Annotated in this window: 55 protein-coding genes and 1 pseudogene (1 of these 56 only partly in view); 28 read left to right on the forward strand and 28 right to left on the reverse strand. The window is 61.1% G+C overall.

What is annotated here, in order from left to right; all coding sequences use genetic code 11:
* Both BFQ01_RS15785 and cysZ read right to left on the reverse strand, forming a co-directional pair.
* A protein-coding gene (locus tag BFQ01_RS15785; protein WP_065925974.1) for a glycosyltransferase family 4 protein crosses the window boundary here: on the reverse strand, positions 1–69 show its start. The gene continues 1110 nt to the left of window position 1, outside the view; 69 of the gene's 1179 nt are visible here — the first part of the coding sequence; its start codon is at positions 67–69; its stop codon lies off the left edge, out of view.
* 54 nt (positions 70–123) lie between these two features.
* Positions 124–888, reverse strand: coding sequence for a sulfate transporter CysZ (gene cysZ / locus BFQ01_RS15790; protein ID WP_065925975.1), 765 nt, complete (start codon positions 886–888; stop codon positions 124–126).
* Between the two features lie 294 nt (positions 889–1182).
* Here cysZ and trxB point away from each other — a divergent pair, with 294 nt between their 5' ends.
* Positions 1183–2145: a thioredoxin-disulfide reductase gene (gene trxB, locus BFQ01_RS15795; RefSeq protein WP_025858049.1), complete on the forward strand. Its 963-nt coding sequence runs from the start codon at positions 1183–1185 to the stop codon at positions 2143–2145.
* 96 nt (positions 2146–2241) lie between these two features.
* Here trxB and BFQ01_RS15800 read toward each other — a convergent pair whose 3' ends face one another.
* The 6 genes from BFQ01_RS15800 to BFQ01_RS15825 are packed head-to-tail and all read right to left on the reverse strand — an operon-like array spanning position 2242 to position 5179.
* The gene (locus BFQ01_RS15800; protein ID WP_065925976.1) at positions 2242–2583 is read right to left on the reverse strand and encodes a HopJ type III effector protein; all 342 of its coding nucleotides are present in this window, start codon (positions 2581–2583) and stop codon (positions 2242–2244) included.
* Positions 2576–2872 carry a DUF1244 domain-containing protein gene (locus tag BFQ01_RS15805; RefSeq protein WP_027607644.1) on the reverse strand — a complete coding sequence of 99 codons (297 nt, stop codon included), beginning with the start codon at positions 2870–2872 and terminating at the stop codon, positions 2576–2578. Before BFQ01_RS15805 ends, BFQ01_RS15800 begins: the two co-directional genes overlap by 8 nt.
* Positions 2873–2895: 23 nt before the next feature.
* Positions 2896–3267 carry a dihydroneopterin triphosphate 2'-epimerase gene (gene folX / locus BFQ01_RS15810; RefSeq protein ID WP_003194073.1) on the reverse strand — a complete coding sequence of 124 codons (372 nt, stop codon included), beginning with the start codon at positions 3265–3267 and terminating at the stop codon, positions 2896–2898.
* A 2-nt stretch (positions 3268–3269) separates the two neighbouring features.
* Positions 3270–3830, reverse strand: coding sequence for a GTP cyclohydrolase I FolE (gene folE / locus BFQ01_RS15815; RefSeq protein ID WP_025858052.1), 561 nt, complete (start codon positions 3828–3830; stop codon positions 3270–3272).
* Between the two features lie 20 nt (positions 3831–3850).
* On the reverse strand, positions 3851–4561 hold the full coding sequence (gene folM, locus BFQ01_RS15820; RefSeq protein WP_065925977.1) for a dihydromonapterin reductase: 711 nt from the start codon (positions 4559–4561) through the stop codon (positions 3851–3853).
* Between the two features lie 57 nt (positions 4562–4618).
* On the reverse strand, positions 4619–5179 hold the full coding sequence (locus BFQ01_RS15825; protein WP_065925978.1) for an antibiotic biosynthesis monooxygenase: 561 nt from the start codon (positions 5177–5179) through the stop codon (positions 4619–4621).
* 214 nt (positions 5180–5393) lie between these two features.
* On the opposite strand from BFQ01_RS15825, the gene BFQ01_RS15830 reads away from it, so the two are divergent.
* Positions 5394–6353 (forward strand): MerR family transcriptional regulator, encoded by a 960-nt coding sequence (locus BFQ01_RS15830; RefSeq protein ID WP_065925979.1) that lies wholly within the window; start codon positions 5394–5396, stop codon positions 6351–6353.
* 2 nt (positions 6354–6355) lie between these two features.
* Here the strand turns inward: BFQ01_RS15830 and BFQ01_RS15835 are convergent, their stop codons facing one another.
* Both BFQ01_RS15835 and BFQ01_RS15840 read right to left on the reverse strand, forming a co-directional pair.
* Positions 6356–6961 (reverse strand): hypothetical protein, encoded by a 606-nt coding sequence (locus tag BFQ01_RS15835; protein WP_065925980.1) that lies wholly within the window; start codon positions 6959–6961, stop codon positions 6356–6358.
* A 59-nt stretch (positions 6962–7020) separates the two neighbouring features.
* Positions 7021–7488: a PAS domain-containing protein gene (locus BFQ01_RS15840; protein WP_065925981.1), complete on the reverse strand. Its 468-nt coding sequence runs from the start codon at positions 7486–7488 to the stop codon at positions 7021–7023.
* Positions 7489–7617: 129 nt separating this feature from the next.
* On the opposite strand from BFQ01_RS15840, the gene BFQ01_RS15845 reads away from it, so the two are divergent.
* Positions 7618–8073, forward strand: coding sequence for a flavodoxin (locus BFQ01_RS15845; RefSeq protein WP_065925982.1), 456 nt, complete (start codon positions 7618–7620; stop codon positions 8071–8073).
* On the opposite strand, the gene BFQ01_RS15850 is transcribed toward BFQ01_RS15845, so the two are convergent.
* Positions 8054–8950 (reverse strand): LysR family transcriptional regulator, encoded by an 897-nt coding sequence (locus tag BFQ01_RS15850; protein WP_065925983.1) that lies wholly within the window; start codon positions 8948–8950, stop codon positions 8054–8056. The genes BFQ01_RS15845 and BFQ01_RS15850 overlap by 20 nt on opposite strands.
* A gap of 98 nt (positions 8951–9048) precedes the next feature.
* Here BFQ01_RS15850 and BFQ01_RS15855 point away from each other — a divergent pair, with 98 nt between their 5' ends.
* The 8 genes from BFQ01_RS15855 to BFQ01_RS15890 all read left to right on the forward strand — a co-directional run bounded on the left by BFQ01_RS15855 (position 9049) and on the right by BFQ01_RS15890 (position 19417).
* Positions 9049–9435 carry a CidA/LrgA family protein gene (locus BFQ01_RS15855; RefSeq protein ID WP_065926023.1) on the forward strand — a complete coding sequence of 129 codons (387 nt, stop codon included), beginning with the start codon at positions 9049–9051 and terminating at the stop codon, positions 9433–9435.
* Positions 9425–10111: an LrgB family protein gene (locus tag BFQ01_RS15860; protein WP_065925984.1), complete on the forward strand. Its 687-nt coding sequence runs from the start codon at positions 9425–9427 to the stop codon at positions 10109–10111. The genes BFQ01_RS15855 and BFQ01_RS15860 overlap by 11 nt, the downstream gene beginning before the upstream one ends.
* A gap of 153 nt (positions 10112–10264) precedes the next feature.
* Positions 10265–11047 carry a class II aldolase/adducin family protein gene (locus tag BFQ01_RS15865; protein ID WP_065925985.1) on the forward strand — a complete coding sequence of 261 codons (783 nt, stop codon included), beginning with the start codon at positions 10265–10267 and terminating at the stop codon, positions 11045–11047.
* Complete coding sequence (locus BFQ01_RS15870) at positions 11047–11949, forward strand: alpha/beta fold hydrolase (RefSeq protein ID WP_065925986.1); 903 nt, start codon at positions 11047–11049, stop codon at positions 11947–11949. The genes BFQ01_RS15865 and BFQ01_RS15870 overlap by 1 nt, the downstream gene beginning before the upstream one ends.
* A 237-nt stretch (positions 11950–12186) precedes the next feature.
* Positions 12187–13098 carry an SDR family oxidoreductase gene (locus tag BFQ01_RS15875; protein WP_065925987.1) on the forward strand — a complete coding sequence of 304 codons (912 nt, stop codon included), beginning with the start codon at positions 12187–12189 and terminating at the stop codon, positions 13096–13098.
* 482 nt (positions 13099–13580) lie between these two features.
* Positions 13581–15362, forward strand: coding sequence for a DUF1302 domain-containing protein (locus tag BFQ01_RS15880; RefSeq protein WP_074847597.1), 1782 nt, complete (start codon positions 13581–13583; stop codon positions 15360–15362).
* A 26-nt stretch (positions 15363–15388) separates the two neighbouring features.
* A complete protein-coding gene (locus BFQ01_RS15885) occupies positions 15389–16747 on the forward strand; it encodes a DUF1329 domain-containing protein (protein ID WP_027607629.1) in 1359 nt (452 codons plus the stop codon).
* Positions 16748–16915: 168 nt separating this feature from the next.
* Positions 16916–19417, forward strand: a complete 2502-nt coding sequence (locus BFQ01_RS15890; protein WP_065925989.1) for a LuxR C-terminal-related transcriptional regulator — start codon at positions 16916–16918, stop codon at positions 19415–19417.
* On the opposite strand, the gene BFQ01_RS15895 is transcribed toward BFQ01_RS15890, so the two are convergent.
* Entirely contained in the window at positions 19414–20286 is an 873-nt protein-coding gene (locus BFQ01_RS15895) for a helix-turn-helix domain-containing protein (protein WP_065925990.1), read from the reverse strand. The two genes, BFQ01_RS15890 and BFQ01_RS15895, sit on opposite strands and share 4 nt — an antisense overlap.
* Before the next feature lie 138 nt (positions 20287–20424).
* Between BFQ01_RS15895 and BFQ01_RS15900 the strand changes: the two genes are divergently transcribed.
* Positions 20425–21336 (forward strand): DMT family transporter, encoded by a 912-nt coding sequence (locus BFQ01_RS15900; RefSeq protein WP_065925991.1) that lies wholly within the window; start codon positions 20425–20427, stop codon positions 21334–21336.
* A gap of 66 nt (positions 21337–21402) precedes the next feature.
* Here BFQ01_RS15900 and norR read toward each other — a convergent pair whose 3' ends face one another.
* Entirely contained in the window at positions 21403–22947 is a 1545-nt protein-coding gene (gene norR / locus BFQ01_RS15905; RefSeq protein ID WP_065925992.1) for a nitric oxide reductase transcriptional regulator NorR, read from the reverse strand.
* 147 nt (positions 22948–23094) lie between these two features.
* Here norR and hmpA point away from each other — a divergent pair, with 147 nt between their 5' ends.
* The 9 genes from hmpA (at position 23095) to BFQ01_RS15950 (ending at position 32653) form a co-directional block, all read left to right on the forward strand.
* Positions 23095–24276, forward strand: coding sequence for an NO-inducible flavohemoprotein (gene hmpA, locus BFQ01_RS15910; protein ID WP_065925993.1), 1182 nt, complete (start codon positions 23095–23097; stop codon positions 24274–24276).
* A gap of 198 nt (positions 24277–24474) precedes the next feature.
* Positions 24475–24981, forward strand: a complete 507-nt coding sequence (locus BFQ01_RS15915; protein ID WP_027607623.1) for a disulfide bond formation protein B — start codon at positions 24475–24477, stop codon at positions 24979–24981.
* Between the two features lie 792 nt (positions 24982–25773).
* Positions 25774–26715 carry a ubiquinol oxidase subunit II gene (cyoA, locus tag BFQ01_RS15920; protein ID WP_065925994.1) on the forward strand — a complete coding sequence of 314 codons (942 nt, stop codon included), beginning with the start codon at positions 25774–25776 and terminating at the stop codon, positions 26713–26715.
* Between the two features lie 3 nt (positions 26716–26718).
* Positions 26719–28737 carry a cytochrome o ubiquinol oxidase subunit I gene (gene cyoB, locus BFQ01_RS15925; protein ID WP_065925995.1) on the forward strand — a complete coding sequence of 673 codons (2019 nt, stop codon included), beginning with the start codon at positions 26719–26721 and terminating at the stop codon, positions 28735–28737.
* A gap of 3 nt (positions 28738–28740) precedes the next feature.
* Positions 28741–29367, forward strand: coding sequence for a cytochrome o ubiquinol oxidase subunit III (locus tag BFQ01_RS15930; protein ID WP_010206435.1), 627 nt, complete (start codon positions 28741–28743; stop codon positions 29365–29367).
* Entirely contained in the window at positions 29367–29708 is a 342-nt protein-coding gene (gene cyoD, locus BFQ01_RS15935) for a cytochrome o ubiquinol oxidase subunit IV (protein ID WP_065925996.1), read from the forward strand. Before BFQ01_RS15930 ends, cyoD begins: the two co-directional genes overlap by 1 nt.
* An 11-nt stretch (positions 29709–29719) precedes the next feature.
* Positions 29720–30607, forward strand: coding sequence for a heme o synthase (gene cyoE / locus BFQ01_RS15940; RefSeq protein ID WP_027607620.1), 888 nt, complete (start codon positions 29720–29722; stop codon positions 30605–30607).
* 104 nt (positions 30608–30711) lie between these two features.
* Positions 30712–31410, forward strand: a complete 699-nt coding sequence (queC, locus tag BFQ01_RS15945) for a 7-cyano-7-deazaguanine synthase QueC (protein WP_065925997.1) — start codon at positions 30712–30714, stop codon at positions 31408–31410.
* Between the two features lie 160 nt (positions 31411–31570).
* On the forward strand, positions 31571–32653 hold the full coding sequence (locus BFQ01_RS15950) for a pyoverdine biosynthesis transaminase PtaA (protein WP_065925998.1): 1083 nt from the start codon (positions 31571–31573) through the stop codon (positions 32651–32653).
* Positions 32654–32703: 50 nt separating this feature from the next.
* Here the strand turns inward: BFQ01_RS15950 and BFQ01_RS15955 are convergent, their stop codons facing one another.
* From BFQ01_RS15955 to BFQ01_RS15980, 5 genes are all read right to left on the reverse strand, one after another.
* Positions 32704–33420: a hypothetical protein gene (locus BFQ01_RS15955; protein ID WP_065925999.1), complete on the reverse strand. Its 717-nt coding sequence runs from the start codon at positions 33418–33420 to the stop codon at positions 32704–32706.
* Between the two features lie 101 nt (positions 33421–33521).
* A complete protein-coding gene (locus BFQ01_RS15960) occupies positions 33522–34772 on the reverse strand; it encodes a 2-aminoadipate transaminase (RefSeq protein ID WP_065926000.1) in 1251 nt (416 codons plus the stop codon).
* 149 nt (positions 34773–34921) lie between these two features.
* On the reverse strand, positions 34922–35923 hold the full coding sequence (locus BFQ01_RS15965) for a diguanylate cyclase domain-containing protein (RefSeq protein ID WP_065926001.1): 1002 nt from the start codon (positions 35921–35923) through the stop codon (positions 34922–34924).
* Positions 35924–36058: 135 nt separating this feature from the next.
* A complete protein-coding gene (locus BFQ01_RS15970) occupies positions 36059–37957 on the reverse strand; it encodes an alkaline phosphatase D family protein (protein ID WP_065926002.1) in 1899 nt (632 codons plus the stop codon).
* Positions 37958–38411: 454 nt separating this feature from the next.
* Entirely contained in the window at positions 38412–39200 is a 789-nt protein-coding gene (locus BFQ01_RS15980; protein ID WP_065926004.1) for an MlaA family lipoprotein, read from the reverse strand.
* A gap of 164 nt (positions 39201–39364) precedes the next feature.
* On the opposite strand from BFQ01_RS15980, the gene BFQ01_RS15985 reads away from it, so the two are divergent.
* Both BFQ01_RS15985 and BFQ01_RS15990 read left to right on the forward strand, forming a co-directional pair.
* Positions 39365–40075, forward strand: a complete 711-nt coding sequence (locus tag BFQ01_RS15985) for a response regulator (RefSeq protein ID WP_065926005.1) — start codon at positions 39365–39367, stop codon at positions 40073–40075.
* Entirely contained in the window at positions 40072–41391 is a 1320-nt protein-coding gene (locus BFQ01_RS15990) for an ATP-binding protein (protein ID WP_065926006.1), read from the forward strand. The genes BFQ01_RS15985 and BFQ01_RS15990 overlap by 4 nt, the downstream gene beginning before the upstream one ends.
* 22 nt (positions 41392–41413) lie before the next feature.
* On the opposite strand, the gene BFQ01_RS15995 is transcribed toward BFQ01_RS15990, so the two are convergent.
* From BFQ01_RS15995 to BFQ01_RS16005, 3 genes are all read right to left on the reverse strand, one after another.
* On the reverse strand, positions 41414–43657 hold the full coding sequence (locus BFQ01_RS15995) for an ATP-binding protein (RefSeq protein ID WP_065926007.1): 2244 nt from the start codon (positions 43655–43657) through the stop codon (positions 41414–41416).
* A complete protein-coding gene (locus BFQ01_RS16000; RefSeq protein ID WP_065926008.1) occupies positions 43654–44268 on the reverse strand; it encodes a biliverdin-producing heme oxygenase in 615 nt (204 codons plus the stop codon). The genes BFQ01_RS15995 and BFQ01_RS16000 overlap by 4 nt, the downstream gene beginning before the upstream one ends.
* A 196-nt stretch (positions 44269–44464) precedes the next feature.
* Positions 44465–44845, reverse strand: coding sequence for a response regulator (locus BFQ01_RS16005; RefSeq protein ID WP_065926009.1), 381 nt, complete (start codon positions 44843–44845; stop codon positions 44465–44467).
* Between the two features lie 198 nt (positions 44846–45043).
* On the opposite strand from BFQ01_RS16005, the gene BFQ01_RS16010 reads away from it, so the two are divergent.
* Positions 45044–45586, forward strand: a complete 543-nt coding sequence (locus tag BFQ01_RS16010; protein WP_235865605.1) for a 3-demethoxyubiquinol 3-hydroxylase — start codon at positions 45044–45046, stop codon at positions 45584–45586.
* A gap of 42 nt (positions 45587–45628) precedes the next feature.
* Entirely contained in the window at positions 45629–46003 is a 375-nt protein-coding gene (locus BFQ01_RS16015) for a c-type cytochrome (RefSeq protein WP_065926010.1), read from the forward strand.
* Here the strand turns inward: BFQ01_RS16015 and BFQ01_RS16020 are convergent, their stop codons facing one another.
* The 5 genes from BFQ01_RS16020 to BFQ01_RS16040 are packed head-to-tail and all read right to left on the reverse strand — an operon-like array spanning position 46004 to position 50726.
* Positions 46004–48025, reverse strand: coding sequence for an LTA synthase family protein (locus BFQ01_RS16020; RefSeq protein WP_065926025.1), 2022 nt, complete (start codon positions 48023–48025; stop codon positions 46004–46006).
* Positions 48025–48624 (reverse strand): hypothetical protein, encoded by a 600-nt coding sequence (locus BFQ01_RS16025; RefSeq protein ID WP_065926011.1) that lies wholly within the window; start codon positions 48622–48624, stop codon positions 48025–48027. The genes BFQ01_RS16020 and BFQ01_RS16025 overlap by 1 nt, the downstream gene beginning before the upstream one ends.
* Complete coding sequence (locus tag BFQ01_RS16030; RefSeq protein WP_065926012.1) at positions 48624–49892, reverse strand: sialidase family protein; 1269 nt, start codon at positions 49890–49892, stop codon at positions 48624–48626. The genes BFQ01_RS16025 and BFQ01_RS16030 overlap by 1 nt, the downstream gene beginning before the upstream one ends.
* Positions 49893–49914: 22 nt before the next feature.
* Positions 49915–50460: a cytochrome b/b6 domain-containing protein gene (locus BFQ01_RS16035; protein WP_065926013.1), complete on the reverse strand. Its 546-nt coding sequence runs from the start codon at positions 50458–50460 to the stop codon at positions 49915–49917.
* On the reverse strand, positions 50460–50726 hold the full coding sequence (locus BFQ01_RS16040; RefSeq protein ID WP_065926014.1) for a PepSY domain-containing protein: 267 nt from the start codon (positions 50724–50726) through the stop codon (positions 50460–50462). The genes BFQ01_RS16035 and BFQ01_RS16040 overlap by 1 nt, the downstream gene beginning before the upstream one ends.
* Before the next feature lie 147 nt (positions 50727–50873).
* On the opposite strand from BFQ01_RS16040, the gene BFQ01_RS16045 reads away from it, so the two are divergent.
* From BFQ01_RS16045 to BFQ01_RS16055, 3 genes are all read left to right on the forward strand, one after another.
* On the forward strand, positions 50874–51536 hold the full coding sequence (locus tag BFQ01_RS16045) for a response regulator (protein WP_065926015.1): 663 nt from the start codon (positions 50874–50876) through the stop codon (positions 51534–51536).
* Positions 51533–52885, forward strand: coding sequence for a sensor histidine kinase (locus BFQ01_RS16050; protein WP_065926016.1), 1353 nt, complete (start codon positions 51533–51535; stop codon positions 52883–52885). The genes BFQ01_RS16045 and BFQ01_RS16050 overlap by 4 nt, the downstream gene beginning before the upstream one ends.
* A 124-nt stretch (positions 52886–53009) precedes the next feature.
* Positions 53010–53576: a hypothetical protein gene (locus BFQ01_RS16055; RefSeq protein WP_065926017.1), complete on the forward strand. Its 567-nt coding sequence runs from the start codon at positions 53010–53012 to the stop codon at positions 53574–53576.
* On the opposite strand, the pseudogene BFQ01_RS32580 reads toward BFQ01_RS16055, so the two are convergent.
* Positions 53515–53850, reverse strand: a pseudogene (locus tag BFQ01_RS32580) (S-type pyocin domain-containing protein); the annotation flags it as partial. The gene BFQ01_RS16055 and the pseudogene BFQ01_RS32580 overlap by 62 nt on opposite strands.
* Positions 53851–54254: 404 nt before the next feature.
* Positions 54255–54878 (reverse strand): hypothetical protein, encoded by a 624-nt coding sequence (locus BFQ01_RS16060; protein WP_027607593.1) that lies wholly within the window; start codon positions 54876–54878, stop codon positions 54255–54257.
* Positions 54879–54949 lie beyond the last annotated feature (71 nt).

Genomic DNA, 54949 nt, shown 5'->3' on the forward strand with positions numbered 1-54949 from the left:
GGCCACCCCGTTGATCTCTGGCGGGAAGGTTTCGGTGATGAGAGTGATGTGGAGCGAAGCTGTCGTCATGACCCACAGTGTCGCCGTGGGCCATGTCGCCATTGTGTCATGCAGATGATGGATTTATGACTTGGCCACTTTAGGCGTCGCCATGGCCTCGGCGCCCTGTTCGCGCACCCAGAACAACGTCGCCCCGGCCACTGCCGCCGGCATCATCAACAGGTTGACCACCGGCACCAGCAGCACCAGGTAGACGATGCCGCCGAAGCTCATGCTCTGCCAGCGCTTCTGGCGCAGCCAGGCGAGCATTTCGTTCCAGCCCAGCTTGTGGTTATCGGCCGGGTAGTCGATGTATTGGATCGCCATCATCCACACGCCGAACAGCAACCACAGTGGCGCGGCGATCAGGTTGACCACCGGAATGAACGACAGGATAAACAGGCCGATGGCCCGTGGCAGGAAGTAGCTCAGCTTGCGCATTTCCCGGGCCAGGGTACGCGGAACCATTTCAATCAGTTCGCCCCAGCTGAAGGCCGGGAAGTCATCGGTACCCCGTACCACCACTTCGACTTTCTCGGAAAGAAAGCCGTTGAACGGTGCCGCGATGATATTGGCGAGCATGGTGAAGGTGAAAAACACCATCAGCACCACCAGCACCACAAACAGCGGCCATAGCAGGTAATTCAGAAAGCTCAGCCAGCCGGGCAGGGTCGGCATCAAGTGGTCGACCCACAGGCTGAACTGATGGCCGGCAAAGTAGATCAAGCCGACGAACAGCATCAGGTTGATCGCCAGCGGCAGCAACACAAACAGGCGCAGGCCGGGGCTCAGCACCAGTTTGAGGCCTTCACGCAGGTATTGCGGGCCGGAAAGAACAGGGGCGGGCATGGAGAACTCCGAGCAGGATGACGAACGCGCCGACCTTACCGGCTTTGCCTTCAAGGCGAAAGCGTGGTCGGTGTGACGACATCAACGGTAACAAAGGCGTCGATTAATCGGCCTAACTGCATAGAGACCGCCTATGAGCTGGATTGTTATTCCGTATTTCCTTAATCTTGCCCCCCTCGATACGCTGCACCCATTATTTTTCAGGGCCTGCGAGTTAAAGCCTTCCCCAAGTGCTTCGTGGTCCCTTTTTTATTCCAGCCGTCTTGTAGTCCGGGCGGTCGATAGGAGTGAGTCATGTCTGATACCCGTCATTCGCGAGTGATTATTCTCGGTTCCGGCCCTGCCGGTTACAGCGCTGCCGTCTACGCTGCCCGGGCCAACCTCAAGCCGCTGCTGATCACCGGCATGCAGGCGGGCGGTCAGTTGACCACCACCACTGAAGTCGACAACTGGCCGGGCGATGTCCACGGCCTGACCGGTCCGGTGCTGATGGAACGTATGAAAGAACACGCCGAGCGCTTTGAAACCGAGATCGTGTTTGATCACATCAACAAGGTCGACTTCTCGAAAAAACCTTACAGCCTGACCGGCGACAGCGGCGTCTACACCTGCGACGCACTGATCATCGCCACTGGCGCCAGCGCTCGTTACCTGGGCTTGCCATCGGAAGAAGCGTTCATGGGCAAGGGCGTTTCCGCTTGCGCCACCTGTGACGGGTTCTTCTACCGCAACAAGCCGGTCGCCGTGGTCGGTGGCGGCAACACGGCCGTGGAAGAGGCGCTGTACCTGGCCAACATCGCCAGCACCGTGACCCTGGTTCACCGTCGCGAGACGTTCCGCGCCGAGAAGATCCTGATCGACAAGCTGCACGCCCGTGTCGCCGAAGGCAAGATCATCCTCAAGCTCAACGCCACCCTGGATGAAGTCCTGGGCGACAACATGGGTGTGACCGGTGCTCGCCTGAAAAACAACGACGGCAGCTTCGACGAGCTGAAAGTCGACGGCGTGTTCATCGCCATCGGCCACACCCCGAACACATCGTTGTTCGAAGGCGTGCTGGAAGCCAAAGACGGTTACCTGGTGGTGCAAGGCGGTCGTGAAGGCAACGCCACCGCGACCAACATCGAAGGCATCTTCGCTGCCGGCGACGTGGCCGACCACGTCTACCGCCAGGCCATCACCTCGGCCGGCGCCGGTTGCATGGCGGCCCTGGACGCCGAGCGTTACCTCGACGGTTTGAAGGACGCTGCGTTCTAAATTGTTGAAATAAAAAAACCGGCTGCGAGGCCGGTTTTTTTATGGGTGCAATTTAAATCTGGGAGGGACAAGCCCTCTCTCACATTTGCATCTGACTCAGGATTTGCGGGTCAGTGGCTGGGCGGCGAATTTCACACCTGCCAACCCATGGGCAATCAACGCGCGGATATTGCCATGGTCACTGCCCTCAGGCGTGGCCACCACCGAGCGGTAATGCTCGCCAAACGCCAGCAGCGCTTCCTGGTCGCTCAAGCCTTCCAGCAGCGCCAGGCCCAAGGTCTTGCACGAACCTTCGTTCTGCCCGGCAGCGTTTTCCACATCGCCGTTGGTGAAGGCCTGCGGCTGGTAATCGTAACCGGCAGCGACAAACGCCAGGGTGTCGGCAAAAACGTGTGCGCCGCTGTCGAGGCTGGCGCGCAGGGTGTTCAAATCAGTCATGGGTCTTTCCTTTGGCGAACGCCGCCTGTTGTTCGGCGCTGGCTTCTTGCTGGTATTGGGCTTTCCACTCGGCGTACGGCATGCCGTACACCACTTCACGGGCGTCATCGAGGCTCAGCTCGATCTGGCGCTCGTCGGCCTCGGCCTTGTACCACTTGGACAGGCAGTTACGGCAGAAACCGGCGAGGTTCATCAGGTCGATGTTCTGCACATCCTTGCGGCTGTCCAGATGCGCCACCAGCCGGCGGAAGGCGGCGGCTTCGAGTTCGAGGCGTTGTTGATCGTTCATAGGGCTCACTGACAATTCAGGGGTTAGCGGCTGGCCGCCAGGGTAATCGACACCGACTCGGCAAAGCGCAGCGCATGGGGCTTGTCCACTTCGACTTCGGCGTACAGCACCGATTCGTTGCTCATCACCAGGTCCAGCAGTTCCTGGGTCAGGCGCTCCAGCAAGGCAAAGCGGTTGCCTTCCACGTGGGCGATGATGGCCTTGGTGATGGTGCGGTAGTTCAGCGCGTGGTCGATGTCGTTGTCGCGCACGGCTTCCTGGGCGGCATACAGGATGGTCAGGTTGATCAGCACATCCTGCTTGTTGAGGATTTCGTCCTCATTGATACCGATGAAGGTGCGCAGGCACAGGTCCTTGACCCGGATGCGCGCCATGCCTGGTTGAAGTTGTGGCATTGCTACTTGCTCCGTCCAATCAGTTGCAGGAACTCCATGCGCGTGGTGTTCGACTCGCGGAACGCGCCGAGCATCACCGAGGTGTTCATGGTTGAATTCTGTTTTTCCACGCCGCGCATCATCATGCACATGTGCTTGGCTTCGATCACCACGGCCACACCGGCGGCCTGGGTCACGTCCTGGATGGCGTCGGCGATTTGCCGGGTGAGGTTTTCCTGGATCTGCAGGCGCCGGGCGAACATGTCGACGATACGCGCCAGCTTCGACAGGCCCAGCACCTTGCCGGTCGGAATATAGGCCACGTGGGCCTTGCCGATAAAGGGCAGCAGGTGATGCTCGCACAGCGAATACAGCTCGATGTCCTTGAGGATCACCATCTCGTCGTTGTCGGAGGCGAACAGTGCGCCATTGACGATTTCCTCGAGGTTCTGTTCATAGCCATGACACAGGTACTGCATGGCCTTGGCGGCACGCTTGGGGGTGTCGAGCAAGCCTTCGCGTTCCGGGTCTTCGCCCAGGCCCTTGAGGATCTCGCGGTAATGGTGGGGCAGAGATAAGGTCATACAACATCCTCACAAACGGCTTACTTGATATGCCGCCCGCCGTTGACGGTCAGGGTGGTACCGGTGACATAGGGGTTGTCCAGCAGGTAACGCACACTCTGGTAGATCACCTCGGGACCAGGCTCGATGCCCAGGGCCGACTTGGCCAGCACCTTGGTGCGATAGGCCGCGTCGTCGCCTTCGTTGAACATCACCATCGCCGGGGCGATGCCGTTGACCTTGATCAGCGGCGCAAACTGCGTGGCGAACGACAGCGTGAGGCTCTCGAGCCCGGCCTTGGTGGCGCAGTAGGCGATGTGCTGGCGGCTGCCCTTGCGCACCACGTCATCGCTGATATGCACGATGTCGGCAGGTGTCGAGCGTTGCAGCAAGGGTGAACAATGCAGGTTGATCAGGTACGGCGCAAGCATGTGCACGCTGAACATGTCGGTAAAGGCACGGCTTTCGTCGCCCGGCGCCTCTGCGACCCAGGCCGAAGCGTTGTGGATGATCGCACGCAGGCTTTGGGTTTGGCTGTTCAGTTCAGCGATAAACGCGAGAATTCCGGCTTCGGTGGAGAAGTCGGCAAACACGCCGACTGCGCCACGCTCACGCAGGGCCTGCACGCCGGGGCGTTCGCTGCGGTAGCTGAAAATCACCGGCTGGCCTTCGTCCAGCAGGCGCTCGGCGCAATGCAGGCCGACACGCTGGCCGGCGCCGGTGATCAGGATCGGGGCGTTCGTTGCAGTCATGGGAGGCTCGCGTCGCTGGCAGGCGCAAATCATACCAGCGACGGGCCGCCCCTGTACTCACGCCGCCGCTTCGGAGGCCTTGCGCGGGGCTGGCGCTGGGTGCAGCCAGTTCGCCAGCAGGTGGGTCGACAGCGGAATGAACCAGTACACCATCAAGGGCGTGAGTGCCATTGTGCTGACCAGCACACGTGGCCCCAGTTCGAATTCACTGAGCAGCGGCCCCAGGACGAAGTTGAACAGCAGCGACACCGGGAAAAACGCCAGCCAGATCGCCACCGCCTGCTTCCAGCGTGGCGGACGCGCACCCGCTGCGCCAAACCAGCCATCGATGCCCCGTACACGGTGCTCGGACGGGTCGGCGAACAAATCGCTGCCACGGCTCAACCACGCACTGCGTGAGGCGGAAAACTCCCAGGCGTGCAGGGTCTTCTCATCGGCGAAGCGGAAAATGATCTGGAATTCATCGTCATTGGGCGGTGGGGCCAGCACGCCGGAGCCCAGGTAACCGGGGAAGTCGGTGGCCAATTGCTCGCCTTCGCGCAGCCAGGCCATCAGTTCTTTATAGCGCCCTTTGGCCACGCGGCGCGCAACCATCAAGGTGACGGGAGAGGTAGACATTGTGTATCTCCAAATGTACGGGTGCACTGGACCGTGTAGGTGGCGCACAGACGAAGCTGCGGGGTGTTGCAGCGACGTGTAAAAAGCAGGCAAGGATTATTCCTGTTTTACCCGAATACACCAGCGACATTGGTCCGAAAAGCGGGAAACTTGAAAAAGACAGGTGTAAAGGGGTTAAATGAGCGCCCAGTTAACGTTGGTTTTTTGGTCAAAAATGCCCGTGATTACTGCTCCGCTTGAAAGTGTTTCGCATCTGGATTCCACTGATTCCGATGAGCTGTTTCCGATCCGTGAAGTCTCGAGATTGACAGGCGTCAACCCGGTCACCCTGCGTGCCTGGGAGCGCCGTTATGGGCTGATACAGCCCACGCGCACCGAAAGTGGGCATCGCCTCTATTCCAAGGCCGATATACAGACAGTCCATCGTATTCTCGATTGGATCGAGCGCGGCGTCGCCGTGAGCAAAGTGGGCAAGATCCTCGCTCGCGACGATCAGCAGGCCGAAGCCATTCGTGCGCAGCGCGATGCGGTCGAGGAAAGTGAATGGCCGCAGTGGCAGACGCGGTTGATGCAGGCCGTCAGCGACTTCGACGACCGTCAACTGGAGCGTGTGTATGGGCAGGTCCTGGCGACCTACCCACTCGACGTGGTGTTCCACGACATTCTGATGCCCCTGTGGAATGAGCTGTTGCGTCATCAGGGGCGTTTTGGCCAGGCCAGCGAGTGGTTGTTCTTCGACAACTTCCTGCGAGTACGTGCCTTGGAGCGCCTGCAACTGGCGTGTGCTTCACCCGTGCCGCGGGTATTGCTGGCGGCCATGGCGGGTGAGTGCCGCAAGTTGGAGTTGCTGGTGGCGGCGCTCTTGATGAGCCGGGATGACCTGGCCGTGAAAGTGCTGGGCATGGGACAGCCGTTTGACGAGTTGACGCTGGTCTGCGAGAAGACTCACCCACAGGCGCTGATCCTCTTCTCCAATTACTCGCATAACCATGATCTTGCGGGGCGCTTGAACCGCTTGGCGTTGACCCTGGATTGCCCGCTGCTGCTTGCAGGTGCGGCGTCGGATCTTGCCGAGGACGGCCTGGCCGGCACGTCCATCGGCTGCCTGGGCAATGAAGGTCGCTTGATGCGGCGGCGCTTGCAACAGTTTCTCAGCGGCGGGCTGGATACCTGATTTCAGGCATGCATGTGCGGGTGGACCAGGCGGTGCTGGTGCAGGATGAACTGACGCAGACGCTCGGTTTCATCCACGTCGCTTTGGCTCAAGCGGTAGGCAAACAAACCCCGCGCCGTTTCCCGCTCGAATGCGCCGCGCAGCGCGATGCGTTCGTAGCCCGACGGGCTGAACCACAGGGAAAAGGTTTTTGGCGGCTTGATCCGGCCGCGAATCTCCACCAGCACACCCTTGAATGACACTTCATGCACCCGCAGGGCGCCAGCAGCGCCACGGATATTCTCCAGCGCCACCGGCGTTTCAAGCGCCAGGCGCCACGGGCGTATCATTGGCCCGTCTTCGAAAATACTCGGCACGCCCAAACGCAGATGCACCGCATTGAACTCATCCTCTACCAGATGCAGGGGGAAGGTCAGTTGCTGGTTGTCGAACTGCGCCTGGATGGTGAGGTGGTCGTGGGCGGCCAGGCGGGTGAGCAAGTCGCGAATCTGTGCACCGCCGTTGACGGTCAGGCTCGACGAAGCATCCCGCAGGTTGAGTTGCGGGTTGTGCTGCATGCTCTGAATGAAATCCAGCTCATCCTGGGTCAGAAGCGCATTGCGTTGCATCGTGCTTGCTCAATGGAGGGGTGTTAAAGTGCCATTATCCGCTGTTATGGCCGCAGTTTCTAAATTTTGTTTAATCCGCTTGTCGCTTTGAGCGCTGCCAGCTCGGCCTTGACCTCGGCCAGTTCACTTTCCAGCTGCGCGACACGCTGCTGGGCCTTGACCTGGAGCGTGACGTCCTTTTGTACACCGACGAAATACGTCTGCTTGTCCGCGGCGTTGTAAACCGTTGAAAGGGACAGTTCGTTCCAGAAGTGGCTGCCGTCCTTGCGGTAATTACGCAGGGTTTCCCGGCAGGCACCGCCGTTCTCCAACGCGTCACGGATGGCCATCAGGGCCGGCTGGTCGCGGTCGCCGGATTGCAGGAAGCGGCAATCCTGGTAGAGGATTTCGTCGAGGGTGTAGCCGGTCAGCCGTTCGAATGCAGGGTTCACGTAGATCAGCGGCTTGTCCTTGCCTTCTCTTTCAGCGACGACGATGCCGTCGTTGGAAGCGTTGATCACCATTTGCATCAGCTTGGCGTTAATCATTGAGCGGTCCATGGCTTGTGATTGGAGTGGGCAGTTTAAGACATGCCTTGAATCTTGCACGGCGGGCGCCGAAATATTTGCGCCAGCTGCTAATATCCCAGGCTTTCGCTCAACTACAGGATCAGATTGATGAAAGTCGCCATCCTTTCCGGCTCGGTGTACGGCACGGCTGAAGAAGTCGCGCGCCACGCCGCCGACCTCCTCAACAAGGCCGGCTTTGAGGCCTGGCACAATCCCCGTGCGACCTTGGCGGATGTAATAGCCTTCAGTCCGCAAGCCTTTCTGGCGGTGACCTCCACCACCGGCATGGGCGAATTGCCCGACAACCTGCAACCCCTGTATTCAACCATTCGCGACCAACTGCCCGCCGCTTGGCGCGGCCTGCCCGGCGCAGTGATCGGCCTGGGCGATGCCAGCTACGGCGACACCTTCTGTGGCGGTGGCGAGCAAATGCGCGAGCTGTTCGGCGAGTTGGGTGTGCGTGAAGTGCTGCCGATGCTGCGCCTGGACGCCAGCGAAAGCGTCACCCCGGAAGCCGACGCCGAGCCATGGCTGGCCGAGCTGGTCACTGCACTGCGCGCTTGACCGGAAACTCGCGTAACAACGCCAGCCAGGCCTGGGCGGCTTTCGACAGGTAGGCGCCCTCACGCCAGATAAAGGCAATGTCCCAGCGCAGGTAGTCGGGCGCCTTCAACGTCAGGCGCACCACCCCAGGTCGCACCAGCCCACGGGCGACCACGCTGGGCAGCAGCACCACGCCTTGGCCGGCGGCCACCAAGGCTGCGAGGAAGTCCGCCTGGCCGCTGCGGCCGATTTCCTTCGGGGTAAAACCCAACTGCTGACACGCCTGCATCAGGCGGTCGTTAAGCACAAAGCTGCGCTGGTACATCAGGAACGGCGTGTCCGCCAATTCCTCAAGGCGCACCTGGGCGTTGTCCGCCAGGGGATGGTCAATCGGCAGCAGTGCGTCCAGGGGTTCATCGCAAAAGGCTTGCCAGGCAAACGCCGGGTCATTGGGTTTCAAGCTGCCGCCCACTTCCAGCTCACCGCTCAGGATGGCCTGTTCGATATTGCGGCTGCCACCCTCCAGCAACTGGATGATGACGTTCGGGTAGCGCCGGCGGTACTCGGCAAACAACCCGGCGAACAGCGTGTCACCCGCCAGCAGCGGCAGGCCCAGGCGCAACTCGCCGCGGGTGAGCTGCTGCATATCGTCCAGCTCGCTCAGCAGTTCGGCTTGCAGGCGCAACATGGCTTCGGCGCGTTGCAGCACGACCTGGCCGGCGGCGGTCAGGCGGATCTGCGAGCCGATACGATCGAGCAGCGGCGTGCCAAGGCTTTGCTCCAATTGCGCGACTTGCTTGCTGACGGCGGACTGGCTGATATGCAGGGTTTTCCCTGCCTGGGTAAAGCCCCCTCGGTGGATCACTTCGACAAAGCTGCGCAGCTGTTTGAATTCCATCGGCCTGATTCCAGTTTGGAATGGTTGGCAGTCTAACAATTCGCTGTGGGGATGGAAGGCCGCGCTCTAAAATGGGCGCCTGCGAGGACCCAAAGCCCATGAAACGTTTTTCCTTCAAACACCTTGGCCGTTTGCTGACTGAATTGGTTGTGCTGCTCGCGATTTATCTGCTGGGCACCCAGTTGGCGACCTGGCTGGCCTGGCCCATTCCCGGTGGCGTGGTGGGCTTGGGCCTGTTGCTGGCAACGTTCGCCAGCGGCCTGGTCAAGCCGGCGGCACTGCAATTGGGCGCCGGGGTGTTGATGGCCGAGATGCTGCTGTTCTTCATCCCGGCCCTGATGAGCCTGCTCGATTACGGCGGCCTGCTGCGCAACGATGGCTGGCGCATCCTGTTGGTGATCGGCTTGAGCACGCTGGCGGTGATGCTGGTCACGGCATTTACGGTGGAAGCCGTGTGCCGCTGGAGGTTGCGCCATGAAGCTTGAACTGATGCCGGTGTTCTGGCTCGCCTTGACCCTGAGCGCCTACGTATTCAGCCGCTGGCTCTACCGGCGTACCGGGCGCTACCTGCTGTCGCCGCTGATCCTGGTGCCGGCATTGTTGTTGGCGGTGGCCGTGCCGATGCACACCGCCTATGCCGAATACGCCACCGACACCCACTGGCTGATGCTGGTGCTGGGCCCGGTGACCGTGGCGTTTGCCGTGCCGATCTGGCAGCAGCGCCGCTTGCTGGCGCGGCACTGGCCGGCGTTGCTGCTGGGTATGGTGGCGGGCAGTGTGGCGTCGATCGCGACTTCGTTCGGCCTGGCGAAGGCACTGGCGCTGGACGGTGCGGTGACGCTGTCGCTGGTGCCGCGCTCGATCACCACACCGTTCGCCATGCCGGTGTCTTCCGACCTGGGCGGCGTGCCGGAGCTGACGGCGGTGTTCGTGATGTTCACCGGTGTGTTCGGCGCCATGCTCGGTGGTGTATTACTCAAATGGCTGCCGCTGCGGACACCCCTGGCACGTGGCGCGTTGTTTGGCGTGGGCGCCCACGGTGCGGGTGTCAGCCGCGCCCATGAAGTGGGCGGCGAAGAGGGCTCGGTCGCCGGCCTGGTGATGGTGTTGACGGGGTTGCTCAACCTGTTTGCCGTGCCTTTTCTGGCGGCACTTCTCTGACGCGTTTTAAACAAACCTCAACTATTCTCTGAACTGACCCGCTCGGTCATCAAGCTGGCTGCCAAGGCAACTCCGGCGGCCATGAGGTCTGACTAGACTGGCCCATCACACAAAAAAACAACAATAAGACAGTGCGCCAAGGAGGTCATCGCCGTGAGCCTAGCCCCCGTTCTATCGCCGCAGAATGTCAAAGACCAGGTCAGCGCTGCCGAATGGCAGACCCGCGTCGACCTGGCGGCCTGCTATCGCCTGGTGGCGCTGCATGGCTGGGATGACCTGATCTTCACCCATATCTCGGCCAAGGTACCGGGCACCGATGATTTCCTGATCAACCCGTATGGGCTGATGTTCCACGAGATCACCGCGTCCAGCCTGGTCAAGGTCGATCAGGCCGGCAACAAACTGATGGACAGCCCCTACGACATCAATCCGGCGGGCTACACCATTCACAGTGCCATCCATGAAGTTCGCCATGATGTGACGTGCGTGCTGCACACCCACACGGCCGCGGGGGTGGCCGTCGCTGCGCAGAAGCAGGGCGTGTTGCCCATCAGCCAGCAATCGCTATTCGTGCTGTCGAGCCTGGCCTATCACGCCTACGAAGGCGTGGCCTTGAACCATGAAGAAAAAGCCCGCTTGCAGGCCGACCTCGGGGATAGCAATTTCCTGATGCTGCACAACCATGGCCTGCTGACCTGCGGCAGTACCATTGCCGACACCTTTCTGATGATGTTCACCTTCCAGCGTGCCTGCGATATTCAGGTGCTGGCGCAGAGCGGCGGCGCCGAATTGATCGCCATCGGGCCGCAGATTCTTGCCGGTGCCAAGGCGATGGTGGCGGCTGTCACAAAGAGCGCCCAAGGCATGGGCGGCGCGCTGGCCTGGCCGGCCTTGCTGCGCAAATTGGACCTGCAAGACCCGGGGTATAACCGCTGATGCCACTCGCCGAAATCCCGCTCAGAGTCTGGCGCAAGCGTGGCCAGGATTTCGTCTTTCGCGGCCGTACCCTTCGCTATTGGGTGGCCGGGCAGGGCGAACCGCTGCTGCTGATCCATGGCTTCCCCACGGCCAGCTGGGACTGGCATTACCTGTGGCAGCCCCTGGCCCAGCGGCACTTGGTGATCGCCTGCGACATGCTCGGCTTCGGTGACTCGGCCAAGCCGCTGGACCACGATTACTGCCTGCTGGAACAGGCGGACTTGCAACAGGCCCTGCTCGAACACTTGCGAGTGGAACAGCCGGTGCATGTGTTGGCCCACGACTACGGTGATAGCGTCGCCCAGGAACTCCTGGCCCGGCACTACGAAGGCCGGTTTGAGATGGCCAGCTGTGTGTTCCTCAATGGCGGGTTGTTCCCCGAAACCCATCGCCTGGCGCTGGTGCAAAAACTCTTGCTCAGCCCCCTGGGCTGGATGATCGGCCGCGCCTTCGGGCGCAATGCCCTGGCGGACAACTTCAGCCAGATATTCGGCCCCGACACCCGCCCCAGTGAAAGTGCCCTGGATGATTTCTGGAGCCTGATCAACGTCAACGACGGCACGCGGATCCTGCACAAACTGATCGCCTACGTCCCCCAGCGCCGTCGCCTGCGTGATCGCTGGGTCGCCGCCATGCAGCGCGGCGAAGTGCCGTTGCGGGTGATCGACGGCGAAGTGGACCCGATCTCCGGCGCGCATATGGTCGGGCGTTACCAGCAACTGGTGCCCGACGCCGACACGGTGTTGCTGGCCAATATCGGCCACTACCCGCAGATCGAGGCGCCGGTGCAGGTGCTCAGGCACTACCAGGCCTTTCGTGATCGGCTCCGGCAGCCGGCCTCGCAAGTGGCCTATTCCTGATCCCGAATCCTTTTCTGTAGGAGCGAGCTTGCTCGCGAAAATCGTCAACGATAACGCGGGAGTCCTGACACCACGCGGCGCTCTGGGATTTTTCGCGAGCAAGCTCGCTCCTACTGAGAGACGAGTCATCATCCCCCAGCCTTATCGAGCACCATTCAGCCTCCGCCGTATTTATTGTGACCGCAGGCGCGTTGCCGGACACTCGAACCATTCCCATTGTCGCCAGCGGAGTTCGGTATGAGTGAGTCAGTGCAGTTCCAGGATAAGGTCGTGATCGTCACCGGTGCCGGCGGCGGATTGGGCCGGGCCCATGCGCTGCTGTTCGCCAGGCACGGGGCCAAGGTCCTGGTCAACGACCTCGGCGGCTCTACCCAGGGCGAGGGCGCCAATGCGTCCGCCGCCGACCGAGTGGTGGCCGAGATTCGTGCTGCGGGCGGTGTCGCCGAGGCCAACCATGACTCTGTCACCGACGGTGACAAGATCGTCCAGAACGCCCTCGACGTTTTCGGTCGCATCGACGTAGTGGTCAACAACGCCGGCATCCTGCGTGACAAAACCTTCCACAAAATGGACGACGCCGACTGGGACCTGGTTTACCGCGTGCATGTCGAAGGTGCCTACAAAGTCACCCGCGCCGCCTGGCCTTACCTGCGTGAGCAAGGCTACGGCCGGGTGATCTTCACTGCGTCTACCTCGGGCATCTACGGCAATTTCGGCCAGTCCAACTACGGCATGGCCAAGCTCGGGCTGTACGGCCTGACCCGCACCCTGGCCCTGGAAGGGCGCAAGAACAACATCCTGGTCAATGCGATTGCCCCTACCGGCGGTACGCGCATGACCGAAGGCCTGATCCCGCCGCAAGTGTTCGAGCGCCTCAAGCCGGAACTGGTCAGCCCGCTGGTGGTGTACCTGGGCAGCGAAGCGTGCCAGGAAACGTCCGGGCTGTTCGAGGTCGGTGGCGGCTGGATCGGCAAGACCCGCTGGGAGCGCAGCCTGGGCGTGGGCTTCGACCCTGAAGCCGGGTTCTCCCCCGATGATGTGGCGGCGCATTGGGCGCAGATCTGCGACTTTGAAGGCGCAGCCCACCCCAACGACAACATCGAAGCGTTGAAGGAGATGATGGCGAACTTGCAGAAGTACAGCCTGTGATCGTTGCTTGAAAAAGCTTGAATCCCACGGGGCGCTGATGGCGCCCCGTTTTATTTCAGGCAAAAAAAAGCCGCTGCAAACGCAGCGGCTGAAGTCAGACGTTGGATCAAGGAGCGACAAATCAACGTCAGTGAACACGGGTAACAGATTGAAAACAGGCATCAATCCATTCGAGTCTGGCTGTTCTTCCCGATGGGGAAACGGGCTGTTTGCCCTGAAAGCGAGGCAAGAATAGTCGGTTGTTACAAAATGAGTAATCCCGATTCATGACAAGGACTGTTACTGAAAGCGCAACAGTTTGAGGGCGAGCCATCCATTCCCCTGATAACCCGCCATCCACCCAATCCATGGGCCCGCCCACACCCCGGCCAGAGCGGCTTGTCATCCTTTCGAGCGATAGAGCGAATCCCTCCTTGGTGCGCTTATCGCTCCTGATGCGCGGCAGTAGGGTGAGGCCTTCTGTCACTCACCGGGGAAGACGCATGACAAAAACAACAATGCGCGCCATCTTCACGCCACAGGCGCTGGCCGCTGCGGTTGCGTTGGGTTGCTGTGCCCAGGCACAGGCTGTTTCCTTCAACATTGGCGAGATCGAAGGGCAATTCGACTCCTCGCTGTCGGTCGGCTCGAGCTGGGGCATGCGCGATGCCGATAAAAAGCTCGTGGGCACCGTCAATGGCGGCACGGGCCAGGCTTCCACGGGGGATGACGGGCGTCTCAACTTCAAGAAGGGCGAGACCTTCTCCAAGATCTTCAAAGGCCTGCATGACCTGGAGCTGAAATACGGCGATACCGGTGTGTTCGTGCGCGGCAAATACTGGTACGACTTCGAACTCAAGGACGAAGACCGCGAGTTCAAGCAGATCAGCGACCACAACCGCAAGGAAGGCGCCAAGTCCAGCGGTGCGCAGATCCTCGATGCGTTCGTCTACCACAACTACTCCCTGGGCGACCTGCCGGGCACCGTGCGCGCCGGCAAGCAGGTGGTCAGTTGGGGCGAAAGTACTTTCATCGGCAACTCCATCAACAGCATCAACCCGATTGACGTGTCGGCGTTCCGTCGGCCCGGTGCCGAGATCAAGGAAGGGCTGATCCCGGTCAACATGCTGTTCGCGTCCCAGAGCCTGACCAACCAACTGACCGTGGAAGGCTTCTACCAGCTGGAGTGGGACCAGACGGTGCTGGATAACTGCGGCACCTTCTTTGGCAATGACGTGGCGGCGGATGGCTGCACCGGCAACTACACGGTGGGTAGTCCGGCGATTGCCCCGCTCCAACCGATCGCAGCGGCTCGCGGCCAAGGCTTTGTGGTGACCCGCGAAGGTGTGGTGGTGCAGCGTGCCGGTGATCGCGATGCACGGGACTCCGGCCAATTCGGTGCAGCCTTGCGCTGGCTGGGCGATGACACGGAGTACGGCCTGTATTTCATGAACTACCACAGCCGTACGCCGACTGTGGGCACGATTACCGCCAACACCAATCTGGCGACCATCGGTGGTATCGCGGCGGCTGCTCCGGCGGGCTTCGGTTCGGCCCTGGCCCAGAGCACCATGCTCGGCCGTGGCCAGTACTATCTCGACTACCCGGAAGACATTCGCCTGTTCGGCGCGAGCTTCTCCACCACCTTGCCCACCGGCACCGCGTGGACCGGGGAAATCAGCTACCGGCCCAATGCCCCGGTGCAGTTGAACACCACCGACTTGACATTGGCTTTGATCAATCCGATCGCCGGCCAACTCGCTTCACCCATCCGCAGCAACTTCGGTGACGACAACAAGGGCTACCGCCGCAAGGAAATCACTCAGATCCAAAGCACCATGACCCAGTTCTTCGACCAGGTCCTCGGCGCCGAACGCCTGACCCTGGTAGGCGAGGCGGCCGTCGTGCACGTGGCGGGCCTGGAGGACAAATCCAAACTGCGTTACGGCCGTGATTCGGTCTATGGCGCCTACGGTTTCCAGGGTGACACCGACGGTTTTGTCACCTCCACCTCCTGGGGCTACCGCGCGCGGGCGATCCTCGACTACAACAACGCGCTCTTCGGGGTGAACCTCAAGCCCAACCTGTCCTGGTCCCATGACGTGGCCGGCTACGGGCCCAACGGGATCTTCAATAAAGGCGCCAAGGCCCTCAGCGTCGGCGTGGATGCGGACTATCGCAGCACCTACACCGCCAGCCTCAGCTACACCGACTTCTTTGGCGGCGACTACAACACCCTGACCGACCGCGACTTCCTCGCCCTCAGCTTCGGCGTGAACTTCTGATTTGGCTTAAAGAAGGACAAGAATCCATGCGTAAGACAATTGCAGTATTGGCCCTCAGCCTGTTGGCTTCCCACGTGATGGCGGCGGTGTCGCCGGAAGAGGCGGCCAAGCTGGGCACCACCCTGACACCGGTCGGCGCCGAAAAAGCCGGCAACGCCGATGGCTCGATCCCGGCGTGGACCGGCGGTATCCCGAAAAACGCCGGCGCGGTGGACAGCAAGGGCTTCCTCGCCGATCCGTTCGCCAATGAAAAACCGCTGTTCGTGATCACCGCCGCCACGGTGGACAAGTACAAGGACAAACTCTCCGACGGCCAGGTGGCGATGTTCAAGCGCTACCCCGAGACCTACAAGATCCCGGTGTACCCGAGCCACCGTACGGTCAACCTGCCACCGGACATCTACGAGTCGATCAAGCGCAGCGCGCTGAACGTCAAGACGATCAACGACGGCAACGGCCTGGAAAACTTCACCGGTAACCGTTACTACGCGTTCCCGATTCCCAAGAATGGCGTGGAAGTGCTGTGGAACCACATCACCCGCTACCACGGTGGCAACCTGCGCCGCATCATCACCCAGGCCACCCCGCAGACCAATGGCAGCTACACGCCGATCCGCTTCGAGGAGGAAGTGGCGGTGCCCCAGGCGATTCCCGATATCGACCAGGCCAAGGCGGCCAACGTGCTGAGCTATTTCAAGCAATCGGTGACCGCCCCGGCACGCCTGGCGGGTAACGTGCTGCTGGTGCACGAGACCCTCGACCAGGTGAAGGAGCCGCGCCTGGCCTGGATCTACAACGCCGGCCAGCGCCGCGTGCGCCGCGCGCCGCAAGTGTCCTATGACGGCCCGGGCACCGCGTCCGACGGCCTGCGCACCACCGACAATTTCGACATGTTCTCCGGCGCCCCTGACCGCTATGACTGGAAGCTGGTGGGCAAGAAAGAGATGTACATCCCCTACAACAGCTACAAGCTCGATTCGCCGTCGCTCAAATACGACGACATCATCAAGGCCGGTCACATCAACCAGGACCTGACCCGTTACGAACTGCACCGCGTGTGGGAAGTGGTCGGCACGGTCAAGCCGAGCGAGCGGCACATCTACGCCAAGCGCCACATGTACATCGACGAAGACAGCTGGCAAGTCGCGCTGGTGGATCACTACGACGGTCGTGGCCAACTGTGGCGCGTCGCCGAAGGCCATGCGCAGTTCTACTACGACCACCAGGTGCCGGCCTACACCGTCGAGACCCTGTACGACATCATTGCCGGGCGCTACATCGCACTGGGCATGAAGAACGAGGAGAAGAGCAGCTTCGTGTTCGGCTTTGCGGCCAAGGCAGCGGACTACACCCCGGCGGCGTTGAGGGCTGAAGGCGTACGCTGATCCCGGATCGAAGCGGAGTCAAAATGTGGGAGGAGGCTTGCCCCCCCTCCCACATTGGGTTTTGTGCATGGCCTTCAATCATTGTGCTGAATACTTCTTCAACAACCACCCGCCACAGGACTAGGGTAAGCATCAGGTTGCATAACAATAAAAAAGCAGGATGCAGCAATGACTGCCATGACACGCTGCCTGGACCGTCCTGGATTCATGCCCCGGCTGTCCGCTCACCATCTGCTGCGCCCACGCCTGGCCGAGCCGTTGCTGACGGACCAGGCCAGGGTCAAATTACTCTGCGCCCCCAGCGGCAGTGGCAAGAGCGCGCTGCTCGCCGAATGTGCGTTGCAGGCGCCTGCGGGTTGCCAGGTGTACTGGTTGCCCCTCAATGGCGCGGTGCTCAGCCCCCTCGACCTGTGCCTGCGGCTGGCGCAAAACCTGGGCCTGACGTTTACCGATGAAACCACCTTGCTGCTCGACCTCAGCCGCTGGCAGGCCTCGGCGTGGCTGTTCCTCGATGATTTTTGCCGCTTGCCCACGCCCGACACCGACGCCTTGCTTGACCGGCTGCTCACCGCCAGCAGCCCGGCCCTGACCTGGTGGCTGGGCGCACGGCGGCGACCGGCGTGCAACTGGCCGCGCCTGCTGCTCGACGATGAGTTGCTCGAATGTGGCGCCGAACTGGCCTTCAGTCCTGGGGAGATCCAGCAACTGCTCAGCCATGCCCCCGGGCATTCGGTCGACAGCGTGCAGCAGTTCAGCGCCGGTTGGTGCGCGGGCGTGCGCATCGCCCTGCTGGGGGATGGGCACCCCGACAGGACCTTGCTCGACTACCTGCAACACGAACTGTTCAGCACACTGCCGCCGGAGCTGGCGGAGGCCTGGCGCGTACTGGCTCATCTGCCGCGCTTCAACGCCGGCTTGTGCGAGCACTTGTTCGGCGCGGGGGACGGCGACCAGTACCTGAGGGATCTGCAGGTGCTCGGCGCCTTTATCCAGCCGTGGGAAGACACCGACTGGCTGCAGGTTTTTCCGCCCCTGGCGCAGCTGATGCAAAACGAGCCCTGGCCGGCCAAACGCTCCTGGCATCGCCGCGCCTGCCAATGGTTCTGCGCCGAACAGGACTGGCAGGCCGCCTTCGAACAGGCGCTGCTGGCCGAAGAATATGAAATGGCGGTGAGCCTGTTGCAGCATTTCAGTTTCGAGGACCTGTTCCGCCAGCAGAACGCCGTCTTGCTGTTGCACCTGCATGAGCAACATGGCGATGAGTTGATGCTCGGCTCGGCACAACTGGTGGGGCTGGTGACGGCGGCGTTGCTGTTTGCCGGGCGTTTCGAGCAGGCAGCGGTGTGCATCGATCAACTGGCCCGGTTTGCCCCGCAACCGACGGCGGCGCAACAGCGGTATTTGTTGGCGCGCTGGCAGGCGCAATGGGGCTGGCTGCTGCACCTGGGCGGCGATGCCGAGGGCTCGCGCCTGCATTTTCTGGAGGCGCTGCAAGCCTTGCCCGACAGCGCGTGGACCTCGCGGCTGATGTGCCTGTCTGGCCTGACCCAGCAAGCCTTGTTGCGCGGCGAATTGGACGTGGCCCAAAGCCTGAACCGCGAAGCGCTGTGCCTGGCGCGCGCCCATGGTTCGTTGCTGCTGGAGGCGCTGCTAGAGCTGGATCACGCTCAACTGCTGGAACAGCGCGGGGCACCGTACCGGGCCCAGAGCCTGCTGGAAAATGTACAGGCCATGTTACTTAAACAGCGGCTCAAGGCCGGCCCCTTGGTGGGGCGTATCGCCTTGCGACGCGGGCACCTGGCCTTGCGCCAGGGCCAGGACAGCCTGGCCGCCGAGTGTTTCGACACGGGCTTGAAGATTTGCCTGCACAGCCAGGACAAGCGCGTGCTCTACGGCTTTCTCGGCCTGGCGCTGTTGGCTGCCAACCGTGGCGATTACGCCCAGGCCTTTGTCCAGTTGCGTGAGGCCGAGCGGCTGATGCAGCAACGCCAGGTGCCGGACACGGTGTACCGCGCGGTGCTGCTGTTGGTCAGCGGGCACTTCTGGTTGCAGCAGGGGCGCGCCGAATTGACCGTGGAAGCGGTGCGTCGCGTGCTGCGTCACTTCCGTGGGCCCCAGGGCAAGCAGGCGCCGCCGGCCACCCTGGAACTGATCCCGCGTCTTGAATACCTGTTGGTGCTGGCGGAGGTGAAGCTGGGCTGCGCCGAGCAACCGCTGGAACGGCTCAACGCCTTGCTGCAAGCCACCCATCAGCGCGGCATGCTGTGCCTGGAAATCGAACTGCACCTGGTGCTGGGCGAAGTCGCCTGGCAACTGGGTGATCAGGCCTTGGCGCGCCGCTCGCTGCAAGCCGGCCTGGAGTTGGCCGGGCGTTGCCAGGTGCAGCAAGCGATTCGCGAACTGCGTCTGCGCGCGCCGGGACTGCTGAGTGAGCTGGGCCTGGAACCTCAGGCATCAACCCCCGGCACGGTGGAAAACCCCTTGAGCCAGCGCGAACTGGAAGTGCTGCAACTGATCGCCCTCGGCAGTTCCAACCTGGAGATCGCCGACCGGCTGTTTATCTCCCTGCACACCGTCAAGACCCACGCGCGGCGCATTCACAGCAAGCTCGGCGTAGAGCGGCGTACCCAGGCGGTGGCCAAGGCCAAGACCTTGGGCCTGATGGTTTAGATGAACGCCTGACGGTATTCGCCGGGCGTGGCGCCCATGGCCTGGCGGAAGCGATGGGTAAAGTGGCTGGCGCTGGAAAAACCGCACAGCAAGGCAATCTCGCCCAACGGCAGGGCGCCGCCACGCAGCAGGTTTTGCGCGCGTGTCAGCCGGCGCGCCAGCAGGTACTGATGGGGTGGCAGTCCGAAGCTTTGGCGAAACATCCGTGCGAAATGGTACTCCGACAACGCACACAACCCAGCCAGTTGCCCAAGGCTGATGGGCTCCTCCAAGTGCTGGTCGATGTAGTCCACCAGCAACCGTCGTTGGTAGGCGGCCAGCCCGCCTTTCAACCGCAGGCCTTCGCGGGCGCCCACCTGGCTGAGCAGGGTGTGGCTGAGCATTTCATGGGCGAGGCTGCTGGTAAGCAGGCGTTCGGCGGGCTCGTGCCAGTTGAGGGCGATCAGTTGGTGGAAGCGTTGGGCCTGGCGCTGGTCTTCCAGAAAGGTACTTTCCCGCAGCTCCAGCGTGCGCGGTTCGCGGTCAAGCAGGGTGACGCAGCCCAGGGCAAATTGCTCCGGGCTGAAATACACGTGGGCCAGGCGGATCTCACCGTTGATCACCCAGGCCGATTGGTGCTCGGCAGGCAGGATGCACAGCTTGTCGGGGCCGCCCTTGGTGCCCGGCCGGTCACGCCGAAACGTGCCGGTGCCGCCACCGACATAGCAGGACAAGGTGTGATGGCTGGGCGCCTGGTAGTCCTGGGAATCATGATGGTTGCTCCACAAGGCCGCGGACAAGCCGTCACCGAGCTCGGCGCAGGCTTCCAGGCGTGCGTTGGGCGAGCGGTTAAGGGCTTGGAAGACTTGCAGGGATTCCAGGTCTGGCATGGTGTGTGTTCTCCGACGCCTTGCATCCTACTCCGCGAGGCTGGCGCTGTGATCCCATCGCCCGACAAAAGCGCAAGATTGTGCAAGAGCCTTGCCCGGGTTGAAGGCGACACTGTGGCTCAATCGATGGAGCCCGCTATGAACCTTTCCCTGTATTTACTCACCGTGCTGATCTGGGGCACCACCTGGATCGCCCTCAAATGGCAATTGGGCGTGGTGGCGATTCCCGTGTCCATCGTCTACCGCTTCGGCCTGGCGGCTCTGGTGTTGTTTGCGTTGCTGCTGGTCAGTCGCAAGTTGCAGGTGATGAATCGGCGTGGGCACCTTATCTGCCTGGCCCAGGGGTTGTGCCTGTTCTGTGTCAACTTCATGTGCTTTCTCACCGCCAGCCAATGGATCCCCAGCGGCCTGGTGGCGGTGGTGTTTTCCACGGCCACGCTGTGGAATGCGCTGAACGCCCGGGTGTTTTTCGGCCAGCGGGTGGCACGCACTGTGTTGATGGGAGGCGGCCTCGGGCTGGCGGGCTTGGGCCTGCTGTTCTGGCCGGAACTGGTGGGGCATACCGCCAGCCCGCAGACCTTGCTGGGGTTGGGGTTGGCGTTGCTGGGGACGATGTGTTTCTCGGCGGGCAATATGCTCTCGAGCCTGCAGCAGAAGGCCGGTCTGAGGCCGCTGACCACGAATGCCTGGGGCATGTTGTATGGTTCGTTGATGCTGGCGACCTACTGCGTGGTGCGCGGTATTCCGTTTGAGATGGACTGGAGCGCACGGTACATCGGTGCGTTGTGGTACCTGGTGATTCCGGGTTCGGTGATCGGGTTTACTGCGTACCTGACCTTGGTCGGGCGCATGGGGCCGGAGCGTGCGGCGTATTGCACGGTGCTGTTCCCGGTGGTGGCGCTGAATGTGTCGGCGTTTGCCGAAGGCTACCAGTGGACCGCGCCGGCGTTGGCGGGGTTGGTACTGGTGATGCTGGGGAATGTGTTGGTGTTTCGTAAGCCCAAGGTGGCTCAGCCGGTGAATCCGATCCTCCAGGCAAAGCAGGTCTAGTGTGGGAGGAGGCAAGCCCCCCTCCCACATTTCCTGCATTTCTCACATTTGACCGAGTTGTCTGGTTTATTTGAGCCCTAAACGCTTGGCCATCCGGCCGAGGTTGGCGCGGTCCAGGCCCAGTTCGCGGGCGGCGCTGGCCCAGTTGTGCTGGTGGCGTTCCAGGCAGGCGTTGATGACTTGGCGCTGGTAGTGCTCGGTGGCCTGGCGCAGGTCACCGGTGACGGCCAGGGCTGCTTCTGCCGGTGCTTCGATCACCGGCGTGCTGACGTCGGGCAAATCCAGGTCCTGGGCACTCAGGCTCAGAATCTTCGGGCGTTCGCGACAGTTACCCAGTGCCTTCAACGCACTGCGCCCGATCAAATGCTCCAGCTCCCGCACATTGCCCGGCCAGTTATAGGCCAGCAGCGCCGCCTGGGCATCGCTGGTCAGGCGCAGGCTGCCCAGGCCCATGCGTGAGCGGTTCTGCTCGAGGAAGAAGCCGGCCAGCAGCAACACATCACGCCCGCGCTCGCGCAGGGCCGGCACTTGCAGCGGGTACACGCTTAGGCGGTGGTAGAAGTCGGCGCGGTAGCGGCCGTTGCGCACTTCATCGGCGAGGTCGCGGTTGGTGGCGGCGATCAGGCGCACATCCACCTGGTGTTCCTTGTCCGAGCCCAGGCGCTGCAACTGGCCGCTTTGCAGCACCCGCAGCAGCTTGGCCTGCACGCTCAGGGACAACTCGCCCACTTCGTCCAGAAACAGCGTGCCGCCATTGGCCAGCTCGAACTTGCCGCGCCGTTCATTCAGCGCGCCGGTGAAGGCGCCACGCACATGGCCGAACAACTCGCTTTCCACCAGGGTTTCCGGCAGGGCCGCGCAGTTGAGGCTGATCAGTGGTTTGTCCGCGCGGGACGACGCCGCGTGAATGGCCTGGGCCACCAGTTCCTTGCCCACCCCGGTTTCGCCGGTGATCAGTACCGTGAGGTCGCTGCCACCCACCAGCTTGATTTCCTCCACCAGGCGCTTGTGGGTTTTACTCTGGCCGATCATTTCCTTGTGCTGCTGGCCGCTGGCCTGGCGGTAGATTTCGGCCCGCTGGTGTTCGTCTTCGGCCCGCAGGGCCAGGCGTTCGATGCGTTCGGCAACATTCACCGTTGCGGCAGCGAGGCTGGCGAAGGCTTGCAGCGCGTCCAGTTCCACGCGTTCGAAGCGTTCGGTGTCCAGCGCGTCCAGGGTCAACAGGCCCCAGGGCAGATCGTCGACAAACAGCGGGCAGCCCATGCAGTCGTGGACTTCCAGGTGGCCGTGCACGCCATCGACCAGGCCGTCGTAGGGATCGGGCAATTCGCTGTCACTGTCAAAGCGTGTGGGCCCAGGGCTGCTGAGCAGCACGGCGAAGCGCGGATGTTCGCTGACCTTGAAGCGGCGGCCCAGGGTGTCTGCGCTCAAGCCATCCACCGCCAGCGGCACCAGCGATTCGCCGTCCAGGCGCAGCAGGGCGGCCGCATCACACGGCAACAGGGCGCGCATGGCTTGCAGCAGGCGTCGATAGCGTTCGCCTTCGGGCAGTTCCCGCGACAGGTCGGCGACCAGCGGCAGCAGGGTGGTGAGCAGTGAGTGTGCAGTCATAATGACTCCTTGTGGTCCGTATGACTATAAGGTGTAGGAGGTCATACTGACTACATATCGCTCAAGCTATTGAAATTAAATGATTTATTAGTTGGCATGAATACTGAGTAGCTAAGGGCAATCAGTAAAGAAGCCCAGGAGGCTCCCATGCTTAGTGCCCAAGACCGTGCCATCGTCAAATCCACCGTGCCCCTGCTGGAAAGCGGCGGCGAAGCGCTGATCACCCATTTCTACCGCATGATGCTCTCCGAGTACCCTGAGGTTCGCCCGCTGTTCAACCAGGCCCACCAGGCCAGCGGTGACCAGCCCCGGGCCCTGGCCAATGGCGTATTGATGTACGCGCGGCATATCGACCAGCTCGACCAACTGGGCGACCTCGTGGCGAAGATCATCAACAAGCACGTCGCCTTGCAGATCCTGCCGGAGCATTACCCGATCGTGGGCGCTTGCCTGCTGCGGGCGATTTCCGAGGTGCTGGGCAGTGAGATCGCCACCCCTGAGGTGATGAATGCCTGGGGCGCCGCGTACGGCCAACTGGCGGATATCCTGATCGGTGCCGAGGCCGCTATCTATACAGAGAAAGCCCAGGCCCCCGGCGGCTGGCGCGGTGCGCGGGCGTTTACCCTGGTCAAGCGTGTGGAGGAGAGCGCCGAGATCACTTCCTTCTATTTCGCGCCGGCGGACAACGGGGCGATCCTCGCTGCCGCGCCGGGCCAATACATCGGCATGAAGCTGGTGCTCGACGGTGAGGAAGTGCGCCGCAATTATTCACTGTCGGCGCTGAGTGATGCAGGTCAGTACCGCATCAGCGTCAAGCGCGAGGCCGGTGGGCGGGTTTCCAACTACCTGCATGACCAGTTGCAGGTCGGTGCGACGATTGACCTGTTTCCACCATCGGGCGAGTTCACCCTGGCGGCCAGCGATAAGCCGTTGGTGCTGATCAGCGGCGGGGTAGGGATCACCCCGACCTTGCCGATGCTGGAGGCTGCGCTGGCCACCGAGCGTCCGGTGCACTTTATCCACTGCGCGCGTAATGGCGGGGTGCATGCGTTCCGCGATTGGGTGGATGCACTGGCGGCCAAGCACCCGCAGCTCAAGCGCTTTTATTGCTATGCCGAGGACGACGGCGTGAGCCCTGCGGCGGATAAGGTCGGCCTGCTGAGCCAGGAGCAACTGGCCGCATGGTTGCCGAAGCAGCGTGACCTGGACGCGTACTTCCTCGGCCCCAAAGGTTTCATGGCGGCGATCAAGCGCCACCTCAAGGCCCTGGGCGTACCCGAGAAACAAAGCCGCTACGAATTCTTCGGCCCGGCTGCCGCGTTGGAGTAACCGCCTTTGGGGGAGTAGGAAGCTTCAAGCCGCAAGCTTCAAGTAAAGGCCGCATCGAAGCCCGCTTTTTACTTGAGGCTTGCAGCTTGCAGCCTGTCGCTATCCCCCAATTAATCCCCTGTTAACCCCTCTCTGTTTAAACCACTCTCTGTGTGTAAACTTGCGGCCATTGGCACAACCAAACAAAGGGATACGGGGATGAGTGACGAATTGCGTTTAGGCAGGGAGCGGCGCTTTCTGGTGTTGCTGGGCATCATCTGCCTGGCGCTGATCGGTGGGGCGTTGTACATGCAGGTGGTTTTGGGCGAGGCGCCGTGCCCGTTGTGCATCCTGCAACGCTATGCCTTGCTGTTGATTGCGATCTTCGCGTTCATCGGTGCCGCCATGCGCACCAAGGGCGCCCTCACGCTGTTCGAAGGCCTGGTGGTACTCAGCGCTCTCGGTGGGGTGGCCGCGGCCGGTCACCATGTGTACACCCAGTTCTTCCCGCAGGTGAGCTGCGGCGTCGATGTACTGCAACCTATCGTCGACGACCTGCCCCTGGCCAAGGTCTTCCCACTGGGCTTCCAGGTCGACGGCTTCTGCAGCACCCCTTACCCGCCGGTGCTCGGCCTGTCCCTGGCGCAATGGGCACTGGTGGCGTTCGTGCTGACGGTCATCCTGGTGCCCCTGGGCATCTATCGCAATCGCCGCCACAAAGGCTGAACCCATCAGTGAAACGCCCCGGTCTTTCTTCAAGGAAGGCCGGGGCGTTTTTGCATGTAGGCTTTTGTGAACAGAGCGTGACGCCGGACAATTTTGGGTGCGCGCAATGTGCGACATGTTGTCACACGGAAGCCGCCGCAGGACGTTTCTGACCCGCCAAACCCGCGCTTAAATTTGCAAAAAGCCTCCAGGATGTGCTGTCAGTTCGTGGTTTGGACGCCGCCACGTACCTCACGTCGTACAAGGCTTTGAGTGATGTCCGAATGCCTTGTTTTATGGGGGGTTGCATAGGTTTTGCAGGCCCTTACGGGGTGTAAGGGCTGTGACGGTTTGCCCTATAACACGGCAATTTTTGTGGTTTTTGTTGAGAATCGAACGCGATAAGATCGCGAACCATTGCAATATTGGTGAAGGATTATTGCTGTAATCGATAAAAATTATTTCTTTATAAGACATGGTTTATACATCGCTAGCTAACTACAATCGCCCGCACTGAATGTCCGGTGCTGCTCAATCTTTGAGCACTGGAGCGGTCGAGGGGCAGATGGACGGCTCTGTGCGACCCCAAGGTTCCGGCAGCCTTTCAACTATCCGCACCAAAGGGAATTGGTCTGTAACAAGGCCTTTAACCACGAAATCGAATAAGAACTCACCGCAGGCTCGTGAAGCGTACCTATATGACGTGACGGGCAGGCTCTTATTCAATCGAAGAGAAATGCCAACCCTTGGCAGGGTGAAGTGTTGGCGATCAAAACCCAACTGCATTGCGCAAGCTGCTTTAGAGGTCGTGAGATGAGTAAAAACAGGTACCCCCGATTACTAGGCTTTTTGCCGCTGCTTGGCATGATGTTAATGCTGGGAGGCTGCAAGTGGACCTTGATGGACCCAAAAGGACAGATCGGTCTGGATCAACGAAACCTGATCATCACTGCCACCCTGCTGATGCTGTTGGTCGTGGTGCCTGTGATCATCATGACCTTTGCCTTCGCCTGGAAATACCGCGCGTCGAACACCAGCGCGACCTACGCGCCTAAGTGGTCGCACTCCACCAAGATCGAAATCGCGGTGTGGCTGGTCCCGATCCTCATCATCATCGCCCTGGGTTACATCACCTATAAGTCGACCCACGAGCTGGACCCATACCGTCCGCTGGAGTCCGACGTCAAGCCGATCAACATCGAAGTGGTCGCGCTGGACTGGAAGTGGCTGTTCATCTACCCGGACCTGGGTATCGCCACGGTTAACCAGATTCGCTTCCCTGAGAACACCCCGCTTAACTTCCGGATCACCTCCGACGCCGTGATGAACTCGTTCTTCATCCCTGCCCTGGGCGGTCAGATCTACGCGATGGCAGGCATGCAGACCCGACTGCACCTGATCGCCAACGAAAAAGCTGAAATGGAAGGCATCTCCGCGAACTACAGCGGCGCTGGCTTCACCGGCATGAAATTCAAAGCGATCTCGACGAGCCAGGAAGATTTCAACGCCTGGGTAGCCGAAGTCAAGGCCGCACCTAAACAGCTTGATCAAGCTGAATACGACGCCCTGACCAAACCAAGCCAGAACAACCCTGTCGCCCTGTACTCCGCGTATGAGCCGAACCTGTTTCAGAAAATCGTCGACAAGTACGAAGGTATGAAGCCAGGCAAGCCGGTCAAGCACGAGAAGAAAGAAGTGGCCGTGGTTGAAGGTTCTGACGCGGGCTCGCATTCAACTGCTGGGGCAGAGGAGTAAACGATGTTTGGTAAATTAAGTTGGGATGCGGTCCCGTTCCACGAGCCGATTGTGATGATTACCATCGCCATGATCGCGCTGGGTGGTCTGGCACTGTTTGCAGCAATCACTTATTTCAAGAAGTGGACCTACCTGTGGACCGAGTGGCTGACGTCGGTCGACCACAAGAAAATCGGCGTGATGTACATCATCGTTGCCATGGTCATGCTGCTGCGTGGTTTTGCCGACGCCATCATGATGCGTACCCAGTTGGCCATGGCCACCGAAGGTTCGCCTGGCTACCTGCCGCCTGAACACTATGACCAGATCTTCACCGCCCACGGTGTGATCATGATCATCTTCATGGCGATGCCTTTCTTCACCGGCCTGATGAACCTTGCAGTGCCGCTGCAGATCGGTGCGCGTGACGTTGCCTACCCGTTCCTGAACTCCCTGAGCTTCTGGCTGCTGGTTTCCGGCGTGGTGCTGATCAACGTGTCCCTGGGTGTCGGCGAATTCGCCAAGACCGGTTGGGTTGCGTATCCGCCATTGTCGGGCATCCAGTACAGCCCTGGCGTGGGTGTGGACTACTACATCTGGGCGCTACAGTTATCAGGACTCGGGACGACGCTGACGGGGGTCAACTTCCTGGCCACCGTCCTGAAAATGCGCGCCCCTGGCATGAAACTGATGGACATGCCGATCTTCACCTGGACCTGCACCTGGGCCAACGTCCTGATCGTGGCTTCGTTCCCGATCCTGGCCGCTACCATGGCGCTGCTGTCGCTTGACCGTTACCTGGATTTCCACATTTTCACCAATGAACTTGGTGGCAATCCAATGATGTACGTGAACCTGTTCTGGGCATGGGGTCACCCTGAGGTGTACATCCTGATCCTGCCAGCGTTCGGTATCTTCTCCGAAGTGATCTCGACCTTTACCGGCAAGCGCCTGTTCGGTCACCACTCGATGGTCTACGCATCGGGCGCAATCTCCGTACTGGGCTTCATGGTGTGGCTGCACCACTTCTTCACCATGGGTTCGGGGGCCAGCGTCAACGCCTTCTTCGGCCTGGCGACGATGCTGATTTCCATCCCGACGGGGGTGAAGCTATTCAACTGGCTGTTCACCATCTACCACGGCCGTCTGCGTATCACCAGCCAGGTCCTGTGGACCCTGGGCTTCATGGTGACCTTCGCCATCGGCGGCATGACCGGCGTACTGCTGGCCATCCCGGGTGCTGACTTCGTACTGCACAACAGCCTGTTCGTGATCGCTCACTTCCACAACGTGATCATCGGTGGTGCTGTATTCGGCTACATCGCTGGTTTCAGCTTCTACTTCCCGAAAGCGTTCGGCTTCAAGCTGCACGAAGGTTGGGGCAAGGCTGCATTCTGGTTCTGGATCTCGGGCTTCTTCGTTGCGTTCATGCCGCTCTATGCACTGGGCTTCATGGGCATGACCCGTCGTCTGAACGCCACTACCAACCCTGAGTGGGTGCCGTACCTGTACGTCGCCATGTTCGGTGCAATCATGATCGCTGTGGGTATCGCCTGCCAGTTGATCCAACTGTACGTGAGCATCCGTGACCGTAAGCAGAACGCTTGCGAATCCGGCGACCCATGGAATGGCCACACCCTGGAATGGTCGACCTCGTCGCCACCACCGTTCTACAACTTCGCGGTGATCCCGACTGCGAACACCATCGATGCGTTCACCGAAGCCAAGGAAGACGGTACTGCGTACCAGCAACCTAAGCACTACGAACCGATCCACATGCCAAGCAACACCGCCACTGGCGTGGTGATGGGTGCGCTGTTGACCGTGTTCGGTTTCGCGATGATCTGGCACATCTGGTGGCTGGCAATCGTGAGCCTGGTGGGCACCATCGGCTACTTCATTGTCCACGCAGCACGTGATGATCAAGGCTACATGGTGCCGGTCGAAACGATCGAGCGCATCGAAGCCGAGCAGCACGCTCGCCTGGTCGCCGAGAAGAAAATCCCGGCCAACCGTGTAGAAACCTCGTTGGAACAGGCTTAAACCATGTCGAACTTAGTGACCAATGCTGGACACGCCCATGTCGATGACCATGGGCACGATGACCATCACCACGACTCGGGGCCGATGACCGTTTTCGGTTTCTGGCTCTACCTGATGACCGACTGCATCTTGTTTGCGTCGATCTTCGCGGTGTACGCGGTACTGGTAAACAACGTAGCGGGTGGCCCGTCGGGCCACGACATCTTCGAACTGCCTTACGTGCTCGGCGAAACCGCCTTGCTGTTGTTCAGTTCGATCACCTACGGCTTCGCCATGTTGGCCTTCTACAAGGGCAACAAGAAAGGCGTCCTGAGCTGGTTGGCACTGACCTTCCTGTTCGGCCTGGGCTTCATCGGCATGGAGATCAACGAGTTCCACCTGCTGATCTCCGAAGGCTACGGCCCGCACCGTTCCGGCTTCCTGTCGGCGTTCTTCACGCTGGTAGGTACCCACGGTCTGCACGTAACGGCCGGCCTGCTGTGGATGGCGGTGATGATGTATCAGGTCAATAAACACGGCCTGACCAACACCAACAAGACTCGCCTGAGCTGCCTGAGCCTGTTCTGGCACTTCCTGGACGTGGTCTGGATCTGCGTCTTCACCGTTGTTTACCTGATGGGGACTCTGTAATGGCTAATGCACACTCCCATGACCATGACAGCCATGATGCGAGCCACGGCAGCGTTAAGTCGTACGCCATCGGCTTCATCCTGTCGGTAATCCTGACGCTTATCCCGTTCGGTCTGGTGATGTACCCGACCCTGCCGAAGTCGATCACCTTGATGATCGTGTTGGCGTTCGCAGTGATTCAGGTGCTGGTTCACCTGGTGTACTTCCTGCACCTGGATCGCTCGAAAGAGCAGCGCGATAACGTGGTTGCGTTCGTGTTCGCGGGCATAGTAATCCTGCTGCTGGTTGGCCTGTCGATATGGATCATGTTCAGCATCCATACGTTCATGATGGCGAAGTGAGGTAAGACCCGATGTCGCTTAAGCACTTTATCCAAATCACCAAACCGGGGATCATTTTCGGTAACGTGCTTTCTGTGGCGGGCGGTTTCTTCCTGGCCTCCAAGGGACATGTCGATCTGGCCATCTTCCTGGCTGCGATGATCGGTACGTCCCTGGTGGTAGCTTCCGGTTGTGTGTTCAACAACTGCATCGACCGTGACATCGATATCAAGATGGAGCGCACCAAGAATCGCGTGCTGGTCCAGGGCCTGATCTCCCTGAAACTGGCGCTGATCTTCGCGACCGTCCTGGGTGTTGCCGGTGTGGCCCTGTTGTACCAGGTGGCCAACCCGTTGGCGGCGTTGTTTGCCGTGATCGGTTTTGTCATCTACGTCGGCCTCTACAGCCTGTACCTCAAGCGCAAGTCGGTGCACGGCACGCTGGTGGGCAGTCTGTCGGGGGCGATGCCGCCGGTGATTGGTTATGTGGCTGTGACCAATAGCTTCGATATGGCTGCGCTGGTGCTGCTGGTGATGTTCAGCCTGTGGCAGATGCCGCATTCCTACGCCATCGCGATCTTCCGCTTCAACGACTACCTGGCTGCTTCGATTCCGGTGTTGCCGGTCAAGCGTGGCATCCAGGTCGCCAAGAAACACATCCTGCTCTACATCCTGGCCTTCCTCGTGGCGACCTTGATGTTGACCTTCAGTGGCTACGCCGGCATGAGCTACCTTGCCGTCGCCGCCGCCATGGGCATGTACTGGTTGTACATGGCCTGGACCGGCTACAAGGCGGTGGACGACACCGTCTGGGCGCGCAAGCTGTTCGTGTTCTCGATCTTCACCATCACCGCGCTGAGCGTGATGATGTCCCTGGATTTCCAAGTGCCGAAAGAGCTGTTGCTGACCTACGCCCACTGAGTGTCTGAGTAATAAAAAGGCCCCGCCTTCGAAAGAAGCGCGGGGTTTTTTATTGAGTGACCTTTAAACTACGACCAAACCCTACCCCTGCAGGAAGCAAAGTGATGAGTAAAAAAGCCGTTATGGTGTTCAGTGGCGGTCAGGATTCGACGACCTGCCTGATCCAGGCGCTGCCGCTGTATGACGAAGTGCACTGCATCACCTTCGATTACGGTCAGCGCCATGTCGCGGAAATCGAAGTCGCCCGGAAGCTGGCCAAGCAACTGGGGGCCACCGTTCACAAAGTGATGGACGTGTCGCTGCTCAACGAACTGGCGATCAGCAGCCTGACCCGCGACAACATTCCAGTGCCGACCGTGAACAGCTCCGGCGAAAGCCTGCCGAGCACCTTCGTGCCGGGCCGCAATATTCTGTTTTTAACCCTGGCGGCTATCTACGCGTATCAGGTCAAGGCCGGGACGGTCATCACCGGCGTGTGTGAAACCGACTTCTCCGGCTACCCCGATTGCCGCGATGAGTTCGTCAAAGCCTTGAACCAGGCGCTCAAGCTGGGCATGGAGTACGACGTACGCCTGGAAACCCCGTTGATGTGGCTGAACAAGGCTGAGACCTGGGCACTGGCGGATTACCACCGGCAACTGGACCTGGTCCGCGAGCAGACACTGACCTGCTACAACGGCATTATCGGCACCGGCTGTGGCGAATGCGATGCGTGCAACCTGCGTGCACGTGGCTTGAATGACTACCTGCAGAACAAGGCAGTGGTCATGCAGAGCCTGAAGCAGAAATTGCAGCTGAACTGACCCCAATACGTAGCAGACCCTGGCCAGAAAAAAGCCCCGTCTTCGCAAGTCGTACGGGTTTTTTTTATGGCGGGTCGGTTAAATCATTTGTTCCTTGTCTCGTCATACCCTTCTATACGAGCTGTGCGAATTCCTCACCCGTCTACAAGGAGTAGTCACCATGGTCAGCGTTAGTCGTCGATCCCTTCTCGCTCTTGGCGCCGCCCTGCCTTTGCTCGGGCGCCTGGATTGGGCGCTCGCCGCACCCGCGCCGACCAAGGCTGACAAGGTACTGCTCAACTACAACGAAAGCCCCTACGGGCCTTCGACGGCGGCCCGCGAAGCGATGCAGCGCGGCATCGCGACAGCCGGGCGGTATCCGTACAAACATATGTACGCCTTGGCCGGCTTGTTTGCCCAGCAGCACGGGATTGCCGAAGAGCAGGTGGCGGTGTTCGCCGGCTCCATGGCCGCGCTGCGCTACGCGGTGCTGGCGTTCACCAGCGAAACCCGCGGCCTGGTGATGGCCACGCCGTCCTACGAAGTACCGCGCCAGGCCGCCGAGTCCCGTAAGGCGCCGGTGCGCGAAGTGGGCCTTGACGCCGATCACGCCCACGACGTTCCCGCCATGCTCGCCGCCGATCGCCAGGCGGGGATGCTCTATGTCTGCAATCCCAACAATCCGACGGGCACCATCACCTCCACCGAGGCTATTCGCCAGGCGCTGGCGAACAAGCCCAAAGGCAGCGTATTGGTGGTGGACGAGGCCTACATCGACTTCGCCGACACCCCAAGCGTGGTGAGCTGGGTCAAGGACCATGACGACCTGTTGGTGTTGCGCACCTTCTCGAAAATCTACGGTATGGCCGGCGCCCGTCTGGGCCTGGCGATCGGCCACCCGGCGCTGCTGGAACGGCTGGCGGTGTTCGGCGGTGACAATGTCCCGGCGGGTTCCTCCCTGCTCGGCGGCATCGCCAGCCTGGAAGACGTGAAGCTGCTGCCACAACGCAAGGCGCTCAATGCCCAGCTGCGCGATGAAACAATCACCTGGCTCAAGGGCCGTGGCTTCACCTGCACGGCGTCCCAGGCCAACTGCTTCATGATCGATGTGAAGCAACCGGCCGAGCAGGTCATCGACAAGCTTGCCGCACAGGGCGTGTTCATCGGGCGGGTGTGGAAAAACTGGCCGCAGTGGGTGCGCGTGACGGTGGGGAACAAGCGGGAGATGGAGCGGTTTCGCGAGGTGTTTGCGGCGACGGTCTAACGCCGATGTGGGAGGGGGGCTTTCTCCCTCCCACATTCAGTTCAGGGGTGTCACTGCTGCGCGATGCTGTAGCCCTCAAACGCCGTCTGCTGTTGCAGCGCAGTAATCACGCTCTTGCGGCTCAGCGGCTGTTCGACGCCGGCGTTATCCACAAAGCTTTCAACCTCCAACTCGGCTTCGTCGCCTTCGCCTACAAAGCTGAAGCCCAGGAACTCAAACGCCTCACGGTCGACGTTCAACCGCGAGCGTGGCGTGCGCAGCGGCAGGGTGACGCTGATGCCGTCCTTGCTGATCACAAACACTTCGGCTTCTTTCTTGGGGCGAGCGGCCTTACCTTTGCCGGCGCTTGGGTTGCTGATGGCCTGGTGAGACTGGTTCAGCACTTTGAGGGCCAGCCCGTAGACCAGCTCCTGAAACTCTGGATCATCCTTGAAGCTCGACAGGATGCGGCTGATGGAGAACTTGCCGCTCAGGTCTTCAAGGGCGAGGTTGTCAGCGGCTTCGGCGTCCTTGAGCTGCTTGAGCTGGCCCATCAGGTCGTAGGCCTTGTCGTCGTCGAAGGCGTCGTGGGCCTGACGAATGGCCACGCGCAGTTCGCGGATCTGGTCGCTTTCCTTGGAGGTGTGAAAGGCGTCCAGCACCATCTCGCTGATGATCTTGGCGGCTGGCACATGCTGTGAAAGATTGATGGCGTTTTCGTATTCAGCCTTGGCGTGCAAGGCGACTACGGATTCTTCGGCGGAGTGTTCGGTGTAAGAATCGGACATTGAAATTTCACTACTTCAGTAAACGGAAGACAAAAAAGCGTCGCGCATTTTCAGCGGGGAGGGGGATCAGGTCAAGGCTGCCGACCGGCGAATGCAGGGCGTCAAACCAACTGCTTCAGGCACGCCTGGAGAATATCCAGTCCTTCTTCCAGCACCGCAGGCTCGATGGTCAGCGGTGCCAGCAAGCGCACGATGTGCCGCGACTTGCCGCTGGGCATCAACAACAGCCCGGCGTCTCGCGCCAGGCTCAGCAATTGGCTCAGTTGCCGGGGCGCGGGCGTGCCGTCGGCGTTGGCCAGTTCGATGCCGCGCATGGCACCGACGCCGGTCAGGCGGCCCAGATACGGCGACAGGTGCTGCGAACGCCAGGCGGCATAGCGGCCAACGATCGCTTCTTCCTGTTGCGAGCCCCAGGCCTGCAAGTGTTCATCCGTCATCGCATCGAGGGTGGCCAATGCTGCCGCGCAAGCGATGGGGTTACCCGAGTAAGTACCACCGAGGCCGCCTTTGGGCAGGTTGTCCATCAAGGCCTTGCGCCCGACCACCGCGCCCAGCGGCACGCCGCCGGCGATGCTTTTGCCCAGCAGGATCAGATCCGGTTCGATGCCCAGGCGTGAGAAGGCGAAACGCTGTCCGGTGCGACCGAAGCCCGACTGGATTTCATCGGCAATCAACAGGATGTTGTGTTCATCGCAAAAGCGCCGCAGGGCGTGGGCAAACTCGATATCCAGCGCCAGGAAACCGCCTTCGCCCTGCACCGGCTCGATGATGAAACAGGCGACGTCACCGACGTCGATTTCCACGCTGAACAAGCGGTCCATGGCTTTCAGCGCTTCAGCGCAGCCCACGCCGTTATCGGCGCTGGGGTAGGGCAGGTGATACACCGGGCCGGGCAGGACGCCGACCTTCTGTTTGTAGGGCGCCACCTTGCCATTGAGGTTGAGGGTGGCCAGGGTGCGGCCGTGGAAGGCTCCGTCAAAGGCGATCACCGCCGTGCGGCCGGTGGCGCCGCGCACGATCTTCAAGGCGTTTTCTGCCGCTTCCGCACCGCTGTTGGTGAGCATGCCGCTGACGGGGTAGTCCACCGGGATAAACCCGGCCAGGCGATCCATCAGTTCGATGTAGGGTGTGTGCGGTGCAGCGTTGAACGCATAGTGGGTCAACTTCGTCGCCTGTTCACGAATCGCCGCCACCACGCCCGGGTGGCAATGGCCAAGGTTGAGCACGCCGATCCCGCCGACAAAATCGATATAGCGTTTGCCCGTGGTGTCCCAGACCTCGGCGTTGCTGCCATGGCTGAGGCTGATGGGATGAACGATGGAAATCGACTGGCTGATGGTTTCGCGGCTCATGAATCTCGGACTCGGCAGTGGCGGGCGTGCTTTTATCTAAGCCGTGGGCCAGGCCCTGCCGCAAACGAAATAAAGTCGCCGGGTCATTCCAAATCGGAAGGAGCTGTTGCCAAAAGCTCGTTTTTGGCAACGCCGTAGCCCCGTCGATGCTACGCCGACACCCCATCCTTGCCCGCCGCCTTGGCGCGATACAACGCCTGATCGGCACGCGCCATCAGGGCGCTGGGGGACTCATCCATACGGCGCTCGGCCACGCCCACGCTCAGGGTGACGTGGAGGCCGCCGCGCATCGGGATCTTGCGCATCTTTTGGCAGATTTTCTCGGCCAGCTCCCTGGCGGTTTCCAGTGCGCTTTTGGGCAGGACCGCGATGAACTCATCGCCACCCCAGCGGGCGAGCAGATCGCCTGGGCGCAGGCAGCTTTCCAGGCATTCCACTACCTGCAAAAGGGTTTGGTCGCCCACGCCGTGACCATGCTGGTCATTGATCGGCTTGAAATCATCGACATCCATCGCGATCAACGCCAGCTGCAAGCGAAAACGCTGGGCGCGGTCGCACTCTTCCAGCAGGACTTTTTCCAGGCGATAGCGGTTGGCGACCAGGGTCAGGGCATCCCGTTCGGCCAGGGAGCGGTTTTCGTCCAACTGCAATTGCAACTGCTGGTTGACCCGGGACAATTCGCGCGTGCGCTCGGCCACCAGCGCCTCAAGGGATTGGTTGCGCCGCTCCAGCTGTTCGACGGAGCACTTGCGTATATGAATATCGCGATGGGCGCCGACCATCCGCGCCACCGAGCCATCGGGGTTACGGGCAATCACGTAGCCCCGGTCTTCGATCCACAGGTAGCTGCCATCTTTTTTGCGGCAACGGTATTCGATTTGATAATGGGGGGCGCGACGGTGGATGTAGTCATCGAACAGCGTCATCACGTGGGGGTAGTCTTCCGGGTGGATGACGGTCTCCCAGGTGAACACGCTGTTTTCCAGGGAGTGGCGGGGGTAGCCCAGCATTTCGTACCAGCCTGGGTTGCGGTAGACGAACCCGGTATTGGCGTTCCAGTCCCAGATCCCGTCGCTGACCAGCTCCAGCACGGTATGCAGCATGTCGGCATTGAGGTGGGAGAAATTGCCGTTGTCGGAGATATCGTCCATCTGCGCGCTCCTTGCATGGGCTGGCGTCCAAGGCCAGTCATATTGATGCCGATACTCCGTGGCTGGAGCTACTGTACAACGGAGCTTGTGCGCTTTGAATAGGGCGGATGGACGGTTACAGGAGCGGGCCATGGGCTATTGCTTCGGCGCGATCATCCTCGTACGCGCCTTCCCGTCGGCGTTGTGCTGGTAGATCTTGTCAGGCTGCCCCCGCTCGTTGAAGAACACTTGGCCGATGCCTGCCGAATTCCATAACCGTTCACCGGCCTCGGCATGCTCCGGGATATGCGGCACCACCTGCATGGTGCGGCGGCGAGTGAACCAGTTGAGGGGCGAACGTGGCGAGTACAGCCAGCGGTTGAGGCGGTCGAACCATTCCAGCAATCGCGGCGGGAATTCGTTCTTGATGCCGCTGCTGGTGATCTGCCAGATCCTGGGACCGGCGTTGCGATGGCGGATCAGCACTTCATAGACGAACGAGTAGTGCACATCGCCCGAGAGGATCACGTAGTTACCCGGTGTGCGCGAGTGGCGAAAGATGTTGAGGATCACTTGGGCTGCACCGCGATGGGCCATCCAGTTTTCCGCGTCCACCAGCAAAGGGTGCCCGCACCAACTGAAGATCTTCTGCACGGTCTCGATCAGCTTGACGCCAAACACAGGCGCAGGGGAGACGATGATGGCCGAGGGGTGGTCGAGCAGTTCCTGTTGCAGTTCGCTCAAGGCTTCCCAGTCCAGCAGGCCGGACGGTTGCTTGAGGGTGAATTCGCTGCGCCAGCGCCGGGTGCGGGTGTCGAGCACTACCAGGGCCGGCGTGGTGGGCAGCACGTAGTGCCACTGCTGGAACTTCAGCAGCGCCGCGAGCAAAGCATCCTGTGCCTGGGCGTCCAAGTGATTGCTCTGCGCCTGGCTGGCCAGTGCCTGGGTGTGGCCCACCAGCTCATCAAAGGCGTCCGGGTTATTGCCCCAGCCCTGGCACAGCAGGTACGCCAGCAGGGCGTTACCGATGATGCGTCTGGAGAACGGATGGCCGTAGGCGGTTTCTTCCCATTGCGCGCTGAGGTTCCAGTCGTCGGTGATGTCGTGATCGTCAAAGATCATCAAGGTGGGTAGATGGGCGAATACCCGCGCCACGCCCGGCAGGCCGTCGCGAAATTTATCCACCTGCACCTGTTCGCGGGCATAGCGCGCAGCTTCATCGGCGCTCAGTTGCGGTGGCTGTACGGTGAGCAGGGACCAGGGGACGGGCGACCACACCAGCAGGTACATCGCCATGACTTCGGCGAACGTCACCAGGTGATTGTCGGCGGTGCTGCTGGTGAAAATCGGCTTTTTCACGCCGCCAAAGAAACGTTCGCGCAGGGTCTCATTGCTGTCCAGCGCGGGTAGCAGGTCTGCGCGGTGGTAGTAGCTGGCGTGATGCCCGTAGAGGCTGGCGCTGTCGTCTACCACCGCGCCTTCCAGGTACTCATCGAACAGGCCCAGGCGCGCAATCAGCCCATGGATCGCCCGCAACATCGGCCCGGCCACATCGTCGGCGTACACCTGGTCGCCGCTCATCATCAGCAAGGCTGGGCGGTCGGCCGGGGTCTGTGCATCGGCCAGCAGCCGATCGACGCAGAGCAGGCCTTCGTCGGCGCTGTGGTGAGGTTTGCGGCAGGAGCCGTGTACCAGCTGATGGATGTGGCTGTGCAGTACGAAACTTGGGCAGTGTGTGTCGGTGTACAGCAGGTGCGGTGCCCATTCGGCAATGCCGGCATCGTCGACCAGCAGATCATAGTGGATGACTACGTCTTGGGGCAGCGCCTCGTCCAGGCGTACATCAATCAGATGGATGTACGCCTGGCGCCCCACTGGCACGACCTGGCACCGGTCCTGGCCCAGCGGTATGTCCAGGCACTGGTCGGCACAGTGCAGTTTCAGGCTCAGGGGCAATGCCCGGCTCCCCACCAGCCACAGCACCAGGCGCCGGGGTTCCAGGCGCCGCAGCAGAGGGCCGGCGAGTACGGCGGGCAAGGTGTCGGGATGTGGCATGCGGTAACAGGCTCCGGCCAGGGTTTAACCGGCAAGGTTAGCGCAACGGATGTCAGTGTTTTGTTAAGGCGGGGCGGTCTGTAAAAAAGAAGAAGGGCAATACGCTGCCCTTCTTCCTGCGGTTCAGAGCAAGTTCCCCTTGCCCAGGCTATCCAGGCCGCCACTTCTGGGGCGGTTGCGCGATGAACCGTCAGCTTCCTGAGGCTCCAGTTGCAACTGAGGGTCTTCAATGCTGCGTTTCTTGCGTTGCAGGGCTGTGTCGTCCTGCGGCGTAGTGGGGGGAGGAGGGGGGAGCGGTGTCGCGTTGATGGAGCTGAGCATGGCAGTGTCCTTTTATCTATTAGTCGAGTGTTACTTCACCCCTTGGAGCGAAGTGCCGCCAAACTTATAGAGCAGGGCGCTGGCGAGCTATAAACGTCCTGCTGCAAGATATGACGACCTTTGGCTACTCGGCTCAGAAGTCATCAGCGGCGCCGTTCGCGCAACCCCCGGTCGCGGGAGTGGTCGCGCCGTCCTTGCCATCCAGCACAAACGCCGCACGGTTTTGTGCCACGACATTACGTATTGCGCTGTAATAGTCCGGCAATTTTTGCAGGCTGTCGGTGAGCGGCAACAGTGATGCCCGGGTATCCACGGTGCCACCTACCAGGCTGAGGGTGCCCAGGGTCTGCACGGTGTCACTGTCTCCCAACGGCGAGACCAGGAAACTCAAGACTTTGCCTGCCGCATCGCGGCTGTTGCTGGTGCCCAGCAGTGGCAGTTCGACAATCGGCCCGTTGCCGATGCCCCACACGCCGAATGTCTGGCCGAAGTCGGCGCTATGGCGCGGGATGCCCACGCGGTCTGATACATCGATCAGTCCCACCACGCCCACTGTGGTATTCAGCGCAAAACGGCCAAGGGTATTGACCGAGCGCCTTGGGTTGCCTTGCAACAGGTCATTGATAAACACCTTCGGCTCGCTGAAGTTGCTCGCAAAGTTATGCACACCCTGCTGGAAAAAATCCGGCAGGTAGCGGTAGCCACGTGCTACCGGCGCCAGGGCGTAGTTATCCACCGTCCGGTTGAAGGCAAACACCCCGCGATTGAGCGGTTCGGCCGGGTCATACACCGGGTAATTCACCTGTGCGCAGCGGGTGGTGGTGCCCGAGGGGGCCGGGCTGGCGCAGCCCGTGAGGTAAGACACGGTCAACAACAGCACGACCTGGCGAGCCAGGTGCCGGGGATAGGTCAGCGAGCGCATAAGCACGGTCTCCGCAAAAGGGAGGCCGATGCTGGCAGCCGTCCCTTGCGCAAAGATGTCTGGTTTATTGCGGCGCTGACGCTTTATTGCACGATTGAAATATATGACGGGCTGCGTCGAATGGTTTTAGATGGCGCATCGACAACACCCAGTGATGCCCGCCTGTGAGCAACCTTTTGATCGTGGACGATGACCTTGAAGTCCTCGCGCTGCTGAAGAAATTCTTTATGCAACATGGCTATGCGGTCGAGACCGTCGCCGGTGGCACCGAGCTGTGGGCCGCCATGGAGCGTCATCCCGCCGACCTGATCATTCTTGACCTGATGCTGCCGGGGGAGAACGGCTTGTTGCTGTGCCAGCGCCTGCGCCAGCAGTACGCAACACCGGTGATCATGCTCACCGCCATGGGCGAACTCAGTGACCGCGTGGTAGGCCTGGAAATGGGAGCCGATGACTACTTGAGCAAGCCCTTCGACGCCCGTGAACTGCTGGCGCGGGTGCGTGCGGTATTGCGTCGGGCAGGCGAGGGGCGGCCGGTGTTGGGCGAGTCTGCCCGTCCCTTGATTCGCTTTGCGGGCTGGCAACTGGACGTTACGCGCCGTGAACTGCGCTCCCCCGACGAGGTGATGATCCCGCTGTCATCCGGTGAGTTCGACCTGCTGCTGGTCTTCGTCGAACACCCCCAGCGCGTGCTGACCCGCGAACAACTGCTGAACCTGGCGCGGGGCCATAGCCATGACGCGTTCGACCGCAGCATCGACGTGCAGGTCAGCCGCCTGCGCCGCAAGCTGGAGTTCGATACCAAGCGCCCGGCCATGATCCGCACCGTGCGCAATGGCGGTTATCAATTCACCGCCAGCGTGAGCCGTTCATGAGCCGCCGCCCGCGTGACACGGTGGCCCGCTGGATCGCCCTGACCATCCTGGTGGCGATGCTGACTGCGTTGGCGTTCAACGCCCTGTTTGTGCAATTGGCGGGCGTGTGGGCACGGCCGCCGTTGACCGAAACCGGGCTGCTGGAAAAAATCGCCGTGGTGGTGCGCGTGGTTGAAGGTTCGCAACCGGCGCAACGCGCGCACCTTGCGCAGGTTGTAGGCGACGAATCCTTCAGTGTGACGTGGGCGGCGCAGCGGGAAGCCTTTGAGCTGCCTGTGCTCGCCGACCCGGATTTTCATTCGGGCGAACAGGCCTTCAAGAACCTGCTCCAGGGGCCGGTGCGTCCCATGGAAGCCTACGAACCCTCCGATTGGCCGGGCGGCGATGGCCACTATGTGCTGCTGATGCAACTGGCCGATCAGTCCTGGCTGATGTTCAGCGCCCGTGCCCGCAGTTGGGGGCTGGACGAGGGCGTGCGCAGCGTGATTGTGGTGCTGCTGGTGCTGATCTCGACTGCGCTGGTTACCCTGGTCGCGACCCGTCGCCTGGCTCGCCCCCTGCAACACTTCGCCCAGGGCGCGCGGCGCTTTGGCGCCGACTTCCGCGCGCCGCCCATCGAGCCGGTCGGGCCCCACGAAATCCGCCAGGCGATCCTCGCGTTCAACGGCATGCAGGCGCAGTTGCGGCACTTTATCCAGGACCGCACGCAAATGCTCGCGGCCATCTCCCACGACCTGCGTGCGCCCCTGACCCGCCTGCGCCTGCGCGGTGAATTCATCGAAGATGCCGACCAGCAACGCCGGCTGTTCAATGATGTCGATGAAATGCAGGCCATGATCAACACGGCCCTGGCGTTCTTCCGCGACGACGCACGCCTGGAGCAGGCCACCCAGCTGGACCTGGCGGAACTGCTGCAAACCCTGATCGACGACTACCGCGACCAGGCGATTGAACTGGCTTTCAGCGGACCGCCGCGCCTGGTGTACTTTGGCCGGCCCTTGGGCCTCAAGCGGGTGATGACCAACCTGATGGACAATGCCATCCACTACGGTCGGGCGCCGGAAATCGAACTGCAACAAGGGCCGGCCGAAGTGGTGATCCGCGTGCTGGATCGCGGCCCGGGGATTGCGGCGCAGTATCGCGAACAGGTGTTCCTGCCGTTCTACCGCCTCGAAAATTCACGCAACAAGAGCACCGGCGGCGTCGGACTTGGGCTGTCTACCGCCCGTGCGATTGTGCTGGAACACGGCGGCACACTCACCCTGTCGGAGCGCCAGGGTGGCGGGTTGGAGGCGGTGGTGGTATTGCCGGTGTAACCGGTGCTCGCCACAGAGGCGGTCAGGTATGGGAGTCCTCAATCACCTTCGGCACCGTAAACCGGAACTCACTGCCACGCCCCACTTCACTTGCAGCCATGATCTTGCCGCCATGGGCGTGGACAATCCCTTGGGTGATATACAGCCCCAGGCCGGTGCCGGTGGGATTGTTTTCCGACTGGGTCCAGTAGCGATCAAACACGTGGGGCAGTTGATCAGGCGCAATACCTGCGCCTGAGTCACGCACCGAAAACACGATCTCTTCACCATTGGTCATCGCACTGATGCCGATATTGCCCTGGCGCGGAGTGAACTTGATGGCATTGCCGATCAGGTTCGACAGCACCTGGAACAGCCGCTCCGGGTCGCCGTTGATCTGCAGGCCAGGCTCGGCGTTGAACGACAGGTCGATGCCTTTTTCCATCGCCAACGGCGCGAGCAGGGAATAGGCCTCTTCGAACATTTGGCTGACGTCCAGGGCAACGGGTTTGACCACGTAGCGCCCGGCCTCGATTTTCGAGGTGTCGAGCAAGTCTTCCAGCAAGACGTTCATGCGTCCGGCGGCCTGTTGCATGGTGTCGATGGCCGAGGAAATGCGTCGCGAGGTGTGCGGGCCGTCGGAACTGAAGGCCTTTTGCATCATGCCGCAGAGCATGGAGATCACCGTCATCGGGTTGCGCAGGTCGTGGGACACCACCGCCACCAGGTCATCACGGGCGCGCACGGCCTGTTGCTCGCGCAGCACCTGGCGAGCCAGGTCGTTTTCCAGGGCAGAACGACGCAGGTCGTTGGCGGCGAACAGGTCGCCATGGCTCCACTTGGTGGAAATACCGGCCATCTCCACCTTCCAGATTTCAAACGAGGTACGCGGGCGAAGGCGCAGGCCGGCGTCGGAGTTTTCCAGGTCGAGCGGCTTTTTCGGGTCACCACTCCAGTTAATGTTTTCTTTCACTTCCGGGCGGAACCACAGTACGCCGTTATCCACAGGCTTTGGCAGGCTCATGGCCAGGACACCGCTGGCCACCTGTTGGAACTCGGCGCCTGGCGGGTAGATCGACACCAGGTTATGGCTGGAGAACACCGGCTCGCCGCTGTCCTGCAGCCACTTGTGCAAGGCCCGGATCTGCGCCGGTTCCGGGCAGTTGCCGTAGCGGTGCAGTTGCTTGTCTTCGATGATCGCCACGCCGCCGGACAAGGTCAGGTCCATCAGCACCTGGCCGCGCTGGGCCAGGCCGTCGAACACGTTTTCTTCGGAGGCCTTCATGGCTTTATCCAGCAACGCCAGGGCCTCGACTTTTTCTTCTCGCTGACGGCTCAGGTCCAGGGCTTCCATGGCGCTGATCTGCAATGACAGCACCTGACCGATGGTCTGGCAGGTGATACGCAGGTCATTGGGCACCAGCAGCGGCTCGCGGTTGCCGCAACTGATCAGGCCCCAGAGCTTGTCGCCCTTCATCAGCGAAATGCTCATGGACGACAGCACGCCCATGTTTTGCATGTACTGGCAGTGAATCGGCGACACGCTGCGCAGGGTGGCAAAGCTCAAATCCAGCGGCTCACCGGTATCCGGGCGCAGCTTGGGCAGCAGGGGCACCGGCTCGTAGGCAGCATTCGGGATGATGCGCAGCCAGTTGGTGCGATACAGCTCGCGGGCCTGCTCCGGGATATCGGACGCGGGGAAGAACAGTCCGTTGAACAGCTCCATGGACGGTGCCGACGCTTCCGCGATCACCTGGCCATGGCCTTCTTCTTCGAAGCGGTAGATCAACACCCGGTCGTAACCGGTCATGGCCTGGATTTCAGTCACGCTGATTTCGTACAGCGCTTGCAGGGTTTTCGCTGATTGCAAACGTTGCAGCATCTTGCCCAAGTCACTGCTGCGGCCTTTCAGGGCCCGTGGCCGGAAGTCCTTGAGCCGCGGTTCGAATTCCAGCACCAGCACGTCCTGATGGCGGTGCAACAGGCCTTCGAACTCGGCGCCGTTGAGGGTGACGTGCAAAGGCGGCGCATCAAGGAAGCTGTTGTGTTCGGCCATGGCCTGCACGGCCTGGGCGTGCTCGGCACCGATCAGCGCGTGCAGTGGCTGGCCCAGCAACGACTCGGGGGCGCGGTTGAACAGGCTGGCGACGTTAGTGCTGACTTGAATGATGTTCAGGTCGGGCTCCGACAGCGTCAGCAGCACGCCGTGGGGTTGGATCGCCCCCGGAAAGCGGATGGGCTCGTCGGCACAGTTGGCAAGCAGCTCTTCAAAATCTTCGGGTTTCATAGCAGTACCTCCTGGCTGTCGAGCCATTGCTCAAAGCAGCTGAATGTCGAGCGGGCCGCGTGCACCGCGCGCTGTTTGGCTGGCGTGTCCAGCGGCAGGCGGCCCAGGTAGTCGAGAAAATCTTTCCAGCGCCGACCGGTTTCGGCACCGTACACATCGAGGAACGCCCCTCCGTTGTCGGCGTCCAGCGCCAGGCGTCGAGCCATTTCCCGACGCAGTACCTGGCCGCCCAGGGTTGCGCCTTCAAGCACATACAAGGCGCCGAGGCAGGCGGCGGGGGTATCGAAAGCGGGCAATTGCACACAGTGCGGCAAGGCGTTGATCGCGGAGGCGTCCAGACCAAGGGCGTGAAGATCGTTGATCAGCGTCGGCGTTTTCATACGCAGCGTCGGGTCGAAGCCTTCAGGGATAAACTCACAGCCGTACAGCGCTGCTTCAATCGGACGGTAAAACCCGTAATACGCCTGGATCAGGCGCTGATACCAGCCGGCATCCAAATGTTCGGAAAAAAACGGCAGTCGTTTCTCCAACGCCACGTGCAATAGGCCGGTGCCTGCGCGCAACGCGTCCAGCAATGAGGGCGCACCACCTTCATGGGCCTGTGAATGCATTCAATGAGCTCGAACTGTGGGCCTTTCGGCCATGAATGACGCGTTGAAAAAGGCGACGATTCTACACAACACATAAGCATCAGCTGAACGCACAAGGCGAAAAGGCTGACCAGCGGATCAGAAAAGTCGCTCCCTGCTTAAGTAAGTGACCATAAGGGCTGCTGCGAAGTTCGGCATCAATGATATCGCGACGCTATCAATGCATGGACGCCCCCTGCTGGGTCAATGCCGTTTGCACGCACTCAAGTAAATGCTCGGTGCTCCACGGTTTGGGCAGGAACCGCACGGAGCCACCCAATTGCTCCGCGAGTCTGGCGTTGCCCGAGGTGAGCAGCACCGGCACTGATGGCCAACGGTGCGCCACCACCCGGCTCAAGTCATAGCCGTTGAGCAAACCCGGCATCTGCACATCGCTGACAATCAAGTCCACCGGATCATCGCCGCGTTCCAGGTAAATCATTCCTTCATCGGCTGAAGGAAAAGACGTCACAACCGCGCCGAAATCCTCCAGTACATCCACCATCAACGACCGAATGATCTCGTCGTCTTCCAATACCAAAATCGATGGCTGAGCCATGATCCTTACTCCACCATCAGGGTTCAGTAAGGTGGAGTGGAACGGGGCGGGTTAGGTTCGATTGGATGCGTATGGGGCGATGGGTGGTCAGTTTCGAGGGTCTAGGTTGCGCATTTGCGCGGAGGTACGGCAGGATACCGGCGCTCTGCAATCAGGATCGGCCCGAATCCCGTGGGCCCTCGCACAAGGTCGTCAACCGTGAACGCTTCCGCAGCCCCCTTGATCGACCCTGACCTGGGCAATCGCATGATCAAAGTCGACCACGCCGGCGAGCATGGCGCGATCTGTATCTACAGCGGCCAGCTGTTTATGGCGCGATTGTTTGTACCCGGCATGGTGGGTGAGCTCGAGGAATTCCTGTCCCACGAACGTCGCCATCGCGCGGTGTTCCAGGCCGAGTTGCAACGACGGGGTTACCGACGCTGCCGCAGCTACTGGCTTTGCGGCCTTGGCGGGCTGGTGCTGGGCCTGCTCACCGGGGTGTGCGGGCGCAAGGCTATTGTTGCCACCACCGTCGCGGTGGAAAGCGTGGTGCTCAAGCACCTGGCTCATCAGCTTCATGCGTTACGCGAAATCGACCCACTGGCCGTGACGGCCATTGCTTCCATCGTTGAAGAAGAGCAACACCACCATGACCACTCGGCTGCGCAGATCGATGTGCAGGATCCCTGGTTTCGTGCGCTGACGCCGGTGGTTACGGCGTGGACCGAAGCGGTGATCTGGATGGGCATGCGCTCCTGACAAACAGGCATAATCGCCGCCAACACCGATGTGGAGTCACCCATGAAGTACGTCCTGCTGACCCTTGCGCTGATTCTCAACACCAGCGCCGCCAATGCCGCCGGCGATGCCGAGGCCGGCGGCAAACTCTTCACCAAGACCTGCGGCGGCTGCCACAGCGTCGGCGAAGGCGCACGCGGTGGCTTTGGCCCGGAGCTCAACGGCATCATCGGCCGACCTGCCGGCACCACCGCCGACTATCAATATTCGGACGCGATGAAAAACTCCGGTGTGGTCTGGACCCGCGACAAGCTCGCGGCCTACATCGAAGCGCCCAAAAAGGTGGTGAGTGGTACGCGCATGATTTTCTGGGGCATCAGCGACCCGGAAAAAATCGACAATATCCTGGCGTACCTCGAGACATTCCAATCCAAGTAATCACTCACGCACATTCCTGAACAGCATCAATCGCGCACTCTCGTGCAGCCCACGGGTCAGTGCCTGCAGGCGCTGGAATTCCTCGGGGTGCTGCGCGGCCACATCGTCACGCGGGGTGAGTGATGCCAGGTCATGCAAGGTGGGTGAGCTGCCGTCGTGCTGCATCTGCAGCAAAAAGTGCCGGGTCACGCCGCCGATGATCGGGAAGGTGCCTTCGCGCAATACCAGCGGCACCACGCGTTCGCCCTCGGGCGCCGGTTGCTGGATGTCCCGGCCCATCGCACCGTTGCGAAACGGTACGCCTGCCATGCCGGCCACGGTGGGCAGCAGGTCGGCCAGCCCTACAGCTTCCTCGATCACCCGAGGCGCAAGGCCGGGAGCGTGGATCAGCAGCGGCACGTTGTTACTTTCCAGGCCCAGCTGTTCGAAGGCCGGCGCCATGTGCGGGATCTGGCTGATGCGGGTGTTGTGGTCGCCGAAGAACACAAAGATGCTGTTGTCGTAGTAGCCACCGGACTTGGCGATTTCCATCAGCCGGCCGATGTTGTAGTCCAGCAGGCGTACGGCGTTGTACTGCTCGACACTGCGGGAGCCCGCGGCCTGGGCCTGTTCCAGCGTCACGTGGCTGAGCTGGAAGCCATCGTTGTGTTTGGGGATGGTGAAGGGGCGATGGTTGCCGGAGGTTTGCAGGTAGGCAAAGAACGGTTGGTCCTTGGGAAGCGTGCTCAACAGATCGTCAGCTTCCTTGAACAGGTCCAGGTCGGAAATCCCCCACACGTCTACCCGTGGCGATTGCCAGTCGCTCTCCTCGAACAGTTGCACATCGTCGATGCTCTGGCGGATCAGTGCATTGATATTCGCCCAGCCGGCGTTGCCGCCGATCATGTAGAACTTCTGGTAGCCCTCGAATGCATTGATCAACGTGTGTTGCCGCGTGATCAACGGGTTGCGCGTGGCGGTCTCCTGGCGGGTGACGTCGGGCACGCCGGTGATGCTGGCCCACACGGTTTTCGCGGTGCCGGTGACGGGGACGTAGAAGTGTTTGAAGAACCAGCTTTGCGTCGCCAGTTTGTCCAGGTTCGGCGTGGGGTTGAGCGGGTTGCCATAGGCACCCACGGCACTGGTGCCGAGGGATTCGAGCATCACGAAAATTACGTTGGGCGGGCGCTCGCCGGCCAGTCGATAGGGCTGCACGCCTTGTTCGCGGATGAAGTCCAGGGACTGGGCATCGGGTTGGGGCACGCCCAGGTATTCGGCGACTTGCGGGTAATACTGGCGGACCTGGGCCTCATCGAACTGCGATTGGCCGACCTTGAGCGTGTCATACAAAAACAGCACCGGGTTCAGGCCCACGGCGGCCAGTTGGCTGTTGCCGGCAAAGAAGGCATCGCTCCAGCGCAGGGGCACCGGGTTTTCCAGGTTGAGATGGGCGACACGGCCCAGCAGGGCCAGCAGCACCGCGACGACGCCCATCACACTCACCAGCGCCAGTGCCGGTTTGCTGATGGCGGTGGGCGCTTGATCCAGGGTCAACCGCTCCAGGCAGACCAACGCCCAGACCCAAAGCGCCACCGCCGCGAGCCAGCAGGCGGTTATCCACAGTACCGGGTAGGTTTCCCACACCATCTGCTGGGAAATCTGCGCATCCTGCAGGTAACGCAGCACCGTCGCATTGATACGCACGCCGAGGTAGGCGTAGTGGCCGAAGTCGATGATGTACATCAGCCCCACCCCCGCCAGCGCGATGACCAGATAACCGCGCGCCAGCCAGCGCAGGGCCGGCAGGGTGGTGAGGTTCCAGCGCGGCAACCACGCCAGCACGGCCAGCGGCAGCAGGATCAACACCGCCAGGCGCAGGTCGAAACGCAGGCCGATTCCCAAGGTTTCCAGCAGCGCCGGGGTGTTCAAGTCCAGGCCGGAAAAAACCAGCACAAACACCAGCCGCAACGCAGCCAGCAACACAAATACCAACCCGATCGCGCCCAGGCCGTAGCGCAGGCGGCGTGATTGCAACGCACTCATCATTGACCCCGGTGCCATTTCAAAAGAGGGCGCCAGGCGGCGCTGATCAGCAGCCCCGCGCCGGCGATCAGGCAGTAACCGGTCAGCAACGGGTCGACCAGATAATCCCAATAGTTTTCCGACGCCTTGAGCCGTAACGCAAAAGCCAACGTGCCCATCGCCAGCATCCACACCGCCAGCGTATTACGCAGCCACAGCATCAACAGTGCGGCCGCCGCCATCAGGGCGATCATCGGTCGCGGGTTGAAGCCCCAACGGTACGGGTCGAAGTAGGTCAGGCCCAACGTGGCCGGGTACAGCACCAGGCTCAGCAGGCCAAACAGCAGCAACGTCTGCACTTGATGCCGACGAGCGAGCGGTTGCACTAAGCCCAGGCGGCTGAGCATGACCCACGCCAACAGCACCAATGTGCAGATGGCCAGGTCATCGGTAAAACTGCGCACATACGCCGCCAGCGGCAGCTCGTTGACCGGGATAAAACTGACCGCTACCAGCACCGGCAGCAGCCATGGCCGCCAGGGAGCGGTAAACCTGAGCGCGCTCAACAGCACAAACCCCAGCAGCACAAAACTCAAATGGGCCTGCCACACAGAAACCATCACAGACGCTCCGCCAGCCAGGCTTCGTTGAAGCTGACATGTTTGATGAAGGTGTTATTCCACGAGTACACCACGTGGTACATGCCGTCCGGACTGCGGCTGAAGTACGGGTACTCGTATTCGAAATCGCAGCCTTGGGGTTTGCATACGCGGTAATCGAGGTTGCTGAGAAAGCGCTGTTCCAGCGGCAGGCGTTTGGCGCCGCTGGAGGCGCGGAAGCCTTCGCCGATGATTGCTTTATAGGCCTCGGGGGAGAACGGTTGGCCGAGCGGGTCGGGTGACTCATCCAGTTGCACCACGGTGCGCCATTGGCTGAGCTGGGCGTCGGTGCCGTAGAGGCTGAGCTTGAAGCGGCCGTCCTGCAGGTCGTTGAGGGCCACGAGCAGCCCGTCGTCCTCGGTACCCACCGCCGCCAACGATGAATTGGGATTTGCCGGTTCCAGCGGGTACGGCTCGCTCCAAGTTTGCCCCGCATCTTCGGTGCGGCTGGCCAGGACGCGGTGGTGGGTGTCGCCGGCGTAGCGCAACATCGCCACCGCGCGCTTGCCATCCAGCGGCACGATAGTGGGTTGCAGGGAATTCTTGCCGCGGCTGATGCGGAATTTGTCGATTACCGCGCCGTCGGCACTCAAGTACAGGTACTCGGCAAACTTGCCCATGAACTCGTGGTACACCGGCAGGCCGATGGAGCCGTCGGCGTGGAACACCGGCGCGGCGCGTACCAGGGTACTGATGTTGAAAAACGGTGAGGTCACCAACTGTCGGGGCGCGGACCAGTTGGCGCCGAGGTCGTCGGACACCATCAGGTTGATTGCACTGGTGGCCCAGCCACCGACCGACACCGACACATAAAACATCCACAGGCGTTTATCCGGCCCCAGGGCAATCACCGGATTGCCGAGCTTGCGGATATAACGCTGGGTGCCGTCGCGGGTGCTTTCCCGCGTGGCCAGCACCTGCTCGGCACCCCATTCGCCACTGCGGGCATCGAAGCGTGCGGTGCGCACCTGCACATCGGCGGCGCCTTCACGCGAACCGGCAAACCACACGGCCATCAAGTCGCCGCCGGGCAGGGCGGTGACCGAGGAAGCGTGGACAAAGTCAGTGAGCTGCGAGGACACAAAACGGCTGGTGTATTGCGGGGCCGCCGCCACCTTCGAGGTGTTCGGCGCCACTTGGGCAAAGTGTGCCAGTACATGGGGCGGATGGCTTAGCCATGCGGCCAGGAACACGCCGAGCAGGCTGCAGATCAGTAAGGCGGAGCGCATAGAGAACCTGTCGAGAAAAGGATTACTGCGCAGGCTCATCCGGCAGGCGCTTCCTGCGACCGGTGAGCATGGATAACGGCAGGTTGTCCCGCACCTGGATACTTTCAAACACCGCGGCCAGCACATGGATGCACACCAGGCCCAACAGCACATTGGCGGCGGTCTCATGGATTTGCAGGGGCCAATCGGCGCCCCACAGGGCATCCACTTCCTGCATCAAAAAGCCGCTGATGCCGACGGCCAGCAACGCCAGCAACATCAACAGCATCACCAGCGCGCCGAGGGGCGAGTGGCCCAGGCGATGCTGCGGGCGGCGGTTGAGCAGCGAGCGCAGATGGTTTTTCAAGCGTTTCGGGGTCGGCCAGAAATCCGCCCAACGTGCACTGCGCGGCCCGATGAATCCCCACACCACGCGCACCAGCAGCCAGGCCATGGCGTAATAGCCCAGCCAGACATGCCAGTCGTCGCCTGCTTCGTTAAAGAAGTAATTGGCGACAAAGACCCCGGCGATCGACAGATGAAACAGCCTCACCAGCGGGTCCCACAGGCGCAGGGATTCGCCTGGCATCAGCCTTTGATCTCAGTCTTCACGGCCTTGCCGGTGACCGGATCGTGGTAGATCTCTACCTTGCGCTTGTCCTTGTCGAAACCGTAGATTTCGTAGCAGTTGCCGTCGGTGACCTTGAACTTGCTGATCTCGTAGCCTTCGGCCTTGAGCTTGTCCTGGAAGGCTTTTTCGTCTTGCCATTGCGAGCGTTCGGCGGTGGTGCATTGCGGACCGGCAAGGGCCAGGGGGCTGGCGATAATCAGGGACAGCAGGAGAATTTTGCGCATGGAAAAGCTCTCAGCAGATGTGGGAGATTTCACAGTGCAAAATCAACCTTAGCGCAACCTTAGTTGGCAACGCGCGGTAACATCTTTGCCGAAATAGCCTCGGCCAGAACCCGGCATGATGCCGCCGATTCCTACAGAGGTTTTGCTATGCGCCTACTCCTTGTCGAAGATGATCGTGCCCTTGGCCAAGGGATTCGCGTGGCATTGGGCGTTGAAGGCTACACCCTGGATTGGTTGCAGGATGGCGTTGCGGCCCTGCATGCCCTGCGCATGGAAAGCTTCGACCTGTTGCTGCTCGACCTCGGCCTGCCGCGCCTCGATGGCCTGGACCTGTTGCAGCAACTGCGCGCCGAGCAGCACGACCTGCCGGTGCTGATCCTCACCGCCCGCGACGGCACCGCCGAGCGCATCGCCGGCCTGGACGCCGGTGCCGACGACTACCTGGTCAAACCCTTCGATGTGGAAGAACTCAAGGCCCGCGTGCGCGCCTTGTTGCGCCGCAGTCAGGGCCGCGCGCAACCGATGCTGGAACATGCCGGCGTCAGCCTCGATCCAGCTACCCAGCAAGTGCGGTACCTGGACGCGGACATCATCGTCACCCCGATGGAATACCAATTGCTGCACCAACTGATGGTACGCCCCGGCAAAGTGGTGACCCGCGAGCGCCTGTCCCGCGCGTTGTATGGCTGGCAGGACCGGGTCGAGAGCAACACCTTGGAAGTGTTGATCCACAACCTGCGTAAAAAGTTATCCACCGAGCTGATCCGCACCGTGCGCGGCGTTGGCTATGTACTGGCGCTTAAACCATGACCTCCGTGCGTGCTCGTATCCTCATCCCTGTCCTGGTGCTGATCCTGTTGGGCGACGCGCTGATCAGCTGGCTGGTGCTGCGCGACAGCCACCATGAAATCGAAGAAGTCTACGACGCTCAACTCGCCCAAAGCGCACGCCTGTTGCAAGGCGTATTGCGCCAGCGCGACCCTGGCGAAGCCGACTGGGACCGCCTGTACCAGGCCTTCGATCAGGCCATGAGCCGTGTCGGCGAAGACGGCGTTGCCCACCCTTATGAAACCCGGTTGACCTTCCAGGTGTGGCGCAGCGACGGCCAATTACTCGTACGCTCCGCCGAAGCGCCAGTGTTGGCCGCACCGCCGGCTACCCTGGGCTCCCACGACATCATGGACAACGGCAACGACTGGTGCGCCTTCCTCCTTGCCGACCCGCAGCAAGGCCTGCTGATATGGGTGGGCGAGCGCGACGATATTCGTCAGGACGTGATCCAGCGCATCATGCGCCACACCCTCTGGCCCACCTTGATCGGCGTGCCGTTGCTCACGGTGTTGATCTGGCTGGTGATCGGCTGGGGCCTCAAACCCCTGCGCGCCATGGCCCGCAAGATTCGCGGGCGAACCGCCGATACCCTGCAACCGCTGCACCTCAAGCCGCTGCCCAGCGACCTGGAACCGATGCAAACCGCGCTCAACCGGCTACTGGTCCAGGTGGATGATCTATTGGAACGCGAACGCCGTTTTATCGCCGACGCCGCCCACGAACTGCGCACCCCCCTGGCGATCCTGCGCATCCACGCGCAGAACGCCCAAAGCGCCGGTACCGAGGCCCAGCGGCGCGAAGCGTTGGACTTCCTGGTCAACGGCGTCGACCGCGCCACCCGCATTGGCAGCCAACTGCTGACCATGGCGCGTATCGAACCGCAGTTGAACAATCCCAAGTGCAGCCGCGTACAACTCACCGAGCTGGTGCGCGAAGAACTCGCCGAACTGACACCGCTGGCCATGGAGAAAGGCGTGGAGTTGGTGCTGGAAGGGGATGAAGACTGCTGGATCGAAACCGAACCGGTGGCGCTGGCCATCGCCCTGCAAAACCTGGTGACCAACGCCCTCAACTTCTCCCCGCCGGGCAGCGAAGTGAAAGTGGTAATTGGTGCCCATTGCCTTAGCGTGGAGGACCAGGGTCCGGGCATTGATGAGGCGGAAATGGGGCGTTTGTTCGAGCGGTTCTACAGTCGTGGCAATGCCAATGGCGCAGGGCTGGGGCTGGCGATTGTGGAGATGATCGTGGGCAAGATCGGCAGCCGGTTGGCGTTGCATAACCGTGAGCAGGGCGGCTTGTGCGCGCGGTTGGTGTTCAGCGAGGCCTGAAGCGATCACGGCTCAAATGTGGGCGCTGTCGAGCCCCTGCATCGCGGTCGCTCCACTGCGGAACATTCTGTTTAATCACTGGTCCAGTCATCATCATCTGTCACCCTGATAAGGACATCCTCCCGTGAAGCGAATCGCACTGCTCTCCCTGGCCCTGGCGCTGTGTGCCTGCCAATCCAACCCACGTGACTCATCGCCCAGCCTGCTCAAGGACGGCATCCAGCTGCGCCAGAAAACCGTGGCTGTCGATGCTGAGCACGCCAAAGTCATCATGAAAGCCTACGGCGGCACCGCTCCCGTCGAGTTCTCGATACGTCGCGAAGGCGACCCCGATCAACGCATGGAAACCCTGGGCACGGTGATGGATACAGGTGAAGGCCGCGTCTTCAACTGGATTGCAAAGCTCAACCAGACGGTGGCCAGCGCTGGGTTCAAGCGCTTCCCGCAGTTGGAGATCCAGGCAGATCCTGGCAAGAAGTTGACCGTTGCCAGTTCGTCCACCGACTCACGCCCTGGCATCTACGCCATTTGCGGGCCTCTGCTAAGTAGCTTCCAGCCTGAAAAGGGCAAGGTGTATCTGGTGGAGTTCCAGTTCAAACCTTCGGCGTGTGCGCAGCAGGTGTTTGACATTACGGATCCGGGGAAACGGGTTCTGATTGGGGGGGAGGGGAGTGAGGCGAAAGAGGGTTAGTTGGACGGCCGAACAAATGCGGATGCTGCGCTTGGAAGGACCTGAAGGTTTGATACTTCCAGCGCTCTCCGCCAGGGTCTTCATCGGTCGTGCTGACTTCGCCGAAGTACCAATGCTCTGATTCGAAAACGTTTCCTTTTTCGTCCTCGTGGCCACGGCTTTGGAACTGCACCACATCAATCATTTGCCAATCAGGATTATTGCCGGTGTAAAACCCATACCCCTTGAGCGTGCCGTCCTCGCGTTGCTCGATATGCAAGCGCATCTGCGAACTAAAAATCAACAGATGGCGAATACGGCGCCCGCGACGGCTGTGGGGTCAGGATTCGCTGTTTGAATAAATCTTCTTCGGTGGGGGGATAAAAGCGTTCTGACATGGATGGCTCACTTCCTTGTGCGAGGGAGTGAGGCTACGAGGGGGGATCAGAAGCTGATATCGGCTTAATTCGTTGGCTAGTGTCGGAAAAGTAGACTGATGTTTGAGTCAGTCGCGCTGCTTCGATTATTTCGATTTTCGTTTGTTTCGTTCAGTGACTCAAATGTGGGAATTGTCGGTGAAGGCCGGGTTTTCAACTGGCATGACACTCTCCGTATCCAACCCGGCGAGACGCCACGCAGCGAGGGGACGGGTGTGGTCAGGTAAGGCACGCGGCGATTTGCTCGCCGCGTGGTTCAACGTTACATCGGCGCGAAATCGAACGACCACAGGCCGCTGGCACGGCTTACCGTCACGTTCACCTCAGTGGCGGTGATGGGGGCGATGAACTGGGTCATGTCCGAGAAGTTCTGCACGATATAGGTCTGCCCGACCATCGGAGGCGTTGCCACCATGAAGTAAAAGTTGGGCTCGTATTCAAAGCTTACGGTCATGCTCGAGTCCACTTTTGGCATGGTCACTACAGGCCGACCGTTGACGTACCAGTTGCTGTCGAACTGCAGGTACGGGTTGGTTTTGTTGATGATGCCGCACTGCTGCGGTGTGAGTTTCTCCTTGGCCAGTGAAAGCGCCGCCGGCTCAAGGTACGGCGACAATCCGTTAGGGCTGACCGCCTGAAGCAAGGTACCAGGGTTAAGCGTGCGACGGCCCGAGATGATGGTATTGCTGTCTTTTTCACCAAGGGTGGTGACATCGGTTTCAATAATGGCCTCGTAGTCGAACGACTCCGTGGCACCGGCAGAGCCGGTCAGGATCTGCCAGGCGTGAATCCGATAATCGCGCTGAGGCTGTTGGGGTTTGAGAAATACCAGAACGGTCTTGCCTTCCATATCATCGACAGCAAAGTTCACATTGAATGTGGTCATTGTCCTTCTCCTTGTTCCCTGTTCAAGCCGGAGCAACATGCCTTGGCTTATCCCTCCTGACGTACCGAGTC

The sequence above is a fragment of the Pseudomonas sp. 8 R 14 genome (assembly GCF_900005955.1).
Classification (GTDB): domain Bacteria; phylum Pseudomonadota; class Gammaproteobacteria; order Pseudomonadales; family Pseudomonadaceae; genus Aquipseudomonas; species Aquipseudomonas marginalis.

What these genes read in the sequence shown, in the direction of transcription:
- BFQ01_RS16025 (WP_065926011.1), bottom strand. Translation starts at nt 48,624, where the DNA reads ATGGTTTCTGTGTGGCAGGCCCATTTGAGTTTTGTGCTGCTGGGGTTT.
- hmpA (WP_065925993.1), top strand. Translation starts at nt 23,095, where the DNA reads ATGCTTAGTGCCCAAGACCGTGCCATCGTCAAATCCACCGTGCCCCTG.
- folX (WP_003194073.1), bottom strand. Translation starts at nt 3,267, where the DNA reads ATGCCACAACTTCAACCAGGCATGGCGCGCATCCGGGTCAAGGACCTG.
- BFQ01_RS15845 (WP_065925982.1), top strand. Translation starts at nt 7,618, where the DNA reads ATGAAAGTCGCCATCCTTTCCGGCTCGGTGTACGGCACGGCTGAAGAA.
- BFQ01_RS15860 (WP_065925984.1), top strand. Translation starts at nt 9,425, where the DNA reads ATGAAGCTTGAACTGATGCCGGTGTTCTGGCTCGCCTTGACCCTGAGC.
- BFQ01_RS15955 (WP_065925999.1), bottom strand. Translation starts at nt 33,420, where the DNA reads ATGTCCGATTCTTACACCGAACACTCCGCCGAAGAATCCGTAGTCGCC.
- BFQ01_RS15930 (WP_010206435.1), top strand. Translation starts at nt 28,741, where the DNA reads ATGTCGAACTTAGTGACCAATGCTGGACACGCCCATGTCGATGACCAT.
- cyoD (WP_065925996.1), top strand. Translation starts at nt 29,367, where the DNA reads ATGGCTAATGCACACTCCCATGACCATGACAGCCATGATGCGAGCCAC.
- BFQ01_RS15875 (WP_065925987.1), top strand. Translation starts at nt 12,187, where the DNA reads ATGAGTGAGTCAGTGCAGTTCCAGGATAAGGTCGTGATCGTCACCGGT.
- BFQ01_RS15870 (WP_065925986.1), top strand. Translation starts at nt 11,047, where the DNA reads ATGCCACTCGCCGAAATCCCGCTCAGAGTCTGGCGCAAGCGTGGCCAG.
- BFQ01_RS16035 (WP_065926013.1), bottom strand. Translation starts at nt 50,460, where the DNA reads ATGCCAGGCGAATCCCTGCGCCTGTGGGACCCGCTGGTGAGGCTGTTT.
- BFQ01_RS15900 (WP_065925991.1), top strand. Translation starts at nt 20,425, where the DNA reads ATGAACCTTTCCCTGTATTTACTCACCGTGCTGATCTGGGGCACCACC.
- BFQ01_RS15885 (WP_027607629.1), top strand. Translation starts at nt 15,389, where the DNA reads ATGCGTAAGACAATTGCAGTATTGGCCCTCAGCCTGTTGGCTTCCCAC.
- cysZ (WP_065925975.1), bottom strand. Translation starts at nt 888, where the DNA reads ATGCCCGCCCCTGTTCTTTCCGGCCCGCAATACCTGCGTGAAGGCCTC.
- BFQ01_RS15965 (WP_065926001.1), bottom strand. Translation starts at nt 35,923, where the DNA reads ATGGACGATATCTCCGACAACGGCAATTTCTCCCACCTCAATGCCGAC.
- BFQ01_RS16045 (WP_065926015.1), top strand. Translation starts at nt 50,874, where the DNA reads ATGCGCCTACTCCTTGTCGAAGATGATCGTGCCCTTGGCCAAGGGATT.
- trxB (WP_025858049.1), top strand. Translation starts at nt 1,183, where the DNA reads ATGTCTGATACCCGTCATTCGCGAGTGATTATTCTCGGTTCCGGCCCT.
- BFQ01_RS15800 (WP_065925976.1), bottom strand. Translation starts at nt 2,583, where the DNA reads ATGACTGATTTGAACACCCTGCGCGCCAGCCTCGACAGCGGCGCACAC.
- BFQ01_RS15980 (WP_065926004.1), bottom strand. Translation starts at nt 39,200, where the DNA reads ATGCGCTCGCTGACCTATCCCCGGCACCTGGCTCGCCAGGTCGTGCTG.
- BFQ01_RS15895 (WP_065925990.1), bottom strand. Translation starts at nt 20,286, where the DNA reads ATGCCAGACCTGGAATCCCTGCAAGTCTTCCAAGCCCTTAACCGCTCG.
- BFQ01_RS15995 (WP_065926007.1), bottom strand. Translation starts at nt 43,657, where the DNA reads ATGAAACCCGAAGATTTTGAAGAGCTGCTTGCCAACTGTGCCGACGAG.
- BFQ01_RS16005 (WP_065926009.1), bottom strand. Translation starts at nt 44,845, where the DNA reads ATGGCTCAGCCATCGATTTTGGTATTGGAAGACGACGAGATCATTCGG.
- BFQ01_RS15970 (WP_065926002.1), bottom strand. Translation starts at nt 37,957, where the DNA reads ATGCCACATCCCGACACCTTGCCCGCCGTACTCGCCGGCCCTCTGCTG.
- norR (WP_065925992.1), bottom strand. Translation starts at nt 22,947, where the DNA reads ATGACTGCACACTCACTGCTCACCACCCTGCTGCCGCTGGTCGCCGAC.
- cyoE (WP_027607620.1), top strand. Translation starts at nt 29,720, where the DNA reads ATGTCGCTTAAGCACTTTATCCAAATCACCAAACCGGGGATCATTTTC.
- folM (WP_065925977.1), bottom strand. Translation starts at nt 4,561, where the DNA reads ATGACTGCAACGAACGCCCCGATCCTGATCACCGGCGCCGGCCAGCGT.
- BFQ01_RS16050 (WP_065926016.1), top strand. Translation starts at nt 51,533, where the DNA reads ATGACCTCCGTGCGTGCTCGTATCCTCATCCCTGTCCTGGTGCTGATC.
- BFQ01_RS15890 (WP_065925989.1), top strand. Translation starts at nt 16,916, where the DNA reads ATGACTGCCATGACACGCTGCCTGGACCGTCCTGGATTCATGCCCCGG.
- BFQ01_RS15825 (WP_065925978.1), bottom strand. Translation starts at nt 5,179, where the DNA reads ATGTCTACCTCTCCCGTCACCTTGATGGTTGCGCGCCGCGTGGCCAAA.
- BFQ01_RS16030 (WP_065926012.1), bottom strand. Translation starts at nt 49,892, where the DNA reads ATGCGCTCCGCCTTACTGATCTGCAGCCTGCTCGGCGTGTTCCTGGCC.
- BFQ01_RS15855 (WP_065926023.1), top strand. Translation starts at nt 9,049, where the DNA reads ATGAAACGTTTTTCCTTCAAACACCTTGGCCGTTTGCTGACTGAATTG.
- BFQ01_RS15850 (WP_065925983.1), bottom strand. Translation starts at nt 8,950, where the DNA reads ATGGAATTCAAACAGCTGCGCAGCTTTGTCGAAGTGATCCACCGAGGG.
- BFQ01_RS15960 (WP_065926000.1), bottom strand. Translation starts at nt 34,772, where the DNA reads ATGAGCCGCGAAACCATCAGCCAGTCGATTTCCATCGTTCATCCCATC.
- BFQ01_RS16040 (WP_065926014.1), bottom strand. Translation starts at nt 50,726, where the DNA reads ATGCGCAAAATTCTCCTGCTGTCCCTGATTATCGCCAGCCCCCTGGCC.
- folE (WP_025858052.1), bottom strand. Translation starts at nt 3,830, where the DNA reads ATGACCTTATCTCTGCCCCACCATTACCGCGAGATCCTCAAGGGCCTG.
- cyoB (WP_065925995.1), top strand. Translation starts at nt 26,719, where the DNA reads ATGTTTGGTAAATTAAGTTGGGATGCGGTCCCGTTCCACGAGCCGATT.
- BFQ01_RS15830 (WP_065925979.1), top strand. Translation starts at nt 5,394, where the DNA reads ATGCCCGTGATTACTGCTCCGCTTGAAAGTGTTTCGCATCTGGATTCC.
- BFQ01_RS15880 (WP_074847597.1), top strand. Translation starts at nt 13,581, where the DNA reads ATGACAAAAACAACAATGCGCGCCATCTTCACGCCACAGGCGCTGGCC.
- BFQ01_RS15840 (WP_065925981.1), bottom strand. Translation starts at nt 7,488, where the DNA reads ATGATTAACGCCAAGCTGATGCAAATGGTGATCAACGCTTCCAACGAC.
- BFQ01_RS15915 (WP_027607623.1), top strand. Translation starts at nt 24,475, where the DNA reads ATGAGTGACGAATTGCGTTTAGGCAGGGAGCGGCGCTTTCTGGTGTTG.
- BFQ01_RS16020 (WP_065926025.1), bottom strand. Translation starts at nt 48,025, where the DNA reads ATGAGTGCGTTGCAATCACGCCGCCTGCGCTACGGCCTGGGCGCGATC.
- cyoA (WP_065925994.1), top strand. Translation starts at nt 25,774, where the DNA reads ATGAGTAAAAACAGGTACCCCCGATTACTAGGCTTTTTGCCGCTGCTT.
- BFQ01_RS15835 (WP_065925980.1), bottom strand. Translation starts at nt 6,961, where the DNA reads ATGCAACGCAATGCGCTTCTGACCCAGGATGAGCTGGATTTCATTCAG.
- BFQ01_RS15805 (WP_027607644.1), bottom strand. Translation starts at nt 2,872, where the DNA reads ATGAACGATCAACAACGCCTCGAACTCGAAGCCGCCGCCTTCCGCCGG.
- BFQ01_RS15950 (WP_065925998.1), top strand. Translation starts at nt 31,571, where the DNA reads ATGGTCAGCGTTAGTCGTCGATCCCTTCTCGCTCTTGGCGCCGCCCTG.
- BFQ01_RS16015 (WP_065926010.1), top strand. Translation starts at nt 45,629, where the DNA reads ATGAAGTACGTCCTGCTGACCCTTGCGCTGATTCTCAACACCAGCGCC.
- BFQ01_RS16000 (WP_065926008.1), bottom strand. Translation starts at nt 44,268, where the DNA reads ATGCATTCACAGGCCCATGAAGGTGGTGCGCCCTCATTGCTGGACGCG.
- queC (WP_065925997.1), top strand. Translation starts at nt 30,712, where the DNA reads ATGAGTAAAAAAGCCGTTATGGTGTTCAGTGGCGGTCAGGATTCGACG.
- BFQ01_RS15990 (WP_065926006.1), top strand. Translation starts at nt 40,072, where the DNA reads ATGAGCCGCCGCCCGCGTGACACGGTGGCCCGCTGGATCGCCCTGACC.
- BFQ01_RS16060 (WP_027607593.1), bottom strand. Translation starts at nt 54,878, where the DNA reads ATGACCACATTCAATGTGAACTTTGCTGTCGATGATATGGAAGGCAAG.